This is a genomic window from Actinopolymorpha alba DSM 45243 (genome assembly GCF_000373925.1).
Classification (GTDB): Bacteria; Actinomycetota; Actinomycetes; order Propionibacteriales; family Actinopolymorphaceae; genus Actinopolymorpha; species Actinopolymorpha alba.
Map to the genome: position 1 here is coordinate 1 of NZ_KB892749.1, position 57,671 is coordinate 57,671.

Annotated in this window: 51 protein-coding genes and 1 pseudogene (1 of these 52 running past the window's edge); 25 read left to right on the plus strand and 27 right to left on the minus strand. The window is 67.8% G+C overall.

All coding sequences use genetic code 11. The features are described from left to right. Window positions 1-197: 197 nt before the first annotated feature. The 7 genes from B141_RS0113865 to dnaK form a co-directional block, all read right to left on the minus strand. Window positions 198-770, minus strand: a complete 573-nt coding sequence (locus B141_RS0113865) for a hypothetical protein (RefSeq protein WP_020575778.1) — start codon at window positions 768-770, stop codon at window positions 198-200. Window positions 771-1,551: 781 nt separating this feature from the next. Then, window positions 1,552-1,815, minus strand: a complete 264-nt coding sequence (locus B141_RS47425; RefSeq protein ID WP_084678285.1) for a UBP-type zinc finger domain-containing protein — start codon at window positions 1,813-1,815, stop codon at window positions 1,552-1,554. A gap of 19 nt (window positions 1,816-1,834) precedes the next feature. Beyond that, a complete protein-coding gene (gene clpB, locus B141_RS0113875; RefSeq protein WP_020575780.1) occupies window positions 1,835-4,444 on the minus strand; it encodes an ATP-dependent chaperone ClpB in 2,610 nt (869 codons plus the stop codon). Then, the gene (locus B141_RS0113880) at window positions 4,441-4,797 is read right to left on the minus strand and encodes a chaperone modulator CbpM (protein ID WP_020575781.1); all 357 of its coding nucleotides are present in this window, start codon (window positions 4,795-4,797) and stop codon (window positions 4,441-4,443) included. Before B141_RS0113880 ends, clpB begins: the two co-directional genes overlap by 4 nt. Next, on the minus strand, window positions 4,794-5,786 hold the full coding sequence (locus B141_RS0113885) for a DnaJ C-terminal domain-containing protein (protein WP_020575782.1): 993 nt from the start codon (window positions 5,784-5,786) through the stop codon (window positions 4,794-4,796). Before B141_RS0113885 ends, B141_RS0113880 begins: the two co-directional genes overlap by 4 nt. Next, window positions 5,786-6,355, minus strand: a complete 570-nt coding sequence (locus B141_RS0113890) for a nucleotide exchange factor GrpE (RefSeq protein ID WP_084678286.1) — start codon at window positions 6,353-6,355, stop codon at window positions 5,786-5,788. Before B141_RS0113890 ends, B141_RS0113885 begins: the two co-directional genes overlap by 1 nt. After that, window positions 6,355-8,289, minus strand: coding sequence for a molecular chaperone DnaK (dnaK, locus tag B141_RS0113895; RefSeq protein WP_020575783.1), 1,935 nt, complete (start codon window positions 8,287-8,289; stop codon window positions 6,355-6,357). The genes B141_RS0113890 and dnaK overlap by 1 nt, the downstream gene beginning before the upstream one ends. A 648-nt stretch (window positions 8,290-8,937) precedes the next feature. Here dnaK and B141_RS40550 point away from each other — a divergent pair. Further along, window positions 8,938-9,504 carry a DUF7144 family membrane protein gene (locus B141_RS40550; protein WP_157181005.1) on the plus strand — a complete coding sequence of 189 codons (567 nt, stop codon included), beginning with the start codon at window positions 8,938-8,940 and terminating at the stop codon, window positions 9,502-9,504. Window positions 9,505-10,388: 884 nt separating this feature from the next. Here the strand turns inward: B141_RS40550 and B141_RS40555 are convergent. The 4 genes from B141_RS40555 to B141_RS49250 form a co-directional block, all read right to left on the minus strand. Further along, window positions 10,389-11,774 carry a hypothetical protein gene (locus tag B141_RS40555; RefSeq protein WP_020575785.1) on the minus strand — a complete coding sequence of 462 codons (1,386 nt, stop codon included), beginning with the start codon at window positions 11,772-11,774 and terminating at the stop codon, window positions 10,389-10,391. Window positions 11,775-11,888: 114 nt separating this feature from the next. Then, on the minus strand, window positions 11,889-14,810 hold the full coding sequence (locus tag B141_RS0113910; protein WP_085944449.1) for a winged helix-turn-helix domain-containing protein: 2,922 nt from the start codon (window positions 14,808-14,810) through the stop codon (window positions 11,889-11,891). A gap of 888 nt (window positions 14,811-15,698) precedes the next feature. Next, window positions 15,699-17,900: a hypothetical protein gene (locus B141_RS0113915; RefSeq protein WP_020575787.1), complete on the minus strand. Its 2,202-nt coding sequence runs from the start codon at window positions 17,898-17,900 to the stop codon at window positions 15,699-15,701. Further along, on the minus strand, window positions 17,897-18,706 hold the full coding sequence (locus B141_RS49250) for a hypothetical protein (protein ID WP_157181006.1): 810 nt from the start codon (window positions 18,704-18,706) through the stop codon (window positions 17,897-17,899). Before B141_RS49250 ends, B141_RS0113915 begins: the two co-directional genes overlap by 4 nt. Before the next feature lie 299 nt (window positions 18,707-19,005). On the opposite strand from B141_RS49250, the gene B141_RS45600 reads away from it, so the two are divergent. The 4 genes from B141_RS45600 (at window position 19,006) to B141_RS0113945 (ending at window position 24,841) form a co-directional block, all read left to right on the plus strand. Next, the gene (locus B141_RS45600) at window positions 19,006-19,914 is read left to right on the plus strand and encodes a hypothetical protein (protein WP_020575790.1); all 909 of its coding nucleotides are present in this window, start codon (window positions 19,006-19,008) and stop codon (window positions 19,912-19,914) included. Window positions 19,915-20,113: 199 nt separating this feature from the next. Continuing rightward, on the plus strand, window positions 20,114-23,893 hold the full coding sequence (locus tag B141_RS0113935; RefSeq protein ID WP_020575791.1) for a multifunctional oxoglutarate decarboxylase/oxoglutarate dehydrogenase thiamine pyrophosphate-binding subunit/dihydrolipoyllysine-residue succinyltransferase subunit: 3,780 nt from the start codon (window positions 20,114-20,116) through the stop codon (window positions 23,891-23,893). Window positions 23,894-23,917: 24 nt separating this feature from the next. Continuing rightward, the gene (locus B141_RS50290) at window positions 23,918-24,094 is read left to right on the plus strand and encodes a DUF6104 family protein (RefSeq protein WP_020575792.1); all 177 of its coding nucleotides are present in this window, start codon (window positions 23,918-23,920) and stop codon (window positions 24,092-24,094) included. Window positions 24,095-24,106: 12 nt separating this feature from the next. Further along, window positions 24,107-24,841: an AAA family ATPase gene (locus tag B141_RS0113945; RefSeq protein ID WP_020575793.1), complete on the plus strand. Its 735-nt coding sequence runs from the start codon at window positions 24,107-24,109 to the stop codon at window positions 24,839-24,841. 20 nt (window positions 24,842-24,861) lie between these two features. Here B141_RS0113945 and B141_RS40565 read toward each other — a convergent pair whose 3' ends face one another. The 4 genes from B141_RS40565 to B141_RS0113960 form a co-directional block, all read right to left on the minus strand. Continuing rightward, on the minus strand, window positions 24,862-25,521 hold the full coding sequence (locus tag B141_RS40565) for a GNAT family N-acetyltransferase (RefSeq protein ID WP_202805771.1): 660 nt from the start codon (window positions 25,519-25,521) through the stop codon (window positions 24,862-24,864). Further along, window positions 25,518-25,766, minus strand: a complete 249-nt coding sequence (locus B141_RS50690) for a hypothetical protein (protein WP_202805772.1) — start codon at window positions 25,764-25,766, stop codon at window positions 25,518-25,520. Before B141_RS50690 ends, B141_RS40565 begins: the two co-directional genes overlap by 4 nt. 90 nt (window positions 25,767-25,856) lie before the next feature. After that, window positions 25,857-26,825, minus strand: a complete 969-nt coding sequence (locus B141_RS0113955; protein ID WP_020575794.1) for a zinc-binding dehydrogenase — start codon at window positions 26,823-26,825, stop codon at window positions 25,857-25,859. Window positions 26,826-27,056: 231 nt separating this feature from the next. Further along, window positions 27,057-28,247, minus strand: coding sequence for an NAD(P)-dependent malic enzyme (locus tag B141_RS0113960; protein ID WP_020575795.1), 1,191 nt, complete (start codon window positions 28,245-28,247; stop codon window positions 27,057-27,059). 384 nt (window positions 28,248-28,631) lie between these two features. On the opposite strand from B141_RS0113960, the gene B141_RS0113965 reads away from it, so the two are divergent. From B141_RS0113965 to B141_RS0113975, 3 genes are read left to right on the plus strand one after another with little or no spacing between them, the layout of a single operon-like run. After that, entirely contained in the window at window positions 28,632-29,549 is a 918-nt protein-coding gene (locus B141_RS0113965; RefSeq protein ID WP_020575796.1) for an ABC transporter substrate-binding protein, read from the plus strand. Next, window positions 29,546-30,490 (plus strand): amino acid ABC transporter permease, encoded by a 945-nt coding sequence (locus B141_RS0113970; protein WP_020575797.1) that lies wholly within the window; start codon window positions 29,546-29,548, stop codon window positions 30,488-30,490. The genes B141_RS0113965 and B141_RS0113970 overlap by 4 nt, the downstream gene beginning before the upstream one ends. Then, complete coding sequence (locus tag B141_RS0113975; protein WP_040421251.1) at window positions 30,487-31,299, plus strand: ATP-binding cassette domain-containing protein; 813 nt, start codon at window positions 30,487-30,489, stop codon at window positions 31,297-31,299. Before B141_RS0113970 ends, B141_RS0113975 begins: the two co-directional genes overlap by 4 nt. A gap of 233 nt (window positions 31,300-31,532) precedes the next feature. Here B141_RS0113975 and B141_RS0113980 read toward each other — a convergent pair whose 3' ends face one another. Next, a complete protein-coding gene (locus B141_RS0113980; RefSeq protein WP_020575799.1) occupies window positions 31,533-31,868 on the minus strand; it encodes a S24 family peptidase in 336 nt (111 codons plus the stop codon). Between the two features lie 106 nt (window positions 31,869-31,974). Between B141_RS0113980 and sodN the strand changes: the two genes are divergently transcribed. The 3 genes from sodN (at window position 31,975) to B141_RS0113995 (ending at window position 34,027) form a co-directional block, all read left to right on the plus strand. Next, complete coding sequence (sodN, locus tag B141_RS0113985) at window positions 31,975-32,376, plus strand: superoxide dismutase, Ni (RefSeq protein WP_020575800.1); 402 nt, start codon at window positions 31,975-31,977, stop codon at window positions 32,374-32,376. Between the two features lie 227 nt (window positions 32,377-32,603). Further along, window positions 32,604-33,206, plus strand: coding sequence for an ATP-binding protein (locus tag B141_RS40570; protein WP_020575801.1), 603 nt, complete (start codon window positions 32,604-32,606; stop codon window positions 33,204-33,206). A gap of 35 nt (window positions 33,207-33,241) precedes the next feature. Next, the gene (locus B141_RS0113995) at window positions 33,242-34,027 is read left to right on the plus strand and encodes an RNA polymerase sigma factor SigF (protein WP_020575802.1); all 786 of its coding nucleotides are present in this window, start codon (window positions 33,242-33,244) and stop codon (window positions 34,025-34,027) included. 15 nt (window positions 34,028-34,042) lie between these two features. Here the strand turns inward: B141_RS0113995 and B141_RS0114000 are convergent, their stop codons facing one another. After that, window positions 34,043-34,501, minus strand: a complete 459-nt coding sequence (locus tag B141_RS0114000) for a hypothetical protein (RefSeq protein WP_157181007.1) — start codon at window positions 34,499-34,501, stop codon at window positions 34,043-34,045. A 428-nt stretch (window positions 34,502-34,929) separates the two neighbouring features. Between B141_RS0114000 and B141_RS0114005 the strand changes: the two genes are divergently transcribed. After that, a complete protein-coding gene (locus B141_RS0114005) occupies window positions 34,930-35,181 on the plus strand; it encodes a WhiB family transcriptional regulator (RefSeq protein WP_020575804.1) in 252 nt (83 codons plus the stop codon). A gap of 102 nt (window positions 35,182-35,283) precedes the next feature. On the opposite strand, the gene B141_RS0114010 is transcribed toward B141_RS0114005, so the two are convergent. Continuing rightward, window positions 35,284-36,753 carry a PAS domain-containing sensor histidine kinase gene (locus B141_RS0114010; protein WP_020575805.1) on the minus strand — a complete coding sequence of 490 codons (1,470 nt, stop codon included), beginning with the start codon at window positions 36,751-36,753 and terminating at the stop codon, window positions 35,284-35,286. Window positions 36,754-36,855: 102 nt separating this feature from the next. Here B141_RS0114010 and B141_RS0114015 point away from each other — a divergent pair, with 102 nt between their 5' ends. The 5 genes and pseudogenes from B141_RS0114015 (at window position 36,856) to B141_RS0114030 (ending at window position 41,654) form a co-directional block, all read left to right on the plus strand. Then, complete coding sequence (locus B141_RS0114015) at window positions 36,856-37,773, plus strand: DUF2785 domain-containing protein (protein ID WP_040421267.1); 918 nt, start codon at window positions 36,856-36,858, stop codon at window positions 37,771-37,773. Between the two features lie 179 nt (window positions 37,774-37,952). Further along, a complete protein-coding gene (locus B141_RS40575) occupies window positions 37,953-38,231 on the plus strand; it encodes a DUF3311 domain-containing protein (protein WP_051114071.1) in 279 nt (92 codons plus the stop codon). Next, on the plus strand, window positions 38,228-38,353 hold the full coding sequence (locus tag B141_RS52250) for a hypothetical protein (RefSeq protein WP_020575808.1): 126 nt from the start codon (window positions 38,228-38,230) through the stop codon (window positions 38,351-38,353). Before B141_RS40575 ends, B141_RS52250 begins: the two co-directional genes overlap by 4 nt. A gap of 12 nt (window positions 38,354-38,365) precedes the next feature. Then, window positions 38,366-39,889: pseudogene (gene mctP / locus B141_RS40580) on the plus strand (monocarboxylate uptake permease MctP); the annotation flags it as partial. A 37-nt stretch (window positions 39,890-39,926) separates the two neighbouring features. Beyond that, window positions 39,927-41,654 (plus strand): acetolactate synthase, encoded by a 1,728-nt coding sequence (locus B141_RS0114030; RefSeq protein ID WP_020575810.1) that lies wholly within the window; start codon window positions 39,927-39,929, stop codon window positions 41,652-41,654. A gap of 20 nt (window positions 41,655-41,674) precedes the next feature. On the opposite strand, the gene B141_RS0114035 is transcribed toward B141_RS0114030, so the two are convergent. From B141_RS0114035 to B141_RS40585, 4 genes are all read right to left on the minus strand, one after another. Next, complete coding sequence (locus B141_RS0114035) at window positions 41,675-42,055, minus strand: thioesterase family protein (protein ID WP_020575811.1); 381 nt, start codon at window positions 42,053-42,055, stop codon at window positions 41,675-41,677. Between the two features lie 59 nt (window positions 42,056-42,114). Next, window positions 42,115-42,330, minus strand: coding sequence for a biotin/lipoyl-binding carrier protein (locus B141_RS0114040; protein ID WP_020575812.1), 216 nt, complete (start codon window positions 42,328-42,330; stop codon window positions 42,115-42,117). A gap of 132 nt (window positions 42,331-42,462) precedes the next feature. Further along, window positions 42,463-43,872: an HD domain-containing phosphohydrolase gene (locus B141_RS0114045; protein ID WP_084678287.1), complete on the minus strand. Its 1,410-nt coding sequence runs from the start codon at window positions 43,870-43,872 to the stop codon at window positions 42,463-42,465. Next, window positions 43,758-45,092 (minus strand): HD-GYP domain-containing protein, encoded by a 1,335-nt coding sequence (locus B141_RS40585; RefSeq protein WP_020575814.1) that lies wholly within the window; start codon window positions 45,090-45,092, stop codon window positions 43,758-43,760. The genes B141_RS0114045 and B141_RS40585 overlap by 115 nt, the downstream gene beginning before the upstream one ends. A 1,379-nt stretch (window positions 45,093-46,471) precedes the next feature. On the opposite strand from B141_RS40585, the gene B141_RS52790 reads away from it, so the two are divergent. Continuing rightward, window positions 46,472-46,546, plus strand: a complete 75-nt coding sequence (locus B141_RS52790) for a 50S ribosomal protein bL37 (RefSeq protein WP_420313589.1) — start codon at window positions 46,472-46,474, stop codon at window positions 46,544-46,546. A gap of 98 nt (window positions 46,547-46,644) precedes the next feature. Here the strand turns inward: B141_RS52790 and rsrA are convergent, their stop codons facing one another. The 4 genes from rsrA to B141_RS0114070 all read right to left on the minus strand — a co-directional run bounded on the left by rsrA (window position 46,645) and on the right by B141_RS0114070 (window position 49,282). Further along, window positions 46,645-46,929: a mycothiol system anti-sigma-R factor gene (gene rsrA / locus B141_RS0114055; RefSeq protein ID WP_020575815.1), complete on the minus strand. Its 285-nt coding sequence runs from the start codon at window positions 46,927-46,929 to the stop codon at window positions 46,645-46,647. Continuing rightward, complete coding sequence (locus B141_RS0114060; protein WP_020575816.1) at window positions 46,926-47,540, minus strand: sigma-70 family RNA polymerase sigma factor; 615 nt, start codon at window positions 47,538-47,540, stop codon at window positions 46,926-46,928. Before B141_RS0114060 ends, rsrA begins: the two co-directional genes overlap by 4 nt. Window positions 47,541-47,756: 216 nt before the next feature. After that, window positions 47,757-48,392, minus strand: a complete 636-nt coding sequence (locus tag B141_RS0114065) for an alpha/beta hydrolase family protein (protein ID WP_020575817.1) — start codon at window positions 48,390-48,392, stop codon at window positions 47,757-47,759. A 77-nt stretch (window positions 48,393-48,469) separates the two neighbouring features. Then, window positions 48,470-49,282, minus strand: coding sequence for an SOS response-associated peptidase (locus tag B141_RS0114070; RefSeq protein WP_020575818.1), 813 nt, complete (start codon window positions 49,280-49,282; stop codon window positions 48,470-48,472). A gap of 475 nt (window positions 49,283-49,757) precedes the next feature. Here B141_RS0114070 and aspS point away from each other — a divergent pair, with 475 nt between their 5' ends. From aspS to rsgA, 6 genes are all read left to right on the plus strand, one after another. Continuing rightward, window positions 49,758-51,068 (plus strand): aspartate--tRNA(Asn) ligase, encoded by a 1,311-nt coding sequence (gene aspS / locus B141_RS0114075; protein WP_020575819.1) that lies wholly within the window; start codon window positions 49,758-49,760, stop codon window positions 51,066-51,068. A gap of 397 nt (window positions 51,069-51,465) precedes the next feature. After that, window positions 51,466-52,179: a DoxX family membrane protein gene (locus tag B141_RS40590; protein ID WP_020575820.1), complete on the plus strand. Its 714-nt coding sequence runs from the start codon at window positions 51,466-51,468 to the stop codon at window positions 52,177-52,179. Between the two features lie 213 nt (window positions 52,180-52,392). Further along, window positions 52,393-52,959 carry a winged helix-turn-helix domain-containing protein gene (locus B141_RS45605; protein WP_020575821.1) on the plus strand — a complete coding sequence of 189 codons (567 nt, stop codon included), beginning with the start codon at window positions 52,393-52,395 and terminating at the stop codon, window positions 52,957-52,959. Between the two features lie 93 nt (window positions 52,960-53,052). Next, complete coding sequence (locus tag B141_RS40600; RefSeq protein ID WP_020575822.1) at window positions 53,053-54,369, plus strand: MFS transporter; 1,317 nt, start codon at window positions 53,053-53,055, stop codon at window positions 54,367-54,369. After that, the gene (gene aroA, locus B141_RS0114095) at window positions 54,356-55,648 is read left to right on the plus strand and encodes a 3-phosphoshikimate 1-carboxyvinyltransferase (RefSeq protein WP_020575823.1); all 1,293 of its coding nucleotides are present in this window, start codon (window positions 54,356-54,358) and stop codon (window positions 55,646-55,648) included. The genes B141_RS40600 and aroA overlap by 14 nt, the downstream gene beginning before the upstream one ends. Next, the gene (gene rsgA / locus B141_RS0114100) at window positions 55,645-56,691 is read left to right on the plus strand and encodes a ribosome small subunit-dependent GTPase A (protein ID WP_020575824.1); all 1,047 of its coding nucleotides are present in this window, start codon (window positions 55,645-55,647) and stop codon (window positions 56,689-56,691) included. Before aroA ends, rsgA begins: the two co-directional genes overlap by 4 nt. Window positions 56,692-56,826: 135 nt before the next feature. Here rsgA and B141_RS40605 read toward each other — a convergent pair whose 3' ends face one another. Beyond that, the gene (locus B141_RS40605) at window positions 56,827-57,366 is read right to left on the minus strand and encodes a DUF2231 domain-containing protein (protein WP_020575825.1); all 540 of its coding nucleotides are present in this window, start codon (window positions 57,364-57,366) and stop codon (window positions 56,827-56,829) included. Between the two features lie 213 nt (window positions 57,367-57,579). Between B141_RS40605 and B141_RS0114115 the strand changes: the two genes are divergently transcribed. Beyond that, window positions 57,580-57,671 carry the beginning of an inositol monophosphatase family protein gene (locus B141_RS0114115; RefSeq protein ID WP_020575826.1) on the plus strand. It continues 697 nt past the right edge of the window, so the window shows 92 of its 789 coding nt (coding positions 1-92); the start codon lies at window positions 57,580-57,582; its stop codon lies off the right edge, out of view.

Consider the following 57,671-nt stretch of genomic DNA (forward strand, 5'->3'; position numbering starts at 1 on the left):
TCCCCAAAAGGAAAGAGCTGCGCACCGTCTTCCTGATCCCCACCTGACACCCTCAATTGGACGCCTTTTCCCACATCGCTCACCACGACAGTCTTCAGCTAACGCAGCAGTGGGCGGTTTGAAGCCACCCCCCGCACGGGCGACTCCGAAGGGCCAACCTTCATCTCCTGCACAGCACCGCCATCCAGAACCCGTACCTACATCCAGGCTCCTTCCCGCGTCCGTGACGCACTCACCTTCAAGATCTCGGCTTCGATATGCAGCCGCAACAGCCCGGCCCGCAGTTTCAACACCTCAGGGAAGATCGCCTCATCCACTGCTGTGCGATCCGCTGGGGTTAGGAGGGTGAGCCGGTCAACGATCGTCCGCACCTCAGAGAACTCAAGCTCGCCGCGTTCCAACGCGCCACGGGTGTTCGGCAGATCAGACAGGGCGAGCGCGATCAGCATGAACTGATCACTGCGGTAGTTGGTCCACCCCAACAACGGCGACAACAGTTCAGCCGCCCGCGGCTCCGGCACAGACGAGCGTTCCGCCTCATCATCTTTGAAGCAGGGTGGGCAGTGCGCCAGGATCTGCGTGTCGCCAAGACTCAGCGACTCAGCCCAGCGGGCAACCTTGCGCCCCGCGCGGACCAGCTCCCCCACCTCAAACCCGTTACAGGCATTCCGGTCGACGCCAGCGAGCGCGGCCACCAACTCCGGACCGGGAAGCATGTCGCCAAACCCGGGCGGGAGCGGTGAGATTCGCACACCATCGCCGTCGCTCATGTGTTCGATCTTACTCCACCAAGATCGCTCCCGCAACCGGCGACGACCGCAAGAACCCTTATTTACAAGGGTGAACCTCTCGACGAAATGTGCTCAGCGGGAGGTAGGATAATCGACAGGCGCCTGCCTCATCACTTGCATCCGCACGACCTGATGAGCAAGCCTGGGTTCGATGTGCAAGCGAATCGTGGTCATTGGGGCGGCCGGCGCCGGGAAGTCAACCCTCGCACGGGCGATCGCCGACCAGCTAGGCATTCACTACATCGCCAGGGACGCCATCCTCGGCCCTGGTCAGAGCTCGCCCGAGCACCGTGCCGCCGTCGACCAGGCCACCCGGTCCAGTTCCTGGGTGTTCGACGGGACACCCTTCGACGTCGAAGACGTGCTCTATCCACGTGCGTGCACGGTCGTATTTCTCGATTACTCGCGCACTACGGTCACCTGGCGCGCGTTGCGCCGTGCGATGCGGATCTTGCTGCTGGCCGGCGTCCGCTTGCGGGTCCTCCGGCCACGGCGGTCTATACGCAGACCGGACGGGCCACATCAACCGGAGAACCCATGGAGATGGCTCGACCGTACGCACCCAGTGCGATGGTCCTGGTCCTCGCATCCTCGACGGAGGGCAGCACTGTCCGAGCTTATGGTGTCACCGGCACTTGCACACACCGAACGACTGCGTTTCGGCACGCCACGCACGACCGCAACGTGGCTCCGCACCCTTGCCGCAGGCCCGCAGCCGTAGCGGCGCCAGCCGGCCAGTCCCCACGAGGAAGCGTGCGGCTCAGACGTACTGCTCGTCGACGTAACACCACCGCCAGTCCTCACCTGGCTGGAAGGACTGGACGATCGGGTGGCCGACATCGTGCGCGTGCGCGCGTGCATGCCGCAATGGCGAGGAGTCACAGCAGCCGATATGCCCACAGGTAAGGCACAGTCGTAGATGGACCCACGGTGAGCCCAACACCAGGCACTCCTCACAGCCATTCGGAGTTCGGGGTACGACTGGACGTACGAACCGCAGGTGTGGGTCAACCGCGGCAGTCATAGTAGGCACTCCCCTCGGTTCAGCCAATCAGGACAGGGTTCTCGTAGGTGAGCACGAGATCTCCATCACCTCGATCAACCCGGATCATCGCGCCGTCCTCGATGTCTCCACGGAGCAGAGCGCGCCCGATCCGCGTCTCGACGTCGCGCGCGATGAACCGCCGGAGCGGCCGCGCACCAAAGACCGGGTCATAACCCTGCGCGGCGATGAACCGACGCGCCTCCTCGGTGACCTCCAGCGTGATACGACGGTCGGCCAGGCGATTGCGGAGTTCCCCGAGCATGAGGTCGACAATTTGTTCGATCTCCGCCTGCGTCAGCGGCTTGAACAACACGATCTCATCGACCCGGTTGAGGAATTCTGGACGGAACTGTCGGCGGAGCTGCGTCATCACAAGGTCCCTTGCCGGAGCGGTGATCTCCCCATCGGAGACCGCGCTTTCGACGAGATACTCCGAGCCGATGTTGGACGTCATGATGATCACGGTGTTCCGGAAATCCACGGTTCGGCCCTGCGCGTCCGTGAGCCGCCCGTCGTCGAGCACCTGCAACAAGGCGTTGAAGACGTCCGCGTGCGCCTTCTCGATCTCGTCGAACAACACGACCGAGTACGGCTTACGGCGTACCGCCTCAGTCAGCTGACCGCCTTCCTCATAACCGACGTACCCCGGCGGCGCACCGAGCAGCCGGCTCACCGTGTGCCGTTCCTGGTATTCGCTCATGTCGACGCGGATCAGGTTCTCCTCGGTGTCGAACAACGCCTCCGCGAGCGATTTCGCGAGTTCGGTCTTTCCGACACCGGTGGGACCGAGGAAGATGAACGACCCGATCGGCCGGCGAGGATCCTTGATTCCGGAGCGAGCGCGGATAATCGCGTCGGTCACCAGCTGCACAGCCTCGTCCTGGCCGACCACCCGCCGGTGCAGGATCTCGTCCAGGTGGAGCAGTTTCTCCCGCTCCCCCTCCTTCAACCGGCTCACCGGGATGCCCGTCCAACGCGACACGATGTTGGCGATCTCCTCCTCGGTCACGACCTCCCGCAGCAACCGGTGGCCATGCTGTTTGGCCGCCAGCTGTTCCTCTTCGGCATGCAGCTTGCGTTCGAGTTCGGCGAGCCGGCCGTACCGGAGTTCCGCCGCGCGGTTGAGGTCGTAGGTGCGCTCGGCTTCGTCAGCTTCGCGGCGTACCTGCTCCATCTCCTGCCGCAGCGCCTGCACCCGGCGCAGCGCCTGGCGTTCGGCCTCCCACTGCGAGCGCATCGCATCGGCCTGCGAGTGCAGGTCAGCAAGCTCCTTGCGGAGGGATTCCAACCGGGCAAGGCTCGCCGGGTCCTTCTCCTTGGCAAGGGCGGCCTCCTCGATCTCCAGCCGGGTCACCCGGCGGGTGAGTTCGTCAAGCTCGGCTGGCATCGAGTCGATCTCGGTACGCAGCATCGCGCAGGCCTCATCGACCAGGTCGATCGCCTTGTCAGGAAGATACCTGTCGGAGATGTAACGGTGGCTGAGTACGACGGCGGCGACCAGGGCGCTGTCCTGGATCTTGACGCCGTGGTAGACCTCGAAGCGTTCGCGGAGTCCACGCAGGATCGAGATCGCGTCCTCCACGGACGGCTCGTCGACCAACACCGGTTGGAATCTGCGCTCCAGGGCGGCGTCCTTCTCGATGTGCTTGCGGTACTCCTCGACGGTCGTCGCCCCGATCATGTGGAGCTCACCGCGGGCCAACATGGGCTTCAGCATGTTGCCGGCATCCATAGCGCCCTCGGCCGCACCAGCCCCGACAACCGTGTGCACCTCGTCGACGAAGAGCAGGATCCGCCCCTCGGACGACTTGACCTCGTTGAGAACCGCCTTCAGGCGTTCCTCGAACTCCCCGCGGTACTTCGCGCCCGCCACCAGCGCGCCCATGTCGAGAGCGAAGATCGTCTTGTCCCGAAGGCCTTCCGGGACGTCGCCATGGGTGATCCGCTGGGCGAGACCCTCGACGATCGCGGTCTTGCCGACACCGGGATCACCAATGAGTACAGGGTTGTTCTTGGTCTTGCGGGACAGGATCTGGATGACCCGGCGGATCTCGCTGTCCCGCCCGACCACCGGGTCCAGCTTGCCGGTGCGAGCCTCCGCGACGAGATCCCGGCCGTACTTCTCCAGCGCTTCGTACGTCACCTCCGGCATCGCCGAGGTCACCCGCTGGCTGCCGCGGATCGACGTGAGCGCCTGCAGGAAGCGTTCCCGGGTGAGCCGCTGGCCGTGCAGGAGCCGACCGGTAGCGGTGTCCGTGCCCTCTTCCAACAACGCGAGCATCAGATGTTCGACCGAGACGTACTCGTCCTTGAGCCGCTTGGCCTCCCGGTCGGCCGCGTCGAGGAGCCGGGACAGCCGCTGGGTAACGAAGATCTGGCCCGGCGAGACACCTGGGCCACTGACCCGAGGCCGGTGCTCGAGCTCCTTCTCCACCTCGATCCGCAGCAGGTCGGGATCGGCGTCCGCCTGCGGGAGCAGGCGCGGCACCAGGCCGTCCGGCTGTTCGAGCAACGCCAGAAGGAGGTGTTCCCCGTCCACCTCGGTGTGCCCGAAGCGCAGCGCCCTGGTCTGCGCGTCGTGCAGAGCTTCCTGGGACTTCTGTGTCATTCGGTTCGGGTCCACGGTGGCCCTCCGATCCGTCGGGTGGTGTGTGCGGTCGGGTTACGTACGGTCGGTGCGGTCGGATTGCGTACGGCCGCTTCCAGTTCGGCGATGCGGTCGAGCAGGTCGAGCACGAGACCGACGGCGGCGTAGTTGAGGCAGAAGCCCGTGCGCAGTCGCTGGATCCGCGCGACCACGGCGATCTGTGACGGCGCGAAGGCGAGCCGGCCGACCGGGTCGCTCTCGACGTCGATCAGCCCGAGAGCGACGAGGCGGCGTACGAGGTCCGGGTGGAGTCCGGTCCGCCGGGCAAACGAGTCCAGATCCAGCCGCGATGTGGGTACGAGGGAGAACGTCACCCTGCCCTCCTCGGGTCGAACTTCGAGACCGCGGCGAGCTCTTCGAACAACCGGCGTTCGTCTTTGGAAAGGGTGGGCGGGACCAGCACCATGGCCTCGGCGAAGAGGTCGCCCGGGCTGCCGCGCGGGTTCGGCATGCCTCGGCCCCGCAGCCGCAGCCGCCGGCCGGACGAGGTGCCGGCGGGAACCCGCACCTTGACCTCGCCACCCGGCGTGTCGAGCGCGACGGTCGCGCCGAGCGCCGCCTCCCACGGTCCGAGCGGCAGGTCGACCTGGATGTCGCGGCCCTCGACGTGGTAGCGCGGGTGGGGCGCAAGCCGGACGATCAGGTAGAGGTCACCGGCCCGCGCCCCGTCACTGCCACGTCCCCCCTGCCCGGCGAGGCGGATCCGCTGGCCGTCGGTGACACCGGCCGGGATCGTGACGTCGTAGTGGCGTGGCCCCTCTGGGCCGGCCAGCGTGATCGAACGCCGACCGCCGCGCCAGGCGTCCTCCACCGACAGGACGAGCTCGGCCTCCTGGTCAGCACCCGGAACCGCACCCCATCCGCGAGTGGTCCGCCCGCCGCGGCCGGCGTACAGCCCCTCGAACAACTCGTCGAGGTCGATGCCCTCGCCCGCGCCGAACCTGATCCCCTGCTCCCCGGGCGCGCCGGCGCCGGCCCACCCGCGGCCGGGGCCCCCGCGTGCCCAACCACGGCCGGCGCCCGCACGCGCCGCCTGCTCGCGGGCGCGCGCCCAGGTCTCGGGATCGACGTCCTCCGGCACCCTCCTGAAGTCCTCGCCGAACACGTCGTAGCGCCGGCGCAGGTCCGGATCGGACAGGACGTCGTACGCCCCGGAGATGTCCTTGAACCGCTCCTCGGCCCCGGGATCCTTGTTGACGTCGGGGTGGTAGGAGCGGGCGAGCTTGCGGTAGGCCCGCTGGATCTCTTCCTGGCTTGCCGTCCGGGGCACGCCCAGGATGTCGTAGAAGTCGCGGTTCGCCATCAGTCCTTCCTCGCTGCCACGACGACCGCCGCCGGGCGCAACTGGCGTTCACCGTCGCCATAGCCGGGCCGCACGACGTGGACGACAGTCCCCTCGGGGGTGTCGTCCTGCTGGGTCACCGTCGCGACCGCCTCATGCCGGGACGGATCGAAACGCGCCCCTTCCTCTTCCTCCCGGCGCGGGTAGCCGAGCGCGGAGAGCACCGAGACCGCCTGGTCGCGGACGGCGCGTACCCCCTCGACGATCGAGCCGGGATCGGCCTCCGCGTGCCGCAGCGCCAGATCGAGGTTGTCGAGGACCGGCAGCCAGCGCTCGGCGAACGCCGCCCGCTCCTGCAGGCGCTGGTCCTCGACCTCCCGGGCAAGGCGTTTGCGGAGGTTGTCGAGGTCCGCCGTCGCCCGGCGCCAGTTGTCCTCCAGCTCCGCGTTTCGCGACTCGAGCTCCGCGTACCGCGACTCGAGGTCGGCATACCGACGCTCCAGGTCGGCATGCCGGGCCTCGAGGTCGGCGTACCGGCTCTCCAGATCGGCGTTCCGCGTCGCGGCGGACTCGGCGTTCTGGTCGGTCATTACCCATCACCAGAGGTGAACTCGGCATCGATGACGTCCTCGTCCGTGCCGCCAGGTGCGGAGGGTCCACCGGAAGCGCCCGGACCACCGGGCCCCGCCCCACCGGGCCCAGCGGGCCCAGCCCCACCAGCGACACCGGCGGATGCGGCGCCCAGGCTGTGGTAGACCTGCCGCAGCTCCCCGGTCAGTGAGCGGAGCCGGTCGAGAGGCGCGTTCTCGTCCTTCACGGCCTGCCGGGCGTCGTTCACCAGCATCTCGGCGCGGGCCTTCTCGTGCGCGGCGGCCGCATCCCCAAGCTCACGCAGGCGACGCTCCACCTGGTACGCCGCGGCGTCGAGGTCGTTCCGCGCGTTGATGAGCTCCCGCAGCCGGGTGTCCTCAGTCCGGTAGCGCTCCGCGTCCTGGACCATCCGTTCCACCTCTGACCGGTCCAGGTTGGAGCTCTCGCTGATCGTAATGTGCTGCTCGGCGCCGGTGTCCTTGTCGCGCGCGGAGACGTTCAGGATGCCGTTCGCGTCGACGTCGTACGTCACCTCGATCTGGGGTTCGCCGCGCGGCGCTGGCCGGATGCTCTCCAGCCGGAACCTGCCGAGTACGCGGTTGTCCGCGGCCCGTTCCCGCTCGCCCTGGAGGACCACGACGTCGACGGCGGACTGGTTGTCCTCGGCGGTGCTGAACGTTTCGGTACGCCGTGCCGGGATCGTCGTGTTGCGGTCCATCACCTTCGTCATCACTCCCCCGAGCGTCTCGATGCCCAGAGAGAGCGGTGTGACGTCGAGGAGCAGGACGTCCTTGACCTCCCCCTTGAGAACGGCGGCCTGGATCGCCGCGCCCACGGCCACCACCTCATCGGGGTTCACGGTCATGTTGGGTTCCTTGCCACCGGTCATCCGGCGGACGAGGTTCTGGACCGCGGGCATCCGGGTGGCGCCACCAACGAGGATGACCTCGTCGATGTCGTCGGCGGTCACCTTCGCGTCCGCCATCGCCTGCTCGACCGGGCCACGGCAGCGGTCGACGAGGTCGTGGGTGAGTTCCTCGAACGTCGAACGCATCAACGTGGACTGCAGGTGCTTGGGTCCGGTGGCGTCGGCGGTGACGAACGGCAGGCTGACCGTCGTCTGCGTAACCGTGGAAAGCTCCACCTTGGCCTTCTCGGCCGCCTCGAACAACCGCTGGAGTGCCTGCGGATCACGGCGGAGGTCAATGCCCTGCTGGTTCTGGAACTCATCAGCCAGGTAGTCGACGACGCGCCGGTCGAAGTCGTCGCCGCCCAGGTGCGGGTCGCCTGACGTGGCGCGTACCTCCACCACGCCGTCACCAACGTCGAGCAGGCTGACGTCGAACGTACCCCCGCCGAGGTCGAAGACCAGCACCGTTTCGTGCTCGCGCTTGTCCAGGCCGTACGCGAGAGCCGCGGCGGTCGGCTCGTTGATGATCCGGAGGACTTCCAGGCCAGCGATCCGGCCCGCGTCCTTGGTCGCCTGCCGCTGCGCGTCGTTGAAGTAGGCGGGGATGGTGATGACCGCCTCCTGGACGCGTTCGCCCAGAACCTTCGACGCGTCATCGGTGAGCTTGCGCAGGATCATCGCGGAGATCTCCTCCGGCGAGTACAACTTGTCCTGCACCCTGAAGCGGGCCGTCCCATCCGGCCCTTCCACCACGTCGAACGACACCGCGTGGGCTTCGCTGGCCACCTCCTCATAGCGCCGGCCGATGAATCGTTTGGCCGAGTAGATCGTGCCTTTGGGGTTGAGGATCGCCTGCCGGCGCGCCAGCTGGCCTACCAGACGTTCACCTTCAGGGGTGAACGCCACGACGGACGGAGTCGTTCGCGACCCTTCCGCGTTGGGGATGACCGCGGGCTTTCCCTCCCTCATCGCCGCGATCACGGAATTGGTCGTCCCCAGATCAATACCGACAGCCGTTGCCATTGCTCCACGTCCTCCCTCCGCGACGTGTACGGACACTCGCTGAGCGGGATGTCAGAGCGTGGTACTCAAGCCTTCGCGGGGAGCGCCATTCGAAGATCATGTCCCGCCCCTGCTCCTGATCCCTCAACCGGGGAAGGGCAGCTCACATACGCAAAGCGGCGGAACACCCACCGAGGCTGAGGGAGTCCTCTCTGGGGCCAGTCTTCTCCCAGATCCCACACGGCCACAACCCACCGGTGAAACCCACCGGCGAAGCCCATCGGCAGAGGGCGCCGACGTGGCATTCCGGTCGAGCTGGATTGGCTGTGCTTTTGCCACCTCGGATGAAAGGGTTCCTATCTCATGTTTAGAAGCTATTCCTGGAATGTCGTTCAAATCCGAAAGAATGCCACGTCGCTCGCTGCGCCTTACGCGCTGCCTTCACCCGCCTGAGGTGGCGTTCAGGACCCGCATCCACCGGCATGCTGAGCGTGGTGAGTTCGTACGAACCGATCCCCCGCATCGCCCGTGTTCAGGCTGCGGAGGCGCCCCACGGCCCGGCGGACTTCACCCCCGGTGGGTGAAGCCGAGGCCATGCCCTGCGCGGAATGTGGTGGGTGAGCCCTCCGCTCGATACGGGGAGGGTGTGAACCATCAGGGGGTTGGGCCATGACAGACATGGAACACCGCGACACCGGCACGTCGGCGCAGCAGCAAGCGCAGCAACAGGCGCAGCAACAGCAGGCCGAAGCCCCGACCGTGCCGCAGGCCCGGAGGTCCGCGGAGGCACGAGGAGAGGCGGCGCTGCCGGCCGCTGAGATGGTCGCGGGAGCCGGCTGGTTGACCTACGCCGGGATCGCGCTCGTCGTGCTCGGCGGGTTCCACTTGATCTGGGGTCTCACCAGCCTGCTCAGGACGACCACATTCCTCGTGGCGAACACCGGACTGGTCATCACGTGGAACTACACCGCCTGGGGCTGGATCCACATCGCCATCGCCGTTCTGCTCGTGGCAACCGGCTTGGCGATCCTCGCGCGGCAGAAGTGGGCAAGGTTCGCCGGTATCGGGATTGCCTCGATCTCGGCGTTCGCGAACTTCCTCACGTTGGCCGCGTTCCCGATCTGGTCGCTGATCATGATCGGCGTGGACATCCTCGTGATCTACGGCCTCGCCACTCACGGCGAAGCCATGACGGAGTCCATGCGGGAGTCTAGGGCGGCGCGCCGAGCGGCCTGAGAGCGTCCCGCCTCACCGGCGAGACGCGACACAACCCGCCGGAAACAGTGATGTGGCTCATGCGTACCGATTCGGTACGCATGAGCCATTTCCCTGCGTGCCCACGTACCGCAGCGGCTGGGCTGTGCCGCGTCTCCCACCCACGAAGCGCGCTCAGCACCCTGCCTGGTGGGAAGTTGGCGGCAACCAAGATCATTTCGGGGAAGTGGCCCACGCTTCGTGCGAAACGTGGGCCACTTCCCCGAAATGATCTTGAGCCAACCGCAGGTCAGCCGGGGCCGTTCATGAGCCGGACAGCTTAAGCCTGGTTCATGATCAACTTGCAGAAATCGCCCAGCCTTCGCGCGGATCGTGGGCGATTCCTGCAAGTTGATCATGGTGCGGTTTCCGTGTCGTTTCACTCAGATCCAGCGGTCTGTCCGGCGCCGGAGCCTTTGAACAAACCTCATCGGGTACACCCAGCGAGCCCAGATCTCGAGATAATCCCAACTCCAGCGATGAGGCCTATTCAAACTCTTCGCGAGGTCGGCATTCGGGCGAGGTCCAGCCATGCCGGCGCGGCAGCCTCATAAGGGGCAGGCCATCTCAGGATCGTGAAGACTCCGGGGTGCTATAACCCCCTCAAGTTTTCACGATCTTACTGAAATACAGCAGCCGTCCCGAATGGCGTACATCCGGTCGTATCGGATAGTGAGGGACCAGCCTCTTGTCTCACATTGAGTACACCCTTTGGCGGACCTCACGCGGCAAGTCCCCACCTCACGCGGCAAGTTTGCCTTGCCTGGTAGGGATATGTCCCGCCTCGCACCCGACAGGGTGTACACAACGTGAGACGCACCCGCCTGCCATCCCGAACAGACTCCAGCCCCACCGCAGGGCCCCGCTTAACCCGTCCCCGCAGCGGGCTCCGACGCCAGGGGCGGCCGGGCAACGAACTCGATGATGGCCAGCGCCACCAGCAGAATCAGAGCCAGGAGCAGGACGACCAGGACGGTCGGCTGGTACCAGAACACGAATCCCAGAACGATGGCCACGACCACGGCGACCCGCAGCAGCCTCCTGTGGTCGTACACCCAGGAGCCCACCGCACCGGTCCGCAGTCCTATGGCCTCGCCGCGCTCCCGCAGCCAGCCGATCGCTCCGCTGAGCCACATACGCACGCGAACGACGAACTCCGTCGGCCCGACGAGGAACCCACCCAGCGCCACGAGCAGCGCGACAACGGCGAAGGTACGCAACTGCACCTGGAGGAACCGCACCAGCGTGTCGTAGATCGCGGCCGCCGCATCGGGCGGCAGTTTATTTGGAGGTATGGAACTGAGGTAGATCGACCGGGCGATCGCAAGCCCCAATCCGAGCACCAGCATCGAGATCGCGACACCGATGCCGGCTCCGATCAGCATCCGCCGGCGGTACCTCGCGAGAAGCACACCCGCTGCGAGCAGCACGACCGCCAGGATGGGAAGCAGCACCGCGAGCTGGTTGAGCCACTGGTAGGCGATCTGCAGTGTGGCGAGATCCTTCGACTGGAAGATCTGGATCGTCGGGTGGATCGCCGGCACCTGGTTGATCAGAGTGAAGCCCGCGTTGCTCAGGTCCTTCTTCACCACGTCGATGAAGGGACCGAGGTCGAGGCTGACCACGCCGCCCTGAACCTTGAGCGCACCGCCCTGCCCTGACAGCGCCTGGATGATCGCATGATGCGCCACGCGGTTGGCCTGTACCCACACCGTGGAGAACTGATCGCTTCGTACGACGTTTGTCACCTGCGTGGTAACGAATCCCTTGATGGCGTTGGAGATCGTCCCACTGAGTCCACGCACCTGTGCCGCCACGACAGGGGGCAGCCGGGAGGCGATCGCGTCCAACGCCTGGCGAGTGAGGCCTTCGACATCGACCCGGCTGAAGATCGCCTGCGTGGCCTGGGTGGCCGCGGCGTCCTGAACGGCGGGTTCCTTCGCAAGCGGCGCCACGGTCGCGACGTACTGGTTCGTGTCCGAAACGGTGGTGTTGCTCCAGACCGCGACGAGCGCGAGCGGCGCGAAGATGCAGCCAAGTACGACGAGCAGGACCGCGATCGGCGTACGCCAGCGCCCAGTCGGGGGGTGTCGCTCAGACGGCGGGCCGGCGCCAGCCCCTTCGGCCTGGAGCCGTTGCGTCTCGGCCCTCGCATCCGCGAGTTCGACGCGCAGACGTTCCAGCTCGGCGCGCTCGTCGTCGCTGAGCGGTCCGCCGGGCGTCTCGTCACGGTTCGGCTCAGGTTCTGTCACACACGTTCCCCCGCAGCCGATCCTTGCCGCCGCGCGCGCGAACGCCCTCACCCTCGCCGGGTGAAGCGTCGGGTGCAGTGTGGGGTGAAACGTCGGGTGCAGCCGGGCGCCTAGCTAGCGCAGGAGGTCCAGCTGCAGGGCCCGCGCGATCGCTTCTCGCCGGCAGGTGGCGCCGAGCTTGCGGTAAAGCGTACGAAGGTGGGACTTCACGGTGTTCACGGACAGGCAGAGGTCCTGGGCGATCTCGTCGTTGGTGAGATGCGAGGGCAGGTAGCGCAGGACCGCCCGCTCGCTCGCGGTGAGCCGGACCATCTGCTCCGGGGCCTTCCAGGTGGCTGTCGGCTGGACGTCGAACCGGTGGAGCAGCGTGCTGCGGAAACCGGCGTGTGGCCCTTCGGGTGCGATCACGACGGTCAGCAGCGCGCGCACTCCGCGGCCGGCGTCGAGGAACACCCGGATCAGGCCGTTCTCCTCGGCGAGGGCGAGGGCGCGTTCGAGGAAGCCGGTCGCCTGGTCCTGCTCCCCGCGCCGGCGATGCGCGGTCGCTGCCACCAGGAGCGCGGCCACTGTGTCGAGGAGCCGCGTCGGTGCCGGCGTACCCGCGAAACACGGCGTCACCGCCGCCAGCGCCGCGTCCGGATCGCCCGCCGCGAGGTGCAGCCGCCCCCGCGCCACCGCCAGGGCCGCGGCCCCCTCTGACGGTCCGGCTGTGGGTCGCACCGTCACTGCCGAGGTCGCGAGGACCTGGCGGGCACGATCGGCGGTCGTGTCGTGGTTGCCCTCGTGCAGGAGGACCTCGAGTTCGAGGAGCGCGGCGTACCGCTCGACCACCGGACGCAGGCGTACGGCGGAATCCTTCGCGGCGGCGAGCTCCGCACGGGCCGCGTTGAGATCACCACGGTGCATGAGTACGCGCGCCCGGAGCAGGCTCAGGATCTCGGCGAGCGGCGGATCGCTCGGGCCGGTGTCACACCCGCCGTGACCGGCCGGTCGGTACGCCTCGAGCCGAGACCACGCCTGGTCGAGCCGGTCGCGTTCTATCTCGAGCTGGATCTGGGCGACGTCGTACACCACATCCACAGGATCTGGTCGAGTCGCTGGGATGGAGTCAGAGGCTGCTGGTCCGGCCGTCTGCCCAGCAGGCCCAATTGTCCCGGGCGGCCCAGCAGGCCCAGCAGGCCCGGGCGACGCGGGCCCGGGCGACCCCGGCGGCCTGGCCGTGAGGAGTCGCTCCGCCACCGCCAGCCGTCCCTCGACGGCGTTCACCAGCGCAAGCCAACCTTGCGCCCGGCGTTCCCAGGTGGTGAAGCCACCGTTGGCAAGGCGCGGGACCGCCTGCTCGAACGCCGCTCGCGCCGCGGAGAACCGGGCGTTCCAGAGTTCGGCGAGACCGAGCCAGTACGCCAGCGTGCCGCCGTCGTAAGGCTGCTTGGAGGTGAGCCCGGCGTCACGGGCCGCGTCGAGCAACCCCCGTGCGGTCGCCACCACCGCCCCATCGATCCGGCCACGCAGGCAGCCCTGCTGGAGCCGGAGTTCGGTGGCCTTCAGCCGGCGGCCAAGCAAGGTCGGGTTGACATCGGCCGGCGGGATCGCGCCGTCACCATTGTTCGATGCCGCCGCGAGCTCACCCTCGACACTGCGAATGAACGCCTCCGCGCCGTCAGGATCAGCCGCCCCCAGCCGGACCTGCGCGTACAGCGCGGCAAGCCCGGGGTTGGCGTGGATCTCCTCGGCCGGGATCTCGGCAAGCAGGGGTTCGAGATCGGCGCCCGCGCCGTTGGCGAAGGCACGGTGTCCGTTGCGGACGAGGATCCGGCCGGCGAGGCGCCAGTCGGAGGCGGCGACGGCATTCTGCCCGGCCTCGACCAGAAGGCCCTGCCCGGCAAACCAGTGCGCGGCCTGGCGGTACAGCCCAGGAATCTCGTCGGGGAGCTCACGGCGTAGCTGGTACGTAAGGAACTCCCGCAGCAGTGGGCCGTATTGATACCAGATCCGGTGCGGCCCGCAGGCGCTGACGAGGGCGTTCTCGCGGTCAAGCGTGTCGAGGGTCTGCGCACCGTCGTTGCCGCCGGTGAGCACGTCGGCGAGTTCGCCGCTCACGCGGTCGACCAGGCAGGTACGCAGGAGGAACATCCGCATCCTCGACGGTTGCGCGCCGAGGATCTCGTCGTTCAGGTAGTCGGCGACCAGCGGCTCATCCCCGGTGAAGGCGGTCAGGTCGCGCTGCCGGCGCGGCTGGGCCTGCCACCACAAGGTGGCGAGCCGGAGACCGGTCATCCAGCCGTCCGTACGCGCCAGGACGCTCGTGATCTCGTCCTGCGTGAGCTCCATCCCGAAGAGCGTGAAGAGATCCCTGGCCTCCTCGGGCGTACACGCGAGCTCCTTCGACCCCACGTCGGCAAGCTCCCCCGCGACCCGGAGTCGCGCGAGCGAGAGCAACGGGTGGCCCCGGCCAGACAGGACGAGCCGGAGGGTCGACGGCGCGTGCCGGAGTACGACCTCGAGCCCGGCCAGCAACCGCCAGTCGGTGGCCTCGTGGATCTGGTCGATGACCAGGGTGACCGGGGTATCGAGCTGGCCCACGGCGTCCAGGAAGAGTTCGGGAAACCGGTCACCACTTGGGTCATTCGTGGCCAGGCGGGTGAAGATCTCGCGATTCCGTCCGGGGCAGGCGCGGCGTAGCGATTCCACGACATATGACCAGAAGACCTTTGCTTCATTGTCATTCCGGTCGAACGACACCCACGCCGCGCGCCGTCGTGGCGACTGCCCGAGCCAGGAGGCAAGCAGGAGAGTCTTGCCAGCGCCGGCCGAGGCGTTCAAGACCGTGACCCGATGGGTGCGGATCGCTGCGTCGAGAAGGTCGAACAGCCGTGGCCGTGGGAGGACCGGCACAGATACCGTGGGCACCGACACCTTGGTGTCCAGCACGCTCTCCCGCCGGCTCGCGTCGACCGGGGTCCGTGGGCGCGGGATCAACTGGTCTGCCGGCGTACTCACCGACGTGCCAGCGTCAACTCCCAAGTCTCTAGCCATGCCTCCCTCCCCGGATCATGGCGACAGCCCACGCGATCCACCTCGGACCGTCATCCGCGAGCTTTCTTCGACTATGGGCCCTAGCCGTGAGTCGCGCGGGTTTTTTATATTGTTCACCGTCGCGGGAGTGCCGTACGGAAGACATTCACACCAGATTATTGTCGTGATCCGAAGGTTTATTGTCGTGACCCCGAATGGACATACCCACCCGCCGAAGGGCCTGAACGTCGCCACCATTTCCGGGTTCCAGTCCATGCCGGAGCGGGATTATCTGACAGATATTAGCTAGATTTGTATTTCTTCTGACTCCTCCAACAGATCATCCTTTCCTGTGGCAGACGGTGACTTCCCAACCGGATCTCCGGCCCCTGTCAACCGCACACGCCAATTCCTCACCATGCCGGCGAATTCAGCATGCTTCATGCGAAGTTGCCCGTCGCGGCATCGTGAAGGAGCGGGCGCCTTGCTTGGTGGTGTCTGCGGCAATGAGGCCGACTCATCTGCGCCGGGTCAGAGTGCACCGCGGGTGCTGTCTCACATTGCGCACACCTTGTCCGGTGCGAGACAGGGCCTGGCTTCTCACTGTCCGATACAACCGGGTGTACGCCGTTCGAGATGACCGCCACCTCACACGGCAACTCTTCACAAAGCACGCTCAATTCGCCTTACCTGGTGACAACTCGGCGCAACGAGGACCCGAACTGGTCCCAAATCCGTCGTGCCTCATTAAGACCGTGAAAACTTCAGGGGGTCATTGCACCCCAAAGTCTTCACAATCTGGGATGGCCTGGCCATCGCCCACCAAAGGCTCGGCATTCGAGGATTGTGAAGGATTTTGGTCACATAGCGACGAGAACCCTTCCCAATCTCGATCCCGCTCTTAGGCTCTCAGTCTGGTCGCCGCTGGAACTTCCCCCGCCAGCGGTTGGGTGCGGGCAGCGGCGATGGTTCCGCCTCCGCCGGCGGCACCTCCACCGGCGGCGTGGCGGGGGACGCGTTCGCGGGCGGCTGAGGCAGTCTCTCCGACTGCAACGACGCCGGCTGGAACGACGGCGGCTGGATCGACGGCGGCGGGAGTGACGCCGGCCCGACCACGCGGCCCGGCGCCATCGCCGACGGCAGGGGTTGCCCAGCAGGAAGCCGACCGGCCGCCAGGTCGGAGGGCCGAATCACCCCGGGTTGTTCCATCTCCCGCAGGATTTCAGGACCACAGTCGCCAAGACGCGGGCTTCCCGGGTCGCGCGGATCGACGAGGACGAACGCAGTCGGCGAGAGCGCCTGCAGGAAGGTGGGTTCGACGCCGAACTCGTAGACCCGCTGGTAGCCCATCGACTGGCTCTCTGACGTTCCCTCCTGCTCCGAACGGCTCTCACCCGAACTCACCGTGGTGCTCCGCCCGGTCGTCGTCGTCCGCTGGCCACCGCGGTTACGCGTACCAGAGTCGTGCGGGAAGTCCATAACCGCGCCGTAGTGGTAATTACGGGTCTTCGACCACTGCTTGCCGGTGCTCACCGAATCCTGGTTGGTGGCGCTTTCGCTTCGCGACGTACCAACAGAGGTTGACAGGCTGCTGCTCCGCGAGACCGTGAACCGGCTGAGCACCAGCCGATGGTCGCGCCCGATGAACGTCGCCGCCTGCTCCGCCTCCCTGGCGTTACCGAGCCGCATGAACATCACGGCCTCGCCGCCACCGAGGAGTTCGACGGCATCCTCACGCAGATGCCGGAAGAACACCACCAGCCGGACACCTCGCCGGCGGGCCAGCTGGTCGAGCCGCTCGATGTGGGTACGCCGGAACCGATCCGCCCCCACCACGACCAGGACACGTCCGCTGGTCTGCTCCTCATGCCGCAACCGGTGCAACAGGACCTGGAACACCACGTGGGCAAGCAACTCCCCCGCCAGGTCTCCCACGCGTTCCGACAGCTCCCAGACCCGCAACGAAGGGGAGCCGTCCACGCCGTCCACGAGCGTGCCCGCGGAATCCTTCGCCCGGCCGGTCCCGCCATCGGCTCCAGCTCCCGGCTCCAGCGCGGCCAGCCGCTGCAACGCCGCCGCCAGCCGGAACAACCGGGCCTCGGTCGACCGTCGCGCGCCCTCGCCCAGCAGGTCCACCAGGGCGGCGTACTCCTCCCGCTCGAGGACCTCGGGCCGCGGCTCCTGATAGGCGACCACGCGAACCGCGGCGTGGAGCCGGGTGAAGCTGACCGGCCCACGCAGGGTGCCGCAGATCTGCTCGATGAGCGTCGCGTCCAGAGTCTTGTCGCCACCGGCCGAACGATCGCGTTCGGAGACGTGGACCGCCTCGGCGACGACGCCTCCCACGTCTTCCGGAGTCAGGCCGGTCAGCAGCCCGACCGCCGCGAGGTCGTGGGGCAACAACGCCGCGTCGACGGTACGGCGTTCGTCCATCGCCTTGCGGACCAGCCCGTGGCAGATACCGTCCTGCGACAGGTCGACCACGGTCACGGTCGCGCCGGTCCCGAGCAACGATCCGGCCACGCTGAGCAGCAGCGACTCGCATCCCGACGGATCCCCGCCGTAGACGTCGACCCGGTGCGTCGTGACCGGACGCAGCGGCTCCCAGCGCTCGGGGCGGCTTTCGGCGGCGAGGCCGTTCTCGTGTTCGGACCGGCGGCGGGCCCATTCGCGGGTGGCCGCGAGGACCTCCTGCTGCTGGGTGAGGAGGTCACTCCGCCATCTGCGGTACCGCAGGTCACCCCACCACGGCAGGACCGCCGGACGGAGCGCGAAGTACCCGACGACCACCGTGGCGACGATCAGGGTGGCCGTCACCCAGCCGGCGTACTCCCACGACAGCGCGGTCGAGAGCCAGGCGGCACCTCCGATGACCACAACGCCGCAGGCCCGGCGTACGTGCGACCACCACCCCTGCGGCGATCTGTCGCGGCGGCCCGCGAGCCGGGCCAACCACGGCGCGGTCGGCGGCGGGAGTCCGGGTGGCTGCTCCTCGAACGGCACGGGGAGGGACGTCTCGGGCGCCCGGAGCTCCCAACCCCAGCGTTCACCGTGGATACCCGCGCCGCCGCCCGCGTCGTTCTGACCCGAGCTTTCGGGCGTACCCGTCATGAGGCGGTGACCACCGTTCCGTGTGGGCGCGACGCGGCTTCGGCGGCCTCTGCCGGCGGCGCCGCGGGCCAGTCAGGAAAGACCCCTTCACCGCACCCGAGGGACGCGAGTTCCCTCTCCGCAGCGGCGCTGACCTCGGTGGCGGCGCGGCCACGCTCGTCACGTTCGGCATCGTCCGCCGGCGCGAACCGCCGCGCACAGCCGCGGCAGTGGAGGACGCCGTAGGCGGACCAGGCACCGCAGGTACGGCAGAACCGGCATTCCAACCAGGTGCGCTGCTCGTCAAGGACCCGGCGCGCGGCCACCGCCTTCTCCCATCGCTCACAGCACTGCGTGAGGACGCGTTCGAGCTCGGCGTCGGGCACCGTCAGGCCGCCGGCCGCGAGGGCCGCCTCGACCAGCCGGCGTTCCGCGCGGCGCACCTTCAGGGACGCGGCTCCCTCAGCACCCACCGTGAGCACGAGTGGATACCACCCGAGCACAACTAGTAATAGGGAATCGCCGCTGGCATGCCGCCACTGCCGGCGGAGGACGGGCAGCCCTGGCTCGGAGTCGCCCTCGGCATTGACGACGGTCCAGCTGCCGTCGCCGCACACGGCCCGGTCGAGGAGGTCACGGTGCACGTCGTCGAGGTGTGGCACCGGCAGGGCGAGGTGGCCGTACGAACGACCGACCCATGGTTTGCGCTGACCTGAGCGGCTACCTGGCCGACTCGGAAGGATGACGGTACGCCCGCTCACGGTGCGGCCGGCGGAGCCTCGCACCGGCGTCCGCACCGGCGCGGCCTTGCCTGCGGATGGTCGCATTGGGCCTCCCGACGATGACTCCGTGCGACAGGGTACCCGTGGACTGGCCCGGAACGCGGCGTTCGTCCTGGCGACAACCCGACCGAAACCCGGGCGGCGTACCGCGAGGCAGCCCATCAATCACAGGACGGTCGGTTGCGGACAGCCACCGAGCCCACACGGATCATGACGCAATGCAGGCTTGACCTAACAAAGAGTGAGAACCCAGCTTGACAGGAAGGCGCATCTCCTACAGGCTCGCCGGGACCCATCGTGCCAAGATCCGCTGAGAACGGCTGCGGAAGGCAGGAGGAACGTCGATGCGGGACGTCCAGAAAGGCCGGAAGTCGTGGCTGGAACGCCTGACCTCACCTCCCGAGTCGGAGGGTGACGACGGCTTTCAGAACGAGCCGCACCCGTTCGAGCGCACCCTTGAGACGGGCGCCCCGCCCTCGCGTGAGCCGAACTTTCCGGAGGGTTTCGAGGCGTTCGCCCCACCAGGGCTTCGCCCGCCGCCGTCTGACGACCTGCGGAGTGCGCCTCCGGAGCGGTCCCACGAGCTGCGAAACAGCTTGCCGAGCGACCGGCCCCACCGGCCCGACCACGCACCAGGTCCGATCTTCGACGCCAAGTCGGAAGACACCATCCGGGTGCCGGCGCCGCTGCCATCGGCTCCGCCCAACGCCGTTCCCTCCAACGCCGCGCCCGCGCCGCGTGATATCTGGGAAGGTCCTGTGACCCCGACCCGCACCGAAGAAACCAACCAGTCCTCTGAGAGTTCGCGGCTGTCGAGCACACCACCGCCGCCCGCGCCGAGCCTCTCGTGGCAGCCCGAGCCGAGCTCCGACCTGCGCAGCAGCTTCACGATCGAGGATTCCGCGCCGGAGCTGTCGGTGACAGTCGACGAGGACGACGAGCTCTCGGGCCCGAGCGAGGCCGAGCAGATCGAGGCCGCCCGCAAGCGTCACATCGACGAGCTGCAGCACCGCTGGTTGGTCACCCAGGCTCAGCTCCTCGACGACCCGAGGGACGCGGTGCGCGAGGCCGGCCTCCTGATCGGCGACGCGATGCAGTTCGTGACCTCGACGTTCACCGACCACCGCGACCGCATCGAACGCGAGTGGAAGAACAACGACAGCATGAGCACCGACGAGCTGCGGATGGTTATGCGGCGTTACCGCAACCTCTTCCAGTACGTCCTGGCCGCGTCTCAGCTGCCGGAACTCTAGAAGTCGGCGCAGACGCGTAGAAGCTCCTCGACGACGCCGTGTGGGCGGGGTTCCACACGGCGTCGTCGTTGTCTGAGCCACGTTGTCCACAAAACAGATACCTCCAGGACGTACGCAGTTGGACCCGACGACTAGGCTTGGACCTCGAAGCCGGCAGACGGTCCAACGATCATGGTGAGCGGAAGAGGCGATTAACGCCGTGGCGTCCCAGTCCTCGCACAACGACCCGCTGTCCCAGTTCGGGACGAACGAGTGGCTCGTCGACGAGATGTACCAGCGCTACCTCAAGGATCCGAACTCCGTCGACAAGGCCTGGTTGGCCTTCTTTCGCGACTATCAACCCGAAAGCAACGGACGCGGTCGCGGCGGCGAAGCAGTGGTCACCAGCGCTCCGAGCAGCCCGGCAGCGGCTCCGTCGAGCAGCCCGCCGCAGCCCTCTGAGAGCGCCGCACCGTCGGCCCAGCGCGCAGCGGTGAGCACACCGTCACGGCCAGCTCCCGCCGCACCCGCCAAGCCGACGCCCACCCCGGCGCCCGCAAAGCCCGCCCCCAGCACGCCGGCGGCACCTGCCAAGCCGGCGCCCGCCAAGCCTGCACCCAGCGCGACTCCTGCCGCCACGGTCGCGCCGGCACAAGCCGAGCTCGTGCCCCTGCGCGGCGCCGCGGCACGTACCGCCAAGAACATGGACGAAAGCCTCACCGTCCCGACGGCCACCAGCGTGCGCCAACTCCCGGTGAAGCTGCTCATCGACAACCGCATCGTCATCAACAACCACCTGGCCCGCTCCCGCGGTGGCAAGGTGAGCTTCACCCACATCATCGGCTACGCGATCGCCAAGGCCGCCCGGTCGATGCCCGAGATGACGTACGCCTACACCGAGGTCGACGGCAAGCCGACCCTGGTCAAGCCGCCTCATCTGGCGCTCGGGCTCGCGATCGACATCCAGAAGAGCGACGGCACCCGTCAGCTCCTGGTGCCCAACATCAAGAACGCCGAGACCCTCGACTTCGCGTCGTTCTGGGGCGCCTACGAGGACGTCGTACGCCGCGCCCGCACCAACAAGCTCACCGTCGCCGACTTCCAGGGCACGACGATCAGCCTCACCAACGTCGGCACGGTCGGCACGACCCACCCGGTCCCGCGCCTCATGTCAGGCCAGAGCGCCATCATCGGTGTCGGCGCGATGCAGTATCCCGCCGAATACCAGGGCGCGGCCGAAGAAACCATGAACCGCCTCGCGGTGAGCAAGGTCATGACGATCACGTCGACCTATGACCACCGCGTCATCCAGGGCGCGCAGTCTGGAGAGTTCCTCCGCCGGGTCCACCAGCTTCTGCTCGGCGACGAAGACTTCTACGACGACATCTTCGCGGCGCTCCGGATCCCCTACGAGCCGGTGCGCTGGGTCTCCGACATCCCGGCGTCGCACGATGACGAGATCGGCAAGCAGGCGCGGGTGCTGGAGCTGATCCACGCCTACCGCGTGCGTGGCCACCTCATCGCCGACACCGACCCGCTCGACTACAAGGTCCGCCGGCACGCCGACCTCGACGTCGTGACGCACGGCCTGACGCTGTGGGACCTCGACCGGGAGTTCGCCACCGGCAGCTTCGGCGGCGGCAAACGGTTCATGATGCTCCGGCACATCCTCGGTCTGCTGCGGGACGCCTACTCCCGCACAATCGGTATCGAGTACATGCACATCCAGGAGCCCGAGGAACGCCGCTGGATCCAGGACCGCGTCGAACGCCCGCAGGACCGCCTGCCCCGCGAGGAGCAGCTCCGTATTCTCGCCAAGCTCAACCAGGCCGAGGCGTTCGAGACGTTCCTCCAGACCAAGTACGTCGGTCAGCGGCGGTTCAGCCTCGAAGGCGGCGAGTCGGCGATCGCATTGCTCGACGAGATCTGCGAGCAGGCCGCGATGGCCGACCTCGACGAGGTCACGATCGGGATGGCGCACCGCGGGCGGCTCAACGTCCTCGCCAACATCGCTGGCAAGAGCCCGGCACACATCTTCCGCGAGTTCGAGGGCAACATCGACCCGCGCACCATCCAGGGCTCCGGTGACGTCAAGTACCACCTCGGCGCGGAGGGTGAGTTCTCCGCCGAGAGCGGCGCCCGGATCAAGGTGTCGGTCGCCGCTAACCCCTCCCATCTCGAGGCGGTCGACCCGGTCCTCGAGGGCATCGCCCGCGCCAAGCAGGACATCCTCAACCTCGGCCTCGAATACCCCGTGCTCCCCGTCCTCGTCCACGGCGACGCGGCGTTCGCCGGACAGGGTGTGGTCGCCGAGACCCTCAACCTCTCGCAGCTGCGCGGCTACCGCACGGGTGGCACGATCCACGTGATCGTCAACAACCAGGTCGGCTTCACCACCTCGCCCACGGCCTCCCGCTCGTCCACCTACTGCACGGACGTCGCGCGGATGGTCCAGGCACCGATCTTCCACGTCAACGGCGACGACCCCGAGGCCTGCATCCGGGTGGCGCGGCTGGCGTTCGAGTACCGCCAGCAGTTCCACAAGGATGTCGTGATCGACGTCATCTGCTACCGCCGGCGTGGTCACAACGAGACCGACGACCCGTCGTTCACTCAGCCGCGCATGTACGACCTGATCGAGCAGAAGCGGTCGGTCCGCAAGCTCTACACCGAGGCTCTGATCGGCCGTGGTGACATCTCCGTCGAGGAGGCCGAGCAGGCGCTGCGCGACTACCAGGAGCGGCTCGAGCGGGTGTTCGCCGAGGTCCGCGCCGCCAAGACCGCACCGCCCGAGGACTACATCACGGTCCCGGAATACCCCGAGAAGCCTGCCGCAGAGCTCCAGACCGCGGTGCCGTTCGAGGTGCTGAAGAAGATCGCCGACGCGCACGTCTCGGCACCGGAAGGGTTCACCGTCCACCCCAAGGTCCTGCCACAGCTCCAGCGCCGGGCGGCCGCGATCACCGAAGGGCCGATCGACTGGGGCACCGCGGAGATCGTGGCGTTCGGCTCCCTGTTGATGGCGGGCCGACCGGTGCGCCTCGCCGGCCAGGACAGTCGCCGGGGGACGTTCGTCCAGCGGTTCGCCACCATCATCGACCGGCAGACCAGCGAGGAGTGGAGCCCGCTCCAGCACCTCGACGACTCGCAGGGGCCCTTCTACGCCTATGACTCGCTGCTCAGCGAGTTCGCGGCGATGGGCTTCGAGTACGGCTACTCCGTGGCCCGTCCCGACGCGCTCGTCTGCTGGGAGGCACAGTTCGGCGACTTCGCCAACGGCGCCCAGACGATCATCGACGAGTTCATCTCGTCAGGCGAGGCAAAGTGGGGCCAGAATTCCGGGGTCGTCCTCCTGCTCCCGCACGGCTATGAGGGCCAGGGGCCCGACCACTCGTCCGCGCGGATCGAGCGGTTCCTGCAGATGGGCGCCGACGGTTCCATGACGATCGCCCAGCCCTCGCTGCCGTCCAACTACTTCCACCTGCTGCGCTGGCACACGCTCGGCGCCGCCCACCGGCCGCTGATCGTCTTCACTCCGAAGTCGATGCTGCGGAACAAGGCCGCGACGAGTCATCCGTCCGAGTTCACCCAGGGCACCTTCCGCCCGGTGATCGGTGACGACACGGTCGACCCGAGCGCGGTCACTCGCGTGTTGCTCAGCTCGGGCAAGATCGGCTGGGAGCTGTTCGCCGAGCGCAAGCGGCTCGAAGGCGACCACCCCCGCACCGCGATCGTCCGTGTGGAGCAGCTGAGCCCGCTTCCGGCGGAGCAGATCAAGGCCGAGCTGGCAAAGTACCCGAACGCCAGCGACGTGCGGTGGGTGCAGGACGAGCCGACCAACCAGGGACCGTGGCCGCACATGGCGCTCAACCTCGTTCCTCAGTTGGACGGCCGCCAGGTCCGTCTGGTCTCGCGTCAGGCCTCCGCCGCCCCCGCGGTGGGCTCCGGCTCCGTGCACCGGACCGAGCAGTCGACGCTGCTCGGCGAGGCGTTCGCCTGACCCAGCCCGCCACCGGAGTTCAGCGTGTACTTCACCGACCGCGGCATCGAGGAGTTGGCCGACCGGCGAGGCGAGGAGGAAGTCAGCCTCGCCTGGTTGGCCAACCGCCTGCAGGAGTTCGTCGATCTCAATCCTGAGTTCGAGACGCCGATCGAACGCCTGGCGACCTGGCTCGCCCGCCTCGACGACGAAGACGAGTGACGGGCCTGCCCGATGGCTGGCGGCTTCGGCGACCGGCGGGCCGTACGCCGAGTCCTCCGCGCTGATCAGGCGGAGGTGAATGCCCGCGCGTGGCCGTTCACGCTGCCCCCGGTCGCGCAGCTGCTTCGCGAGGGATTGGAACTCCCGCCGGGTGTGACGTTCCTGGTCGGCGAGAACGGCACCGGAAAGTCGACGTTGGTCGAGGCGATCGCGATGGCGTTCGGACTCTCCCCTGAGGGCGGATCAACCGGCGCCGCCCACTCGACCCGCTCGACGGAATCCCCACTACACCGGGCCATCCGACTGGAGCGCGGCCTGGGTGCGCCACGATGGGGCTTCTTCCTTCGCGCCGAGACGATGCATGGCTTCTACACCTATCTCGAGGAGAACCCCGGCCGGCGAGCCGAGCGCTTCCACCGGCTGAGCCACGGCGAGTCGTTCATCGAGATCCTGCGTACCCGCTTCGACTCCCCCGGGCTCTACTGCCTCGACGAGCCCGAGTCGGCGCTGTCGTTCTCCTCGTGCCTGGCCCTGATCGGCGTACTCGACGAACTCGCCCGCGGTGGCGGCCAGGTCCTGTGCGCGACACATTCCCCGCTGCTCACCGCCCTTCCCGGTGCGCACATCCTGGAGGTCGGCGACTGGGGCATCCGCCCGGCAGCCTGGGACAACCTGATGCTCGTCGAGCACTGGCGCAGCTACCTCACCGACCCCCGGCGCTACCTCCGCCACGTACTCACTGACTGATCCCTCTGACAACTCGGGCCTCAGCGCGCGAGCCAGGCGCGGGCGGTCCTCGTCAGTTCGACGAAGCCGAGCTTGCTGAACAACGCGAGCTCCGCTTCGGCCTCCGGTGAGGCGTACGCCAACAACCGGTCGACTCGTGCCAGGTGCAGCCACTCAGCCACCTGCCCGAACAGCCAGGTAGCGACGCCACGCCGGCGATAGGCCTCATCGACGTGAAGGTTCCCGATGTCGGCCCAGCGGTCGAGTCGACCCACCCGCTCGGCGTCGGCGAGGCTCTCGACCTCGATGTAGCCGATCTGCCGCTCGCCAAGGTGCGCGGTGAACCGCGTGCCGTTGATGCCAACCGAACGTCGCGCGGCCAGACCGGGGACGGTCGGCTCGCCCGGACGCGGCAGGTTGTCGACCCGAGCGAGTAGGACGACCTCGGTGTCGCCGACGTGGACGAAGCCGGCGCGTTCGTAGATGGCCCGGACGTGCGGCCACACGTCGGGCACACCGTAGATGGACGGCGCTGGCAATGACCCGTCGGCAAACCGCCGGCCGACCTGCCACCGATCGAGCTGGGCCAGGCAGGCCGCCGCGAGCGCATCGCCGACCGCCTGAACGTCTGCCCACGGCGAGTACGGCGACCAGCACACCAGCCAGCGGATCTCCCCGGTGTCGCGGAAACTCTCGCTCACCCGGTCGTCCTTCGGAGGAGATGGGCGGCCGCGACCAGACGCTCGTGCTGATAGGCGACCAGGGTCGCACGTTCGGTGACCCACGGGTCCTGGATGAACTCGCGCGGCTCGCGTTCGAGTTGGTTCAGCACTGCACTGACCGACACGGACATGCCGGGGATGACGGCCTGGATGTGGCCGTTGATCAGGTTGGTGAGCTGCTCGCGGTCGCTGCGACGGAACGGGCGCACCTCGACTGCGGACATGAGCGAACCTCCACGGAAAACGGCGCAGATCGCGCTATCGAATGGAGGCCGCTACCGGTGCGGCACACCGCGAGACTAGCAGTCGACGACTCAACGCGTGAAGACAATCTTGCCGAAGAGGTCGCCCTCGGCCATGGTGGCGAACCCCTTCCGGGCATCGGCGAGCGGCAGCGCCTGATCGATCACCGGTCGTACGCCGGTCTGCTCGCACAGCCGGAGCAGGCTCGCGAGCTCGTCCCGCGTTCCCATCGTCGATCCGACCACCCGCAGCTGCAGGAAGAAGACACGGTTGAGTTCGGCCGGTGGGTTGAACCCGCTGGTCGCGCCGCAGACGACGAGTGTCCCGCCCGGGCGGAGCGACTTCAGCGAGTGGCTCCAGGTCGCCTCGCCCACCGTCTCCATCACGGCGTCCACGCGTTCGGGCAATCGTGTGGCGGGTTCGAACGCCGCGTCCGCGCCCAACTCCGTGACGGCTCGGGTTCGCTTCGACTCAGTCCGGCTCGTCACCCAGACCCGGTAGCCGGCAGCCTTCGCCAGCACGATCAGGGCGGTCGAGACGCCGCCGCCAGCGCCCTGGACCAGGACCGTCCCGCCTGGGCGGAGCCCGGACTGGGTGAAGAGCATGCGGTACGCCGTGAGCCAGGAGGTCGGCAGGCACGCCGCCTCCTCGAAACTGAGCCCGGCCGGCTTGGGTAGCAGATTCGCCCGCGGCACCGCCACCCGCTCGGCGAAGGTGCCCTGATGGCGTTCGGACAGCAACGAACGGTGGGGATCGAGCGTTTCGTCACCGCGCCAGTCAGGGTCGCTGATGACGGCGTGAACGACGACCTCGTTGCCGTCCTCGTCGACACCGGCCGCGTCGCAGCCGAGGATCATCGGCAGCTGCTTCTCCGACAATCCCACCCCACGAAGGGACCACAGGTCGTGGTGGTTCAGCGCGGTCGCGCGTACGTCGACCAGGGTCCATCCATCGGGCCGGTCAGGCTCGGGGCGCTCACCGAGTTCGAGAGCGGCGAGCGGATCAGCGGCGTCAATCCGGGCGGCATAGGCGGCGAACACAGTCTGACCCTACCCAAGCAGACACTCAGATTCGCGAGTTGCCGCTCGGTTGGTCACGTGAACCGGTGAACGAGTGCGGCCAACCCGTTCTGTTTTCGCCTACCAGAGCGACGATCCGGCCGCGATGCAAGGCGAGATTGACATTTCTCGACCGCGCCGAAGATTCGCACGCGAAAACGCCCACCTGCTCGAGGTGGGCGTTTTCGCGTGCGGATCTTCGGCGTAACCCCTTTACCGCCGGGCGAGACCTTCCCGCCGCGCGGTCTCCGCAACGGCCGTGGCCACCGAGGGCACGACCTGCGCGTCGAACGGCGACGGGATGATGCGGTCGGGCGCCAGGTCCTCGCCCACCAGCTCGGCCAGGGCGTTGGCGGCGGCCAGCTTCATTCCCTCACTGATCTGCCGCGCACGGACGTCGAGCGCTCCACGGAACACACCAGGGAACGCGAGAACGTTGTTGATCTGGTTCGGGTAGTCAGAACGCCCGGTGGCGACGACGGCCGCGTGCCGGGCAGCGATGTCCGGATGGACCTCGGGCGTGGGATTAGCCAGGGCGAAGACGATGGAGTCGGCCGCCATCGCGGCGATCGCCTCCTCCGCGACCTCACCGCCGGAGACACCGATGAAGATGTCGGCACCCGCCAGCACGTCCGCGAGAGAGCCAGAACGGCCTTCCGGATTGGTCGTCTCGGCGAGCACGCGTTTGACCGGGCTGAGGTCGGTGCGATTCAGGTGGATCGCACCGCCGCGGTCGGTGACCACGATGTCTTCGATACCGGAGGCCAGCAGGATCTCCGCGACGGCCACGCCAGCAGCGCCGGCGCCGGAGATCACGACCCGAGCGTCGATCGGCTTCCGGCCGGTCAACTCGAGTGCGTTGGTGAGTGCCGCGAGCACCACGATGGCGGTGCCATGCTGATCGTCGTGGAAGACCGGGATGTCGAGCCGGTCGCGCAGACGGCGTTCGACTTCGAAGCACCGCGGCGCGGAGATGTCCTCGAGGTTGATCCCACCGAACGCCGGTGCCAGGCGTACGACCGTCTCGACCAGCTCGTCGACGTCAGTGCACGCGAGGCAGATCGGCACCGCGTCGACGCCGCCGAACTTCTTGAAAAGAAGGGCTTTGCCCTCCATCACGGGAAGTGCGGCTTCGGGGCCGATGTCGCCAAGCCCGAGCACCGCGGTGCCATCGGTGACGACCGCGACGGTGCGGGACTTCCAGGTGTAGTCGTGAACGAGGTCGGGTTGCTCCGCGATTGCCGTGCACACCCGGGCCACACCTGGGGTGTACGCGAGTGAGAGATCATCGCGCCCACGCAGGGGTACGGCCGAGGCGACCTCGAGTTTTCCGCCGCGGTGGAACGCATACGCCGGGTCGATGTCATCTGACTCAATCGAGGCAGCCACCGAACTCACCGGCATGGAAGGTGACGGGACGAATGGATCGGTCAAAGGCTCTGCAGACATTCGGGGACCCTGAGGTAGGTGAACGGTGCGGCCAGGCATCGCCCGGCCGGTTAACCGTGGACGGATCGGGACAACGCCCTCGACGACCAGGTCCGGGTCGGTCGCGGTGCCAAACGGGGGTCGCCCGTATGAGCAAGAGTCTGTCATACCATGTGTCGACCTCGCGGGGCACAACTGGTAACACCTCTGCACTCAGGGTTACCGGCCGGCACACAAACGGCACCAGATGATGGCGCTTGACGTGTAACCGGAACGGAACTCCGAGATGCCACCGTCAGGACACCATGCCCGCCCGGCATGGACTTATAGAGCCCGATCTGACCCTAGAAGGACGTAGTCATGACCAGGCAGCTCACCCGTCGCGCGCTTGCGTCGTGCGCCGCGATCTTGGCAGTCACCTCCGCGCTCGCGGCCTGTGGCAACACCACTACGGACGGCGGCGCGAGTTCCAAGCCCACGAGCACGACCACGGCCGAAGCCTCGCTCGCTTCCCTGGTGCCCGATGCCATCAAGTCCGACGGAGCCATCCGGGTCGGGACAGACGCGTCATACGCACCAAACGAATTCCTCGACGCCGACGGCAAGACCGTGATCGGTATGGACGTCGAAATCTTCGACGCGATCGCCGCGAAGCTGGGCCTTAAAGTCCAGTGGGTGCCGTCGCAGTTCGGCGACATCATCCCGGGCGTGCAGTCCGGCAAGTACGAAGCGGGCGTCTCGTCGTTCACGATCAATGACGAACGCAAGCAGCAGACGCTGATGATCTCCTACTTCAACTCGCCCATCCAGTGGGTGACCGCCAAGGGCAACCCCAAGAAGGTCTCCCTCGACAACGCCTGCGGCCTGCGGATCGGCGTCCAGAAGGACACCGTTGAGGTGCCTGACCTCCAGGAGCGGTCGAAGGCCTGCGAGTCCGCCGGCAAGTCCGCCATCCAACTCGACCAGAACCCCGACCAGGGCCTGGTCACCACCAGCGTCGTCACCGGCAAGAACGACGCCATGACCGCCGACCTGCCGATCGCGGTGTACGCCGTGGCGCAGAGCCAGGGCAAGCTCGAGATCCTCGGTGAGCCGTACGGCAATGCCCCCTACGGCATCACCGTCAACAAGGACGAGGACAAGTTCGCCGAGGCGATCCAGAAGGCGACGCAAGCCATCATTGACGACGGCACGTACGCCAAGATCCTCACCAAGTGGGGTAACGACAAGGGCGCGATCACCACCGACCAGGTGCAGGTCAACCCGTCGGTGTCATGAGCGACATCGTCAATACGACCACCACCGAGCGGCCCGACGCCCTCAGGGCGGTGCCGGTCCGGCACCCCGGGCGTTGGGTCGCCACGGCGGTCATCCTCGTCCTCGTCGCGATGTTCGCGCACATGGTGCTGACGAACGACGCGTTCCAATGGGGCTTCATGGCGAAGAACGCGTTCGCCGGACCAGTCCTCGAGGGTGCCCGCAACACCGTGCTCCTCACGGTCGTCTCGATGGCGATCGGTATCGCCATGGGCGTCATCCTGGCGATCATGCGGTCGTCGACCAACCCGATCCTCGCCAGCATCGCGTGGGTCTACATCTGGTTCTTCCGCGCCGTTCCCCGGGTCGTCCTGCTGGTGTTGTTCGGGAACCTCGGAATTCTCTATGCCCGCTTCGAGATCGGGATTCCGTTCGACTGGCTGATCGCCGACCTTCTCAACATCGACCTGAGCGGAAGGTTCTTCGGCTTCGACGCCCGCACGCTGATCAGCGGGTTCGTCGCCGCGACGCTCGGCCTGGCCCTGTCGGAGGCCGCGTACATGGCCGAGATCGTCCGGGCCGGCATGCAGTCGATCCCGCAAGGTCAGGTTGACGCCGCGGAGTCGCTCGGCATGTCGCGCTCGCTCACCCTGCGCCGGATCATCCTGCCGCAGGCGATGCGGGTGATCATCCCACCGACAGGCAACGAAACGATCGCCATGATCAAGGACACCGCCCTGGTGGCCTACGTGCCGGCGTACGAACTCTGGTTCCAGCTGCAGGGCATCGGCAGCCGTACCTTCCAGGTCTTCCCGATGCTGGTTGCCGCGTGCCTGTGGTACCTCGCGCTCACGAGCGTCCTGATGGTGGTCCAACACTTCATCGAACGACACTTCACCAAGGGCTCCCGCACCGACTCGGCGCGGCTGCGACTGGCCCGCGGCGGGGCAGGCGGTGCATGACAATGGACGTAGGTATTCCCAGCACCGCCGGTCCGATGGTGAAGGCGGAAGGCGTTCACAAGCGGTTCGGCCGGCACGAGGTGTTGAAGGGCGTCAACCTGGAGGTCGCGACCGGCGAGGTCTGCTGCGTCATCGGGCCGTCCGGGTCGGGCAAGTCGACTTTCCTCCGCTGCATCAACCACCTGGAAAAGATCGACAACGGCCGGCTGTGGGTTGACGGGCAGCTGGTGGGCTACGTGCAGCGTGGCGAGAAGCTGTACGAACGCAAGCCGCGCGACGTCGCGGCCCAGCGGCGCGAGATCGGCATGGTCTTCCAGCAGTTCAACCTCTTCCCGCACATGACGGCGCTCGAGAACGTCATGGAGGCGCCCGTCCGGGTACGCAGGGAAACCCGGGCAACCGCCCGTGAACACGGCGTACGCCTCCTCGATCGGGTCGGGCTGGCCAGCCACCTCGACAAATACCCCACCCAACTCTCGGGCGGCCAACAGCAGCGGGTCGCGATCGCCCGTGCGCTTGCCATGCGCCCGAAGCTCATGTTGTTCGACGAGCCCACGTCGGCGCTCGACCCCGAACTCGTCGGCGAGGTCCTTGACGTCATGCGCCAACTCGCCCTTGACGGCATGACAATGGTGGTCGTCACGCACGAGATGGGCTTCGCGCGGGACGTGGGCGACACGGTCGTCTTCATGGATGACGGCGCGGTCATCGAGTCGGGCAACCCGCAGGACGTCCTTGCCAACCCCCGGCACGAACGCACCCGAGCCTTCCTGCAGCGCGTCCTGTCACCAACGCCCAAGCCTTCCTGACCCACAGCAAAGCGGACGGGCCTGCCGAGTTGCCCCTTGCCCCGGAGAACCAAGCCATGGCGCCCGGGTGTGCGGGCACGGTGACGATGTGCTAGCCCATGTGAGGGTCCAAATGATCACGTATACGTGATCATTTGGCCGCCGAGGGGAGCCGCAAGAATGTCGCGGCGACGAGCCGCCTGGGCGCAGGTGCCAGAGACGGCGACAAGGAACCGCTGACGCAGGACACGAGATCAGCGTGCCCGCACTCGACCGCGTCGAAGGTGCCGGGCGACGGCGTTGAGGAGTCGGAACCGGTTGACGACAACCGCGACGAGGTCGCCGGGCGGCACCGCGCCCACCTGCCAGGAGTCCACCCCCTCGCGCGGGTTGTCGCGCTCCACCCACCAGCCCTCCGGCTCCCGCCGGACGAGCCGCTTGACCGAAAGAGGGCGCCCACCTGGTAGCCGGACCAGCACCAGGTCACCCGGGCGGGCGTCGCCGACGTACTTCACCAGCAGCCGGTCGCCGTCCCAGAGGGTTGGTTGCATCGAGCGTCCGCGGACGATCGCCAACCCGAACCGCGGCACAAGATCCCCCTCCGTCGACGTTTGGATCGAGGAGTAGTGTCGCAAGAAGTTCAAAAGAACCGAAGAAGGACGTCATTCAGGCACGGTTCGGAAGGAAGGACGAGGGATGCTTTCGCGTCTGATCGCACCGGCGGTGGAAGTCTCGGCGCACTGTGACCTGCCGTGCGGGGTCTACGACCCGGCACAGGCACGGATCGAGGCGCAGTCGGTCAAGGCGATCATCGAGAAGTACCACGCCAGCGACGACGCTGAGTTCAGGACGCGTGCGCTGATCATCAAGGAGGAGCGGTCCCAGCTGGTCAAGCACCACCTGTGGGTGCTCTGGACCGACTACTTCAAGCCGCCGCACTTTGAGAAGTACCCCCAGCTGCACGCGCTGTTCAACGAAGCGACCAAGCTCGCCGGGGCCTCGGGCACCAAGGGGTCCCTCGACGCGGCGGTCGGCGACCAGCTGCTCGCCAAGATCGACGAGATCGCCGAGATCTTCTGGGAGACCAAGAAGGCCTGAGCATGGCTCCGGTCACCGATGCCCTGGCATCGCACCGACTTGTCACCGCCGACGTGCCCGTCCCCTTCGGGGGCCGGGCACGTCGTGTTCTGGCGTCGCATGTGCCCCAAGTCATGACGCGGCGCAACCTAATCCATACCTTGCGTCCGCAATCGGCCGCCGCACGATAGTCTCCGGGCGTACGGTGGGGCTGTCTTGAGGACGACCAGACGGTGGAGGAGCACCCTGTGACCGATGTACCCGAGAGCGCCACGGCAGCGCGGGGCGATCACGAGAGGGACGTCGTCGAACTCGGCGTACCAGCCCGGACTGCCTACGTCTCGGTGCTTCGGACGACCGCGGCGGCACTGGCCGCGCGTCTCGACTTCACTCTCGACGAGATCGAGGACCTGAGGATCGCCGTCGACGAGGCCAGCGCACTCCTGCTCACCCAGGCGATCGCCGGCTCGCAGCTGTCCTGCCGCTTCGAGCTCTACGACAGCGAACTCGCGGTGGCGGTCTCGGTCCAGTCACGCAACCCGCGCGTTCCCGCTCGCAACTCCTTCGCCTGGACGGTCCTCACCGCGCTGGCGGGACATGTCGACACCATCATCGACTCTGAGGAGGGCCGGGCGACGGTCACCCTCACCAAGCGGGGCGAAGCCGCCGGCTCAGCCCGTTCGATGGTCTCCGGTGAGGTGCGCACCCTCGAGGACGCCCGCAACTCCCGCGCCCGCGACCGCCAGGGCACGAGCGAGCCGGACGCCTCGGTCAACGACAACGCTGCCTCGGCGGGCGGCACGGGTTCGTCCGGGCTGCCGCCGATGGGATCGGGCGCGGTAGACCAGTGATCGAGCATCCCGTACGAAGCGACCGGGGGGCGGCAGTGGACGACCTTCCCGGTCGGGCGAGCGTTAGCGACACCCGGATGCTCACGCGGGAGCTGTTCGAGCAACTTCGCCGGCTCCCACCCGACGACTCGCGCCGCGCCAAGATCCGCGACCGGCTCGTCGAGATGCACCTCCCCCTCGTCGAACACCTCGCCCGGCGCTTCCGCAACCGCGGCGAGCCCCTCGACGATCTCGTCCAGGTCGGCACCATCGGTCTCATCAAGTCGGTCGACCGGTTCGACGCCGAGCGGGGTGTGGAGTTCTCCACGTACGCCACACCGACCATCGTGGGTGAGCTCAAGCGACACTTCCGAGACCGCGGCTGGGCGATCCGCGTACCCCGCCGACTGCAGGAGCTCCGCCTCTCCCTCGCCACCGTCACCGGCGACCTCACCCAAGAACTCGGACGAGCCCCGACAGTGGGTGAGCTCTCGGGCAAGCTGGGTGTCCGTGAAGAAGAGGTGCTGGAGGGCCTCGAGTCGGCCAACGCCTACAGCACCCTCTCCCTCGACGCACCCGACCAGGGCCAGGACGACGCGCCCGCCGTGGTCGACTCGCTCGGCAGCGTGGACGAAGCGCTGGAGGGCGTTGAGTATCGCGAGGCGCTCCGGCCACTCCTCAGCCAGCTTCCCGACCGGGAGAAGCGCATCCTGCTGTTGCGGTTCTTCCGCGGGATGACGCAGTCCCAGATCGCCGCCGAGGTCGGGATCTCGCAGATGCACGTGTCGAGGCTGCTCTCCCGCACCCTGGCCCAGCTCCGGGAACGCCTCCTGCAGGACTAGGCGCGGACGATTCCGTCATTCCCGGAACAACGCGGTCGAGGCCGGCGCCAGGACCAGTACGAGAGTCGCGACCGCGGCGGCGAGCATGCCCTCCCCCACAGCCGTGGTCGCGCTGCCCCGGACGAACTCGACGCCGAGCAGCAGGAGGATCAGTTGCGCGGCGACGGTGGGGCCACGGCTCCAGCGCCGGGCACGTGAGAGGCCCCACGCCAGGCCGGCCAGCCCAGCCCCGGCCGCGAGCACGAACACCCCACTGCCCAAGGCGATGGCGATCCCGCGCGGATGTTGCAGCAGGGCCTCGACCACGAGCCAGCACCCGGCGGCAACCGCGCCCAGGGCCTCAAGCGCCACGACGGCGGCCGCGGCGTACAACGTTTTCGGCACCCGCCGACCACCGTGGACGGAAGGCTCCGGCGGCGGACTCGACGCCTGCTCGGTTTTGGTCCGCCGCGAGCGGGTACGCCGATTTGTCATGCTCGAAGGCTACCGAGACGGCGAGCAGGAGAAGGCACCGCAGCGCCGGCCCGCCAGTACGGCATGTACGCTGACGGGTTCGGCGAGTCGCAATGACGTCCGATATCCGGATTCGTTACCCTGCGTAAGTCTTCGATCTACTCTGTGACGTAACTGACATCGACTTTTCCAGGGGTTAACACGGAAAGGGTCTTGTGTATCGCTGACATAGTTGAAACTATCGAGCCTGCAGAGAGGCGCGGCACCCAACCGGTGCAAGCGCCGGGGGCTGACGCAAGCGATCACAATCCGTGTGGGCGCCGCTGGGAGAGTGGCGTGAGCATGCCTTCGCGCGGGCGATCGTGAAAGTGTTCACACAGCAGAAGTTATTAACCAGCCTTGCGTAGTCGGTGGAGACCGACACGCGCGAACCGAGGAGTGAAGCCTTGATGGACTGGCGCCACCGGGCCGCCTGCCGGGACGAGGACCCTGAACTGTTCTTCCCGATCGGGAACACAGGTCCTGCACTCCTGCAGATTGAGGAGGCCAAGGCGGTTTGCCGTCGGTGTGATGTCGTTGACCTCTGTCTGCAGTGGGCCCTCGAGACTGGACAAGACGCCGGTGTTTGGGGCGGCATGAGCGAGGAAGAACGACGGGCGCTCAAGCGACGCGCCGCTCGTTCCCGTGCCCGCATCATCTGACTGCGAAGCTTTTGTGGGGAGGCCCTGGCCATTGGCTTGGGCCTCCCCGCATCTGTGCCCCGACCACGAGCTGTCCTGAGAAGTTCTGTTCGGAACGGGCGTTCAGAGGCCTACGTCGGGGATGTCCACGACCACCCGAGTGCCTTTGCCCTCGCGTCCAGGCCCGATCGTGAGCTGTCCGCCAAGTTCGCTTTCGACCAGGGTCCGGACGATCTGCAGCCCAAGCCGACCAGACACCTCGAGGTCGAAGTCATCGGGAAGCCCTCGCCCGTCGTCCTCGACGACGACCCGTAGCTTCCCGTCCTGCCGATCGCCCACGACCTCCACCCGACCGCCGGAACGCCCAACGCCATGCTGGACGGCGTTCTGAGCCACCTCAGTAATAACCATCGCGAGCGGCGTCGCCGTTTCGGCGTCGAGCATCCCGAAGGAACCCTTGCGCCGCGGAACCACCCGGGTCTCCGGAATCGACACCTCCGCGACCATTGCGAGGACCCGATCGGCCACCTCGTCGAAGTCGACGCGTTCCTCGAAGGCAGTGGACAAAGTCTCGTGCACGATCGCGATCGTCCCGACCCGGCGTACGGCTTCCTCCAGTGCCTCGCGGCCACCAGTCGTGCCAAGCCGGCGAGCCTGCAGGCGTAACAGCGCCGCCACCGTCTGCAAGTTGTTCTTGACACGGTGGTGGATCTCGCGGATCGTCGCTTCTTTCGTGAGGAGTTCGCGTTCCCGCCGGCGCAGGTCGGTCACGTCACGGAGCAGGACGAGTGCACCCGCGGGCGCGCCCTTGGGCACCAGCGGAATCACCCGCATGCTGACGACCGCGGCGCCGCTCTCGATCTCCGTCTCACGAGGCGCGCGACCGGAAATGAGTGCCGAGATCGCTTCGTCGACAGGCCTCCTCGACGGAGGCAACAGCTCGGCAGTGGTCGTCCCAAGGTGGCAGCCGAGGAGATCGCCCGTGAGGCCAAGGCGACGGTACGCCGACTGGGCGTTGGGGCTCGCATAGGTGACGATCCCGTCGGGATCCAACCGGGCCAGGCCATCGCCCACCCGGGGCGCGGAGTCGAGGTCGACCCGCTCGCCGGGAAGCGGGAACGCACCGTCCACGATCATCTGGGCGAGATCGGTGGCGGTCTTGAGGTACGTCAACTCCAAACGGCTCGGCGTACGGACCGAAAGAAGGTTCGTGTTGCGGGTGATGACGCCAAGAACCCGATCACAGCGACGGACCGGAATGCTCTCGATGCGGACCGGCACCTCGTCACGCCATTCCGGGTCGCCCTCGCGGCAGATCCGGCCCTCGTCGAAGGCCGCATCGAGTAACGAACGCCGGCCACGGGGAACGAACGACCCCACGAGATCGTCAAGGTGGGCGGTAGGTCCGGTGGTGGGACGCATCTGGGCGCACGCCCAGAAGCCGAGACCCTCCCGGTCCGGCACCCACAACACAAGGTCGGCGAACGACAGGTCGGCCAGCATCTGCCACTCGGCCACGAGCCGGTGCAGCCATTCACGGTCCACGTCGCCAAGATCGGTGTACTGGCGTACGACATCGTCAAGAGAGGGCACGCCGAGAGCGTATCTCCGTCGAACACCCGTCCTCACAGGGTGCGGCGGCTCGCTCACGTCCAGCGCCCCTACCCGTACAGACCGGGAGGCGGGTCTGAAATGATGTCCCCCGTGGGGGTTCGGTCAGGGTACTGGGAGCAGGTCCGCGCAAGCGGCTTCAGGCTGCCCGATGACCGGCCCCTCGACGACCTCACCACCGAACTCGTTCACATGCTGGGCGACCCCGACCATCAGGTGCGCGGCGGTATCGCCTATCCCGTGCTGGCCGCCTGGATCAGCGAAGGTGTCTACGACGATCTCCTTGCGGGGTTCGGTGATGGGGTGTCCGAGGGACTCTTCACCGGGCTTGGTGAAGACGGCACCGACACGGTTCTGCGGCGGTCGTTCTCGTCCCTTCTTCTCGCCGAGGCGATCCTGCGCGACCATGTCACCCGGGTCGTCCATTCCGACGCGGTCTTCAGGTGGGGCGATCGGGCCGCGTCGTGGTTCGTCCGCGAGCGCGACCTGCGCGGCTGGGTGGACGGCCAGGGCTGGGCACACGCGGTGGGCCATGGTGCCGACCTCATCGGCGCCCTCGCCCGCTCGCACCATTTCGGCAAGCTCGAACTCACCGTCCTGCTCGACGTGGTGGCCGATCGCCTACTCACCCCGACGCCCTACCGTTTCCTGCATGACGAGGACGATCGGCTCGCGTTCGCGGTGATGGCCATTCTCCACCGCAACCTGCTCGGCATTGACGTTCTCGAGCCCTGGATCGAACGCCTCGCAACCGCCATCGTGCGTCCAACCGTGCCGAACGGCGACCCGTCCCCCGAATGGCCGACGCCCGTCGCCGGCAACACCATGAACTTCCTTCGCGCCCTGCATCTCCAACTCGCGCTGGGTGTCCACGGCAAGCAGACCCCGCAAGACGTGGCGTTGTTCGGTAAGCCCCCGCAGGTGCGTGCCGACCTGCTGCTCGTCCTGCTCCGGGTCCTGCGGACGAGCCAGCCGTGGCTCTTCACCACACCGAAGCACTGAGAGCCAGTTCCTGAACTCGCTCTAAATCCGCCGACGCATCAATCGTGACGTCCTTTTACGGGCGTTATGTCGCGAACCGCCTCCGATTCCGCCATTGTTGAACGCGGCCTGCAGTGTGGTTCCGGCCCCACTCGGGCTTCGCCCGTCTGGGCCCACCCCCACCTCACGGAGGTGTCCTGATGGCACAACACACACGAAGGACCACAGAGCTCCTCACGCCAACCCGGGTGCTGGTCGGAGTCCTGCTGGCCCTGCCCTTTCTCGGCACGCTCTGGGTCTCGTCGTACTCCCGGGTGGAGCCACGGCTTGGCGGCTTTCCCTTCTTCTACTGGTACCAGTTCCTCTGGATCTTCCTGTCGGCCATCCTCACGACCTGCGCCTTCGTCCTGGTGCAGCGAGAACGCCGGGGACAGCAACACCGCACACCACAACCGCGGCGGAAAGGCGGGGCACGATGAAAGGTGGAGTTGACACCGTTGCTCTGGCGGTCGTGGTCGTTCTCTTTCTCGCCGTCACCATCATGGGCTTCAAGGCCGCCCGGTGGCGGCAGGGCGCCAGCCTCGCGAGCCTCGACGAATGAGGGCTTGGCGGACGGAAGTTCGGCACCTGGGTGACGTGGTTTCTTCTCGGCGGGGATCTCTACACCGCCTACACGTTCGTCGCCGTGCCCGCGGTGATGTTCGCTTCGGGTGCGCAGGGCTTCTTCGCTGTGCCGTACACGATCATCGTCTATCCGCTCGTCTTCTTGTTCCTGCCCCGCCTGTGGTCGGTGTCGCATCGGCGCGGTTACGTGACACCCGCTGACTTCGTCCGGGCTCGATTCGACTCACGGGGGCTCGCCCTCGCCGTCGCGCTCACCGGAATCCTCGCGACAATGCCGTACATCGCCTTGCAGCTGGTCGGAATCCAGGCGGTGTTCGAGGTGATGGGGCTCGGCGGCTCCGGCAACATCCTGGTGGCGGATGCTCCGTTGTTCCTGGCGTTCGCGGTCCTCGCGGCCTATACCTACTCGTCCGGGCTGCGCGCGCCCGCGCTGATCGCCTTTGTCAAGGACGCCTTGATTTATCTCGTCATCGCCGTCGCCATCATCTACATCCCCACGAAACTTGGCGGGTGGAGCGGGATCTTCGACGCGGCCGGGGAGAAGTTCGCCGCCGCGGACGACGCCGCCGGTCGCCCGGAGGGCTTCTCCTTCGTCGGACTCGGGCAGGCGTGGCCGTACGCGACTCTGGCGCTCGGCTCCGCGATGGCATTGTTCATGTATCCACACGCGGTCACCGCGGTGTTGTCCGCCAAGAACCGCTCGGTGCCGCGCCGCAACGCCGCGATCCTGCCCGCCTATTCGTTCCTGCTCGCGCTCCTCGCGCTGACTGGGTTCATGGCGATCGCCGCGGGAATCAACCCGGTCGGCCTCAATGGCAAGCCGAACGCCCAACTCTCGGTGCCGATGCTTTTCGAGGCGATGTTCCCCAGTTGGTTCGCAGGGGTGGCGTTCGCCGCCATCGCGATCGGGGCGCTCGTGCCCGCGGCCATCATGTCGATCGCGGCGGCCAACCTGTGGACCCGCAACGTTTACAAGGCATTCCTCAAACCGGACGCCAGTCACGCGGAAGAAGCCCGGCAGAGCAAGCTCGTGTCGTTGCTCGTGAAGTTCGGTGCCCTCATCTTCGTACTGGGGCTCGACAAGAGCTTCGCGATCAACCTGCAGTTGCTCGGCGGGATCTGGATCCTCCAGACGTTCCCCTCCGTGGTGTTCGGCCTTTACACCCGGTGGTTCCACCGCTGGGGGCTGTTCGCGGGGTGGGCGGTCGGCATGGCTTATGGCACCTGGACCGCGTACAACATCACCAACCCCGTCACCGGGACCCAGCACTTCGGTGGCTCGACCGCTGACATTCCCCTGATCGGGGAGAAGGGGTACGTCGCCTTCACCGCCTGGGTGCTCAACGTCCTCGTTACGGTCGCGGTCACGGTGGTGCTCCGCGCTCTCAAGGTGGCCGAGGGTGTCGACCAGACCAGCCCGGACGACTACCACGCCGATGCGGGCGAGCCGGGGGTACGCGATGCCCCACTCCCACAGCCGGGCGGAAAGGCGGGTAGCCCCGCCGAAGCATGACCCGTCCTTGCCTGGCGTGAGGCGGTAGGTTGCCGGGATGACGGAGAACGGTCACACGCAGCACGGTGACCAGGACGACGCGAGCGCCATCGAAGGCCACGGTGGCGAGCTCGCGGTCGCGGTCGCCCGGGTGCACGGCGTCGACACGATGTTCACGCTGTCGGGAGCGCACGTGTTCCCGTTGTACGACGCGGCCGTCGGTGGTCGGGCCCGGCCCGAGCCGCCACCGCTCCGGCTGATCGACGTACGCCACGAAGCGACCGCCGTCTTCGCCGCGGAGGCGGTCGGCAAGCTCACCAGGCGACCTGGGCTGGCCGTGGTCACGGCCGGCCCAGGAGTGACGAACGCTGTCAGCGCGGTGACCCAGGCCCGGCAGTCTGGGGTGCCACTCGTACTCCTCGGTGGCCGGGCGCCGACGCAGCGGTGGGGATCGGGCAGCCTGCAGGAGCTCGACCATCCACCACTCCTGGCGCCCGTCACGAAGCTGGCCCGGACGGTCCCGTCGGTGGGCGAGCTGGCCGGCGCCGTCGACGAGGCGTTCCGGGTGGCCAACACCCCGCACCGCGGGCCGGTGTTCCTCGACGTACCCATGGACCAGCTCTACTCCCGTACGACCGCGTCGATCCCGGCGAGCCCGTCGTCGCCGGCCGTGCCGGCGGGCCCGTCCGAAGGGGCCGACCCGGACGCGCTGGCCGAGATCGCCACGCTGCTGCGCGAGGCGGAGCGGCCGGTCGTCGTTCTCGGCTCCGATGTCTGGCTCGACGGCGCGGAGGAGGCGGCGCGCACGCTGGTTGAGGAGCTCGCGATCCCCGCGGTCACCAACGGCATGGGACGCGGGATCCTGCCGGCGGGCCACCCGCTCCTGGCGTCGAAGGCGCGGTCAACCGCGTTCGGGCGGGCTGACCTTGCCATCGTGGTCGGCACTCCCCTGGACTTCCGGCTCAACTACGGCAGCTTCGGTGGCAAGGACGGCGCGCCCCCGGCCAAGGTCGTCCACCTGGCCGACTCGCCGGGCCAGCTCGCCTCGCACACTCCCCTCGCGGCCTCGGCCGCCGGCGACCTCACCGGCCTGCTCGCGGGACTCGCCACTGCCTGGGGTCAGCTGCTCCGCCGCCCCGACTGGTCGGCGTGGCGCAGCGAGCTCCGCACCGCGAGCCTGGCCGCGCAGAGCCGCGACCAGGCGCTGCTCACCGCCGAATCCGACCCCATCCATCCGGCCAGGATCTACGGCGAGCTGGTGCCGCTGCTCGCCGACGATGCGGTGGTGATCGGTGACGGGGGCGACTTCGTGTCGTTCGCCGGCAAGTACGTCGAGCCGGGCCAGCCCGGTTGCTGGCTCGATCCCGGTCCCTTCGGATGTCTCGGTGCCGGCCTCGGCGCGGCGATCGCGGCCCGGCTGACCCGGCCGTCGTCGCAGGTGGTCGTGCTACTCGGGGACGGGGCCGCTGGCATGTCGCTGCTCGACGTCGACACGCTGGTACGCCATCGGCTGCCGGTCGTCATGGTGGTGGGCAACAACGGCTGCTGGGGCTTGGAGAAGCACCCGATGCGGATGCTGTACGGCTACGACGTGGCGGCGGATCTGCAGCCGGCAACGCCGTACGACGTGATCGTGCGGGCACTCGGCGGGGCCGGCGAGACGGTACGCAAGCCTGGCGAGCTGGGCCCGGCGCTTCGCCGGGCGTTCGACTCCGGTGTGCCGTACCTGCTCAACGTGCTGACCGACCCCGAGATCCCCTACCCCCGCTCCACGTTCGGCGTCTGAGCAAGACCTGGCACGCGCGGTCAGGAAGTTTGGTCGGGCGAGGGTCCCGAGGGTCCCGGCAGACAAAGGCGGGCGAGGAAACGGTCACGGTCCACCACGGCACGGGTTACGGCGCCACGCGCCACGGAGCTGCCGTCCGGATGCTCCGCGGTCACCTCGAAGCGCAGCAGCCGGCCATCGACCGCGACCAGGACCGCGCTGACGGTTACCCGCTCCCCCAACGGGCTGGGTGCGAGGTGGGACAGCTCGACGTGCTTACCCACGGAGGTTTGGTTTGCGGCAAGGGCGCCCGCCACCGCGGCGCAGGTCGCCTCTTCGGCCCAGGCCAGCAGGCGCGGAGTGGCAAGGACGGGAACGTCTCCGCTCCCGAGCGCCTCGGCGGTGTCTGGCAGGGCGACCACGTGCGAGACGCTGGCTCGAAGACCCGGTGCGAGTGACGGCATGAGCGCGGCGGCGTGGCCTAGTCGAGGACGACGAGGAGGTCGCCTTCCTGCACGACCTCACCCGGCTTGACCGTGACCTCGCGCACCACGCCCGCGGACTCGGCCAGGACAGGGATCTCCATCTTCATCGACTCGAGGACCAACAGCGTCTGGCCTGGGTGTACGGAGTCGCCGGACTGCACACTGACTTCGAAGACGTTGGCCACCATCTCCGCACGGACTTGCTCAGCCACTACCCCTCCTTCCGTGGACCGCCCGCCATCCAATCACGCCGGGAGCTCTCCCGACCCGGCGCCACACCTGACGTACCCGCAGCGACCGCGCGGACCCACCAGCCCGGCGGCGTCCGCGACACAAGGTGGCGGTCAGCGACGGATCAGCGACGTTCGGTCGAGCACCCGGGCAAGCGAGGCGACCACCCGCGGATCGTACTCGTACGCCATCCCGAGACGGAGGCCTTCGAGCGCCTCGAGCCGGGCGTCCTCGCTGGTGGCGTTACCGACCATGTCGTCGTAGGCGTTGACGACCTTGATGATCCGGCTCTCCTGCGGCACGTCCACGTCGTCGGGCAGGTGCGGACGGCGGTACGGCTCAGCCTGCGCCTCCACGATTTCCGCGACCTCCTCCAGCACGCTGGCCTGCCGGACCACCTCGGCACCGAACTGCGCGATCCGGCGGCGTTCGTCGGGAGTGAGCAGCACCGTGGCGCCGCCGGGTATCGGATCGGTCAGGGACAGCTGCCCGAGGTCGTGCATCAACGCGGCGTACTGCAGCAGCTGGAGTCGCTTCTCTGGCAGCCCGAGGTCGCGACCGATGGCGAGGGACAGCTCCGTCACCCGGCGCGCGTGGCCGGTCTCGGTGTAGCCACCGACCTCAGTCGACCGGGACAACGCACGGATCGTCTGGACCTGCGTACGCCGGATGGCGGTGTACCGGCGATACGCCAACTGGGCAAGGAAAAGCGGAATGATGACGAGGGGCAGGGCCCACAGGTCGACCTCCCAGGTCGCCAGCGGGATCAGCACGCCGGTGGACGCGATCGCCGCGCCAATCCCGAAGAACGCGACGAGTTCGTTACGTAGCATCGCCCGGAACGGCCCGAGCTGCTGGCTCGCCTGCACTCCCGCCGCGAGCAACGCTTCGAGCGGCCACGTCATCAAGACCGCGAGGATGGTCACGAGGACGTACCACCGGGGGTGGGTCGCGAACCAGCCGTACGTACCGTCGTCCAGCACCAGCGGCCGGAACACCACGGCCACACCTGCCACCACGAGGATCCGGCGGGCGATGCCTTCGAGCTCGGACTCCCGGCCGGCAAGAGCATGCGGCAGCGCGCCGGCGAGCATGCCTCCGGAGGTGACCGCCACGGTCTGCAGGATCGAGTGGGTCGCGCGGCCTTCGTTGGGTAGGTGGCTGAGCAGGGCATACCCGAGCGCGGCGGCCAGCCCGATGGGAGCCTGGACGCGGTCGTCGGGAAGGCGGAGCCGCACCATCTCACCGACGGCGATCAGGCAGCCGAAGGCACCGGCGACAATCGGAGCGGACACACCACGCGCGGCGGTCGCGGCCACCGCGGTCACCATGAGAAGCGCCGCGAACGAGACGATGACCGCAGAGCCGTCAAGCCATGGCCGCACTCNGGCCGGCAGTGCTGGCCCCGTCACGTGGTGCCCTCTGGGGACCCCTCGACCTGGGGAGGATGTACCGGGTCGTCGTGATCGTAGGCCGAGCTCTTGTTGGTGACCGGCACCTGTTGGACCGGCGCGGGTTGCCATCCGTCCCGCTGGACGGCAGGGACGAACAGGTCGACCAGGTTGGGATCGAAGTGCGTGCCCCGGCAGCGGATCAGCTCCTCGATCGCCTCGTCGACGGGCCGCGCCGCGCGGTAGGAGCGGACGCTGGTCATGCAGTCGAACGCGTCGGAGATCGAGAGCACGCGAGCAAAGATAGGGATGTCAGTGCCGCGAAGGCCCGACGGGTAGCCGGTACCGTCGTAACGCTCGTGGTGGTGCATGATGCCGGCCCGCGCGTCCTCGAGGAATGCGATGTCGCCAACGACCTCGACACCGTGCAGCGGGTGCAGCTTGATGGAGTCGAACTCTTCCTCGGTGAGCCGCCCGTCCTTCTGCAGGACTCGGGTGGGCACGCCGATCTTGCCGACGTCGTGCAGGAGGCCGGCCTCCGCCACAGCCTCCAGGCGTTCGCCGTCCCAACCCATTTCGGCACCCAGCATCCGGGCGGCCCTGCTCACCCGCTCCCCATGACCACGGGTGTACAGGTCCTTCGTCTCGATCGCCTGCGCCAGCGCCTGCAGCGTCGCCTGGTGAGCCTTCTGCTCGGCGGCGTACTGGGCGAACGCCCAGCGCGCGACGAGAAGCGGCGCCACCAGCAGGACGCCCGCGATCGGCCCCCACTGCCCCAGCCAGAGCACCGCGAGCAGGAGCCCTAGATAGGAGTAGCCGATAAAGCTGACGAAGGTCTCGCCGAAGTTCGATCCGATGCTGCGCCGCGGACTCACTCCGGTATCGAGCCGAAGCACTGCCGCGAGTAGGAGGACATTCGTTGCGTGCCAGGTGACGATCGCCGCCGAGATAGGCACGAGTAGGTAGGGAAACGATTCCTTGGCGAGTGGGCCTACCTCGCCCCCGAGCGCGACGTACACCGCGCCGCCGAGAAACGTGCAGATGACATTCTGGGCAACGTTGTAACCACGTTTATAGAAGTTGAGTCCGTGCCGTCTTACCAGCGCGCTGGCGAGGAGGGCCGGAGCGCCCCACATTCCTATGACGGGATACGTCGCGACCGCCACTACGGATGCCAGTGAGGCGAGGACATTGTGACCAAGCCGAGATTTGAGTCGCTCTGTCAGGTAGACCAGCAGCCCGAACCAGACCACGTCTGTGGGGCGGTCAACCTTCAGCAGCGAGAGGACCGAAACGAGTCCACCGACGGCGCATAGTCCGACCACGTAGGCCCGTGTCGCACGGCTCGGCATCGATTACCACGCTTCCTGACCGACTGCTACAGAACAGCTTAGTGGTCGACACCAACCCAGATCAGCCCCACTCGTAGCCGCCCTTGCCAGCCAGCTCGCACACCGAGAACGTGTTCATCTACGTATCCTCCTCTCCTTACGTCAGGTTCCTGCAAGTACCCCTGCGTTCACCGGCTACGCGGAGAACTCCCCGCGCGAGTCTTCACCGGCACGCTTGCCGCCGACATCACACCCGGATGCGAGCAGTCAGCCAGGGAAGATCAGCCCCACTCGTAGCCACCCTTGCCAGCCGAAAACGCGCTCATCGCCAATCCACCTCCCACCTACTTCTGTCCCACCGAACTACTCCGTCAGCAAACGCACTGCCTACACCACAACCCGATGCGAGTAGACAGCCAGGGCAGATCAGCCCCACTCGTAGCCACCCTTGCCAGCCGAAAACGCGCTCATCGCCAATCCACCTCCCACCTACTTCTGTCCCACCGAACTACTCCGTCAGCAAACGCACTGCCTACACCACAACCCGATGCGAGCAGTCAGCCAGGGCAGATCAGCCCCAGTCGAAGCCAAAACCAGCACGAGGCTTGATGTGGAAGGAACCGCTGCGCATAGCCGAACCTCCATTCCTGCCAATGTCACGCGGAGGTATCACGGCAATCACCTGAATGCGCGGAGAGCTACCACGGATACCTATGCCTGAACACGTATCGCATACAGCCACAGCTCGCGAATTTCCCCGGATCCGCTGTCCCCGTAGCAGCTAAGACCTTGTGAAGAAGAGTCAACGGCGAACGTGGCGCAGGGTCAAGTCCCCCTCGAGAGCGCGACTCCATAATGTCACCATGACGTTCCGTCATTGCCGAGGCGTGGGTTCGTCTCGGTCGAAAACCACCGAAGTACGACACCCCGTCGTACACTCGGTAACTTTTTGCCGAGGTGGTCAGACCAGGAATCCGACAGATCGCCACGACCCTCATTACGGAACGTGCACAGGCCTCGAAGCGGCTCCTTCACCGAGCTGAGCGTGGCCCTGCAACAAGGTGCGCGATCGGGGCCAGGACCGCATACGATCGCGCCGCCGCGCTTCGGTTCATGATCACTGTCTGTAGAAGGCAAGCCGGGCGGACCGGGCATCGAACCGGAAGACGCTGAAAAATTCATACGCAGAGTCACCCCTTTTTTCTGCGTCAGCGCTCGACCCTGGCCTGGCGGACGCCGCTGCGGCGTTCCAGAGGCGTCATGCGAAGATGCCCAGAGCGCGCAGCCGGTCCACTCGGCGACTGTGTCGAAGTGCAGTTGACCACAACTGACGGACTGCCGGGACCCGATTGGCGCGACCGAGCAGCTGGATCGACACGAGAAGACGAGAAGGTGAAGTCATGGCGAAGAACGGACGCCGGCGCCGGGCTCGGCGCAAGAAGAACGCCAACCACGGCAAGCGCCCCAACACCTGAGCCTGAGCTCACAGCAGAAAGCCGGAGCGGACCCCGCGGGGTCCGCTCCGGCTTTCTGAGGGTAACGACGCTTCGGTGCTCCTGGCGGGCGGAGAACGTCAGCTGAGCTCGCTGGAGCGCTCCGAGATCTCGACGTGCACCTCTCGGATGCGCATCAGAACCTTCTGGCGGAGCCCTTCCGGCGGCTTGTCACAGCCGCAGGAGCGTGCCACCAGCGCCTTCACAAGCTCTTCGAGGTCGTACTTCTGCAGGCACGGCGCGCACTCGTCGAGGTGCTGCTCGATCTTGGAGCAGTCGGCCTCGTCCATCTCGCGATCGAGAAACAGGAAGACGCGCTCGAGGATCTCCGTACAGTCAACCTCGTGCGGCTTTCCGCAGCTCATGCGTCGTCGCCACCCTTCCCGTGGACCATCGGGACGAGCCCGCGCTCACGCGCGTAGTCCTCGAGGAGCTCTCGCAGCTGACGCCGGCCCCGGTGAAGTCGTGACATCACCGTACCGATCGGGGTCCCCATGATGTCGGCAATCTCCTTGTAAGAGAAGCCCTCGACATCTGCGAAGTAGACCGCCATCCGGAAGTCTTCGGGCACCTGCTGCAGTGCTTCCTTGACGTCGGAGTCGGGCAGGTGCTCCAGCGCCTCGGCCTCAGCGGACTTCAGACCGGCCGACGTGTGGGACTCCGCCCGCGCGAGCTGCCAGTCCTCGATCTCCTCGGTGGCGGCACGCTGCGGCTCCCGCTGCCGCTTGCGGTAGCTGTTGATGAACGTGTTGGTCAGGATGCGGTAGAGCCACGCCTTGAGGTTGGTNCCCTCGCTGAACTGGTGGAACGACGAGTACGCCTTCGCGAACGTCTCCTGGACCAGGTCATCGGCGTCCGCTGGGTTGCGCGTCATGCGGAGCGCCGCGTTGTACAGCTGATCGAGGAAGGGGAGGGCATCCCGCTCGAAGCGGGCGTTTCGCTCCTCGGGCGTCTCGGTCTTAGGCACAGCTGTCATCGCCCGCGAGGATAGCTCCACCGCTGTCCCGGCGTTCGAGGGCGTCCACTCTCGCCAGTTCGAGAAGCTCTCCGCCGCGCTTGGCCGGGCCGGGCAGGCAGCAACCACATGGCCTCCTTCGTGCAGGACGTCTGTTCGACCGCTTGTAACACCCGGCGGTTCCAAGGGATTCCCGGGCCGATCTCAGCAGCCCGTTCGATCGCCGCGCGACGCCTCTCACGGTCCGACAATCCGGGCGATCCACTCCGCAACGGACTCCGCGATGATCGCGAGCGCGTCCTCCTGGCTGACCGGCGAGGACCGGCCCACCCGGAACTCGTGGTCGGCTCCGGGCACGATGGTGACGTCCGACCCCTCAGGGAGCTCCTCTGGCCGCCCGAACGGGTCCCGCTCCCCCTGGACGACGAGCGTCGGCACCCGGGTCGCGAGCAACTCCTCAGCCCGGGATTTTTCGGGCCGCTTGGGTGGATGGAGCGGGAACGCCAGGGCCACGCAGCCGACCGCGCCGAGCCGCCGGGCGGTACGGCAGGCCACCCGGGCACCCGCACTGCGCCCACCCAGGATGAGGGGATTCCGGGTGCGGAGTGCGTTGATCGCCCCCGTCCACGCCCGGTCGAGCACCTCGGGACTGGGGGCGACCCGCTTGCCCGCCAGCCGCCACGGCTGCTCGACCCGGATCACCGTGATGTCGTACTCCGGAAGGGCGGCAGCAAGCACCTCGAGATCCCAGGCGTCGGGTCCGCCACCCGCACCGTGGCCGAGCACGAGGGTCGCGGTCGTGCGACGCGCGCGGTCGTAGATGAGCCGAGCAGGCCCTTCTGGGGTCTCGACAAACCGCTTGGTCCAGGTCATGTGATGATCGTCCCAAATCCTCGGCGCCCTCGCTCACACCTGGCGGCATGACGGTCTGGGGAACGCCACCACCCCGGCTAGAACAGCTGGGTCGCACCGGATCCGACGGAGTCCTCCGGGGGCAGGGGCTCCACCAGGTCGGGCCCGTTGTTGCGGACGTTGTTGACCGCGGTCGAGACGGGGTAGGCATCCAACCGTCCGGGAGCGGCGGGCACGAGCACCCCCCGCAACCGGTCGGCGTCGTTGATCCGCGGATCCAGCCAGGTGGGGTACTGCTCCCGCTCGACGAGCAGGGGCATCCGGTCGTGGATCTGCCCCAGGTTGTCCTCAGCGGTCGTGGTGAGGATCGTGCAGGTCCAGACGAAACGCTCCGGGTCGCCCTCCTCCCGGCTCGGATCCCGCCAGATCTCATAGAGCCCAGCCATGGCGAGGACGCCACCGTCGTTGCGATGGATGAAGAACGGCTGCTTGCGCGCCTTCGGTGCCCGCTTGCGTCCCTTCGGCGGATCCGCCGGCTCCTCCTGCGCCTCGGCCTGCATGGTGTACCACTCGTAGTAACCGTCGGCGGGGATGAGGCAACGCCTGGCCGCGAACGCCCGGCGGAAGGACGGCTTCTCGTGGGCGGTCTCCAGGCGGGCGTTGATGAGCCGGTTGCCGATCGCGGCGTCCTTTGCCCAGGACGGGATCAGGCCCCACCGGACCACGGTCAGCCGGCGCTCGGGCTCCTGCTCGCGATCGTCACCGGGAAACCGGTCGAGGATCGCCGGGACCTTCTTGGTCGGCGCGACGTTGTAGTCGGGCGCGAGCTTTTCGCGTACATCGACCCGCGCGACCTCGAACTCCCGGGCAAGGTCCTCAGGATCTCGGCTCAGCGAGTATCGCCCGCACATATCGCCCAACCTCCCTTGGAGCGTCCCACACCTGGGCGTCGTCGCCCCCATTGTTCTGGACCGCCCGCCCAGAACCAACTCGGGCAGTCCCCGAGCCGCTGCTGCGGGCGGCGATGCGTGGGGACCGCGTACCCTTGTCGCCAACGGCAACGACGGAGACAAGTAGCGCGGGGCCCCCGGAGCACAGAGAGTCGACCGGTAGCTGAGAAGGCGGCGTCCGGTCCCCACCGCGAAGACCCTCCCGAGCCGCGGAGAGAAACGGCCCGTCCACGCCTGGATGCTGGCCCAGTAAGCTCCGCCGGCCGGCCCCCGTCATCGGGCCCGAACGAGGCCGTCGCGTCCAGATCAACGCGGACCCGGCGGCGAAGGTGTGGTGGCACCGCGAGTCCCCCTCGCCCACACCCCAGGGGACGCAACCAGGCAGGGAAGCCAGGGGACCCCCTGGATTCCCCACACCCGTGGGAGGTGACCACCCGTGCAGCAGTCTGTCCTTCAGTCGCGCACCCGCACACTCGCCGCCGAGCTCCCCTCGCGAGCCGGTGACGACGTCGTGCTTCGGGGTTGGGTCCACCGCCGCCGGCGCCTCGCGTCCGTCACGTTCGTCGTACTCCGTGACCGAACCGGCCTCGCCCAGATCGTCGTCCGTGAGCCGGAAGCCGTCGCACTGATCGAGGAGTACGCCGAAGAGACCGTCGTCGAGGTCACCGGGAAGGCCGTGGCCAACCCGCAGGCACCGGGAGGCGTGGAGGTCGTGGACCCGACCTTCACCCTCCTCTCCGAACCAGCGGAGACGCCGCCCGTCGAGCTCTGGCGGCCCGCTGTCAACACCGGCTTGCCCACCCTGCTCGACAGCGCGCCCGTCACGCTGCGACACCCGGTGGTGCGGGCGCCGTTCGAGATCACCGCGGCGTCCGTGGCGGGCTTCCGCGACACGCTCTCCAGCCTCGCGTTCACCGAGATCCAGACGCCGAAGATCGTGGCCTCGGCAACCGAGAGCGGCGCCAACGTCTTCGAGATCGACTACTTCGGCCGGCCGGCGTACCTCGCGCAGTCCCCGCAGTTCTACAAGCAGACACTGGTCGGGGTGTTCGAGCGGGTCTTCGAGGTCGGTCCGGTGTTCCGGGCCGAGCCGCATGACACGGTGCGGCATCTGGCGGAGTACGTCTCGCTGGACGGCGAACTCGGCTTCATCTCCGACCATCGGGACGTGATGGACGTCGTGTCGCAGGTGGTGCGCGGCATGCTCGAGGCCGTTCGCGAGCGCGCACCGGAGGCCGTGGAACGCCTCGGGCTCACGCTGCCGAAGCTGCCCGAGGAGATCCCGGTGCTGCACTTCTCGGAGGCGCTGCGACTGGTCGGTGCTCCGCCCGACGAACCCGACCTCGCACCCGCACACGAGCGGGCGATCGGCGACTGGGCGCTGCGCGAGCACGGCAGCGACTTCGCGTTCGTGACCGGCTATCCCATGGTGAAGCGGCCGTTCTACACCCATCCGCAGCCCGACGACCCCCGCTGGTCCAACTCCTTCGACCTGATCTTCCGGGGCATGGAGCTGGTCACCGGCGGCCAACGGCTGCACAGGTACACCGATTACGTCGCGGCCCTGGAGTCCCGTAGCCAGTCGGTCGAGGCGTACGCGTCGTACCTCGACACGTTCAGGTACGGCATGCCGCCACATGGCGGGTTCGCGTTCGGTTTGGAACGCTGGACGGCTCGCCTCACGGGTGCGGAGAACATCCGCCAGGTGACGCTCTTCCCGCGTGACCTGCACCGCCTCACACCCTGAGGGTGTCCGGAGGCGGTGGCGCCGGCCGTTCACCAGGCGTAGGAGCCTGGTGAACGGCCGGCAGCCTCGTAATGGCCAGGCCACCCCAGATTGTGAAGCTTTTGGGGTGCTATGACCCCCTAAGTTTCACGGTCTTGCTGAGGTACTGCGATGTGAGGCCAGTTCGGGTTCCCATCGCGCCACGTGGCCACCACGCAAACCTCGCGGCCCGACCTGAAGGCGCCGCGGCGCGAAACCTTGAGTAGATGCCCAGCTCCCGCCGCAGAAGTGGGCGTCTACTCAAGGTTCGGCGAGCACGGGCGCCCTCTCGTGGCGAGGGGCACCGGAGACGGAAGTTCCCTCGTCCCGCTCGGTCGTGTGATGTTCGGGACGGCCCCGGACGCGGTATGAAGATCTCATGACGCTCGTCAGAATGCTGGCTCGTCCGATGCTCGCGGCCGTCTTCGTGATCATGGGTGTACGCAGCCTCAGGAACCCCGACCCGCTGGTGCCGAGGGCGAAGCCGATCACCGACCAGGTGGTGCCGACGATCAAGAAGGCCACGCCGCCGGCGCTGGCCCAACGGGTTCCGGACAATCCCCGGACCCTGGTCCGCCTCAACGCCGCCGTCCATGTGCTGGGTGGGATCGCCCTCGCGACCGGGCGCGGTCGCCGGGCCGGCGCGCTCGCGCTCGCGGCGTCGCTGGTTCCGACGACGATCGCCGGTCACGCGTTCTGGGAGGAAGACGACCCGGCCCAGCGCGCCAACCAGCAGGTGCACTTCCTCAAGAACCTCGGCCTCGCCGGCGGCCTCCTGCTCGCCGCCGTCGACACCGAGGGCAAACCGAGCCTGGTCTGGCGCGCCCGGCACGGCGCCCGGGAAGCCAGGCGGATGACCCGGGCCGCCCGCCGGGAAGCCCAGCTTGCGGCCAAGGCGGCGAAGGTCGAGTCCCGTCTGGCCGCCCGCGCCGCCAAGCGCGAGTTCCGCCTCGCGGCGAAGGCGGCCAGCAAGCCGGCAAGGCCGGGCCGTCCGGCCAGAGCCGGAAAGGGTCGCGGACCCGCGAAGGTCAGTAAGGAGAAGGTGATCTCGGCCGCGAAGCCCGTCCTGGAGAAGGCCGGCCTGTCCCACTGAGGTACCCGTGAATGGGTCAACGGTCGCGACTCGGCCGACCACGCGCGCCTCAGCCACCGACCTGGTGATCGTTGGTCATGCCGATACCGGGTCGAAGTCGGGAGGACTCGCGAGCCCTAGAGGTCGCGCGGGCAGGGGCGCGGAGAGCGAGCGGCGCCCGGCGCCGCGCAGCCCGCGACCTCAGTATTCGCGCGACCTTCTAGGGTTTCGCACATGGCTCGACGTTCACGTAAACAGATCACGCTGAAGGATCCGAGGGCCATCCGGGCACTCAGCCATCCCGCGCGGATCGCCGTGATCGACGAGCTTTACGGCGGTCGGGTGGCGACGTCGACCGAACTCGCCGAACTCACCGGCCTGACGCCAAGCGCGATGAGCTACCACATGCGGGCCTTGGAGAAGCTCGGCATCATCGAACGCGACGATTCCGCCACCGACGCCCGCGAACGTCCGTGGCGGGCGGCTGGCAAGGGCCTCAACATTTCCAGTCTCACGACGAGGGCCCAACAGGCGGCAGGCGCGCTACTGACCGGCTCGGTGGTCGACACCCAGCGCCAGGAGTTCGACGCGTACGTGGCGGCCGAACCGAACCTGCCAGCTGAGTGGCGTGCCAAGGCCCAACTCGACACAGGTATCGCCTACCTCACGGCAGCTGAGACCGATGAGCTCATCGCGGCGCTCCACGCGGCGGCCGAACCCTTCCGTCGTAAAGGCCGTCGTCGACGCAAGGGCACCCGCCGGGTCCGAACCGGCCTGCTCGTCGTACCAATTGTCGAGTAACCACCAGAACCTATCTGGCCAGAGGCCTTCCCTTCGCCCGATGTGAAGCATTAGCTTCACATCGGTTGCTTCACATATCGGAAGGGGATGGGCATGTCGACCGAGGCAGTGGGTTCAGCCGGCACGCCGGCGACAGCGGAGCAGCTGGTGCCGCTGCACCGTAACCGCGACTTCCGGCGGCTCTGGGTCGGCCAGGCATTCTCGGATCTCGGGACCACCGCCTCGGCCCTGGCATATCCACTGCTGGTGCTCGCCCTCACCGGGTCGCCGGTCCAGGCGGGCCTTGTCGGATCGGCCAACCTCGCGACGCAGACGATCTTCGGACTGCCGGCGGGCGCACTGGTCGACCGGTGGAACCGCCGCCGGGTCATGATCGCCTGCGAGTCGGTGCGCGCGCTCACGGCCGGCACGCTGGTGGTGGCCATCCTCACGGGATGGGCTTCGCTGCCAGTCATCGTCGTGCTCGGCGTCGTGGGGAGTGCGGCCGGCGTGTTCTTCGGCCCGGCCCAGTCCGCGGCGTTGCGCCACATTGTGCCGACGACGCAGCTGCCGCTCGCGTCAGCGCGGAACGAGGCGCGCAGCTACGCCGCCGAGCTCGCCGGCCCGCCACTTGGCGGAGCGCTCTTCGCACTCGCGCGGTTCGCGCCCTTCATGGCCGACGCGATCTCGTACCTCATCTCGCTCGTCGCCGTGGCCTCGATCCGTCGACCGCTGCAGGACGAGCGCCGCGGCAAGCCGGAGGGGCTGGCGCGGTCGATCATGATGGGGCTGAGGTTCGTGGTGAAGGAGCCGTTCCTGCGCGCCGTCCTTGGAGTCGCGCCGATTGTGAACGCGTCCTTCATCGGACTGATCTTCGTACTCGTCGTGGTGCTGCGGGAGCGCGGCGTCCCCGTAGCCGGCATCGGCGGCGTCCAGTCCGCCATCCTGGCCGGCGGCCTGGTCGGCGCGCTCGTCGCTCCCTGGCTCCAGCGGCGGCTGCGAACCCCGGTGCTGATCATCGCCGCCCTGTGGCTCATGGTTCTCCTGGTCGGTGCCGCGGCAGTGGCGCCAGGGACCTACACCGTGGCGGCGCTGCTCGCGATCGCGATCCTGCCGAGCCCGACCATCAACGCCGGCCTGTTCGGGTACCAGATCGCGATCACACCCGACGCCATGCAAGGACGCGTTGACGGTGCGATATCGCTGTTCGCGACGAGTCTCGGGCCCTTCGCCCCTCTCCTCGCCGGTGTCCTCGTGGAGCTCTGGGGTGGACAGTGGGCGTTCGCGGCCTTTGCGACGTTCCTCGCGGTCGCGGCCGTCATCGCCAGCGTCAGTAGAGGCATCCGGACGATGCGCCCCCTCGACCGGGACGCAGATCAAGCCGTGGACAGTCCAGGTCAGCTACGCTCAGCGATTGATGGGAAGTCATGAGCCTGACCTGTGGTCCGCGCCGGTCGCCTCCGCTGCGGTGGATGCTGATGTTCGCATACCCGGGTCCAAGTCGATCACCAACCGGGCCCTGATCCTCGCCGCTCTGGCTGACGGGCCTTCGGTCGTACGCTCTCCCCTGCGTGCCCGCGACACTCTCCTGATGGCGAGCGCGCTCCGCTCGCTCGGTGTCGGCGTCGAGGATGTCGACGGCGACTGGTCCGTGACGCCCGGGGAGCTGCGCGGTCCAGCGAATGTCGACTGTGGTCTTGCTGGCACCGTCGCGAGGTTCGTGCCACCCGCCGCGGTCCTCGCGCGTGGCGACGTCGAGTTCGACGGTGACGCACAGATGCGCGAGCGTCCGATGGGACCGATCCTCGATGCGCTCCGCACCCTCGGCGGCACCATCGACGACGACGGACGCAACGCCCTCCCCCTCACCGTCCGGGGTCAAGGGAAGATGCCCGGCGGCACCGTCGAGATCGACGCTTCGTCGTCGAGCCAGTTCGTGTCCGCGCTGCTGCTCGCGGGCGCCCGCTACGACGCGGGCGTGACCATCCACCACGTCGGCAAGCCGGTTCCGTCGCTGCCGCACATCGAGATGACCGTGGGCATGCTCCGTGCCCGCGGTGTCGAGGTCGACGACAGCGACCCCAACACCTGGCGAGTCGCTCCCGGACCCATCAAGGCCATCGACGTCGAGGTCGAGCCCGACCTGTCCAACGCCGCACCGTTCCTGGCGGCCGGCCTGGTCACCGGCGGGCGGGTCCGCGTCCTCAGCTGGCCGGACGAGACCTCCCAGCCCGGTGACCACCTGCACGAGATCTTCGGCCTGATGGGTGCCCACGTCCGCCTCGACAGCGAGGGACTCACCCTGCGCGGGCCGGAGTCGATCGCCGGGCTCGACCTCGACCTGCACGACGTCGGCGAGCTCACGCCGGTGATCGCCGCGGTCGCGACCCTCGCCAGCGAGCCGTCCTACCTTCGCGGCATCGCGCACCTGCGCGGTCACGAGACCGACCGGCTCGCCGCGCTCTCCACCGAGTTGGCGCGGCTCGGCGCCGACATCCGCGAAACCGACGACGGGCTGGAGATCCGGCCGAGGCCGCTGCACGGTGCGGTGTTCCGTACGTACGCCGACCACCGGATGGCCCACGCCGGCGCGGTCCTCGGGCTCGTCGTTCCCGACCTCCAGATCGAAAACATCGCGACCACCAGCAAGACCCTGCCCGACTTCGTCGGGATGTGGACCGCCATGCTCAGCCGGGAGGCGGCTGCGTGAGCTCCGGGCGCCGCCGCTTCGAGGTAGACGACCACGAGAGCTACGCTCGCCCGGCGCGCCGTACCCGACCCCGCACCAAGCAGCGCCCCCGTTACGACGACGCGACCACCGGCGTGGTCGTCACGATCGACCGCGGCCGCTACACCTGCCGGGTCGCCGGCTCGCCACCCGACGATGGACGAAACACCGACCAGGCGTCGGACGAGCGCACCGTCATCGCGATGCGCGCCCGGCCGCTCGGCCGCAAGAGCGTCGTGGTCGGTGACCGGGTCAAGCTCGTCGGCGACGTCTCGGGGCAACCCGGCACCCTCGCACGGATCGTCGAGATCGAGGAACGCGCCACCGTCCTCCGGCGTACCGCGGACGACGACGATCCGGTCGAGCGGGTGATCGTCGCCAACGCCGACCAACTCGTCATCGTCACCGCGCTCGCGGACCCGCCACCGCGGCCCCGGCTCATCGACCGCTGCCTCGTCGCGGCCTACGACGCGAACCTCGATCCGCTGCTCTGCCTGACCAAGAGCGACCTGGCCTCGGCCGACGACCTGCTCGAGACCTACCGTCCGCTCGGGGTTCCGTCCGTGGTGACCCGGCACGACGAGGAGCTGGCGCCGGTGCTGCACGACCGGCTGGCCGGCCGGGTCAGTGTGCTGGTGGGGCATTCGGGGGTCGGGAAGTCCACCCTCGTCAACGCGTTGGTGCCCGATGCCCGGCGGGCGATCGGCGAGGTCAGCGAGGTGACCGGTCGGGGGCGCCACACGTCGACCCAGGCGGTGCTGCTGGCCCTGCCGTTCGGAGGGTGGATCGTCGACACCCCCGGCATCCGGTCGTTCGGGTTGGCGCACGTCGACCCCAACCGGCTGATCGAGGCGTTCCCCGACCTGGACGAGGTGACGAAGGACTGCCCACGAGGCTGCACGCACGCGCGGTCCGAGCCCGAGTGTGCGCTCGACGAAGCCGTCGCCGACGGGCGGCTCGACCCGGCTCGAGTGGAGTCGTACCGCCGGCTCCTCGACTCCCGCGAACGCCACACCGGCGACTAAGAGGCCGTGCGATCCCGCGGCTCTCAGCGGAGTCCGGCGGCGCGCATCGCGGTCAGCGGCCAGAGCCAGACGCGTTCGGTCAGCTGGACGAGCCGCTCGGACATGGACGTACGCCTCCTCGGACCGTGCGACCTCTCAGGCGGATCGTACGGACGCGACGTCTCCTCCTGGATGCGTGGGCACCGCCGGCCCGATCGATGGGGCGGCGCCCCACACCGCACGGGCGCCCGAGTCGCCGGTCCGCACCACCTGCACGCCGGCGACCAGAGCGGCCGCCACCAATACGACGGCCACCACCAGCTGTACGGGCCGGGCGGCACCGGGATACTGCCGGCCGTTGACCAGCCGCGTGGGCCCGCTGAGGGTGAAGGTCGCGGCCGCCACCACCACGAAGAAGCCGAGCAGGACCCACACCAGGAGCTGGCCCTGGTCCTCGTGCGCCTTCGCCAGCGACGGTGCGCCGAGTTGCTGGAAGAAGGAGTACCCGCTCTGCTTGGCGACGAACGCCGAGCCGAGTGAGGCGGCCGCGCCCAGGAGGACCGGCCAGCGCAGCAGCCAGCGCCACCGCGGCACGACGGCGTACCCGAGCGCCCCCAGCACCGTGAGCGGTACGAACACCACCACCGCGTGGATGACGAGCACGTGCAGCGGCAGTCCGAACGCGCTGTCGAACATCGCAGACCTCCAGTACGCAAGTGGAAACAACCATGCCGGCACCGGCTTTGGAAGACCACGAGCCCGCTCCCCACCCGACCCTCGGCCCCGTCGCCTCGGATCCCGCTCGCCCGAGTTTTGACCGGTCTCATACCCATACGGCTGACCGGCACGATCGGTTCGATCCAGCGGGTCGACCGCCCGCCCGTGTCCCCGACCACTAGCGTTGGGCACATGTCCTCGACGTACACCGACGATCTGCGGCTCGCGCATCTCCTGGCCGACGACGCCGATTCGCTCACCATGAGCCGGTTCCGGGCGCAGGA

Excerpts from the sequence above, each read along its gene's own strand:
- B141_RS0113960 (WP_020575795.1), bottom strand. The coding sequence starts at position 28,247 with ATGCCGGTGAGTTCGGTGGCTGCCTCGATTGAGTCAGATGACATCGAC.
- sodN (WP_020575800.1), top strand. The coding sequence starts at position 31,975 with ATGCTTTCGCGTCTGATCGCACCGGCGGTGGAAGTCTCGGCGCACTGT.
- B141_RS0114070 (WP_020575818.1), bottom strand. The coding sequence starts at position 49,282 with ATGTGCGGGCGATACTCGCTGAGCCGAGATCCTGAGGACCTTGCCCGG.
- B141_RS0114000 (WP_157181007.1), bottom strand. The coding sequence starts at position 34,501 with ATGACAAATCGGCGTACCCGCTCGCGGCGGACCAAAACCGAGCAGGCG.
- B141_RS0113965 (WP_020575796.1), top strand. The coding sequence starts at position 28,632 with ATGACCAGGCAGCTCACCCGTCGCGCGCTTGCGTCGTGCGCCGCGATC.
- B141_RS0114030 (WP_020575810.1), top strand. The coding sequence starts at position 39,927 with ATGACGGAGAACGGTCACACGCAGCACGGTGACCAGGACGACGCGAGC.
- B141_RS0113970 (WP_020575797.1), top strand. The coding sequence starts at position 29,546 with ATGAGCGACATCGTCAATACGACCACCACCGAGCGGCCCGACGCCCTC.
- B141_RS49250 (WP_157181006.1), bottom strand. The coding sequence starts at position 18,706 with ATGCGACCATCCGCAGGCAAGGCCGCGCCGGTGCGGACGCCGGTGCGA.
- B141_RS0113885 (WP_020575782.1), bottom strand. The coding sequence starts at position 5,786 with ATGGCGAACCGCGACTTCTACGACATCCTGGGCGTGCCCCGGACGGCA.
- B141_RS45605 (WP_020575821.1), top strand. The coding sequence starts at position 52,393 with ATGGCTCGACGTTCACGTAAACAGATCACGCTGAAGGATCCGAGGGCC.
- B141_RS0113890 (WP_084678286.1), bottom strand. The coding sequence starts at position 6,355 with ATGACCGACCAGAACGCCGAGTCCGCCGCGACGCGGAACGCCGATCTG.
- B141_RS52250 (WP_020575808.1), top strand. The coding sequence starts at position 38,228 with ATGAAAGGTGGAGTTGACACCGTTGCTCTGGCGGTCGTGGTCGTTCTC.
- B141_RS47425 (WP_084678285.1), bottom strand. The coding sequence starts at position 1,815 with ATGACTGCCGCGGTTGACCCACACCTGCGGTTCGTACGTCCAGTCGTA.
- B141_RS0113865 (WP_020575778.1), bottom strand. The coding sequence starts at position 770 with ATGAGCGACGGCGATGGTGTGCGAATCTCACCGCTCCCGCCCGGGTTT.
- B141_RS40590 (WP_020575820.1), top strand. The coding sequence starts at position 51,466 with ATGACGCTCGTCAGAATGCTGGCTCGTCCGATGCTCGCGGCCGTCTTC.
- B141_RS0113915 (WP_020575787.1), bottom strand. The coding sequence starts at position 17,900 with ATGACGGGTACGCCCGAAAGCTCGGGTCAGAACGACGCGGGCGGCGGC.
- B141_RS0113910 (WP_085944449.1), bottom strand. The coding sequence starts at position 14,810 with ATGGCTAGAGACTTGGGAGTTGACGCTGGCACGTCGGTGAGTACGCCG.
- rsrA (WP_020575815.1), bottom strand. The coding sequence starts at position 46,929 with ATGAGCTGCGGAAAGCCGCACGAGGTTGACTGTACGGAGATCCTCGAG.
- B141_RS0114065 (WP_020575817.1), bottom strand. The coding sequence starts at position 48,392 with ATGACCTGGACCAAGCGGTTTGTCGAGACCCCAGAAGGGCCTGCTCGG.
- B141_RS40575 (WP_051114071.1), top strand. The coding sequence starts at position 37,953 with ATGGCACAACACACACGAAGGACCACAGAGCTCCTCACGCCAACCCGG.
- B141_RS40600 (WP_020575822.1), top strand. The coding sequence starts at position 53,053 with ATGTCGACCGAGGCAGTGGGTTCAGCCGGCACGCCGGCGACAGCGGAG.
- B141_RS0114015 (WP_040421267.1), top strand. The coding sequence starts at position 36,856 with ATGTCCCCCGTGGGGGTTCGGTCAGGGTACTGGGAGCAGGTCCGCGCA.
- B141_RS0114005 (WP_020575804.1), top strand. The coding sequence starts at position 34,930 with ATGGACTGGCGCCACCGGGCCGCCTGCCGGGACGAGGACCCTGAACTG.
- dnaK (WP_020575783.1), bottom strand. The coding sequence starts at position 8,289 with ATGGCAACGGCTGTCGGTATTGATCTGGGGACGACCAATTCCGTGATC.
- B141_RS50690 (WP_202805772.1), bottom strand. The coding sequence starts at position 25,766 with ATGTCCGCAGTCGAGGTGCGCCCGTTCCGTCGCAGCGACCGCGAGCAG.
- B141_RS40585 (WP_020575814.1), bottom strand. The coding sequence starts at position 45,092 with ATGCCGAGCCGTGCGACACGGGCCTACGTGGTCGGACTATGCGCCGTC.
- aroA (WP_020575823.1), top strand. The coding sequence starts at position 54,356 with ATGGGAAGTCATGAGCCTGACCTGTGGTCCGCGCCGGTCGCCTCCGCT.
- B141_RS40550 (WP_157181005.1), top strand. The coding sequence starts at position 8,938 with ATGACAGACATGGAACACCGCGACACCGGCACGTCGGCGCAGCAGCAA.
- B141_RS0113975 (WP_040421251.1), top strand. The coding sequence starts at position 30,487 with ATGACAATGGACGTAGGTATTCCCAGCACCGCCGGTCCGATGGTGAAG.
- clpB (WP_020575780.1), bottom strand. The coding sequence starts at position 4,444 with ATGACACAGAAGTCCCAGGAAGCTCTGCACGACGCGCAGACCAGGGCG.
- B141_RS40605 (WP_020575825.1), bottom strand. The coding sequence starts at position 57,366 with ATGTTCGACAGCGCGTTCGGACTGCCGCTGCACGTGCTCGTCATCCAC.
- B141_RS45600 (WP_020575790.1), top strand. The coding sequence starts at position 19,006 with ATGCGGGACGTCCAGAAAGGCCGGAAGTCGTGGCTGGAACGCCTGACC.
- B141_RS0113945 (WP_020575793.1), top strand. The coding sequence starts at position 24,107 with ATGGCTGGCGGCTTCGGCGACCGGCGGGCCGTACGCCGAGTCCTCCGC.